The sequence below is a fragment of the Gluconobacter sp. Dm-73 genome, from assembly GCF_018256215.1.
Classification (GTDB): domain Bacteria; phylum Pseudomonadota; class Alphaproteobacteria; order Acetobacterales; family Acetobacteraceae; genus Gluconobacter; species Gluconobacter cadivus.
The window spans coordinates 1-57,671 of record NZ_JAERLW010000002.1; the positions used below are offsets into that span (position 1 = coordinate 1).

The window sequence follows — 57,671 nt, forward strand, 5'->3', positions numbered from 1 at the left end:
CGCGGGGTGGAGCAGCCCGGTAGCTCGTCAGGCTCATAACCTGAAGGCCGTAGGTTCAAATCCTACCCCCGCAACCATGTGCTAAGTCCTTGATAGGACACGATAAACCCGCCCTTATCAGGCGGGTTTTTTGTTACCCAATTCCCCGCGCAGGAAACACATAGGAAACAAACGAAAAAGTAATAGGGCTTGTTTTGTCGGGATTCACGTTCGCGTGATGGTCGGGACGCTAGTCCTCACAGTCGCGGAGACAGGACTTTGGTTCTGCAACATGCAAGGCAAAACGAACGGCGCCTGGTGTCTCCCGGCCGGGTTTCAGTTGCATCGTCGGGATCTGGTAGTCGCCGCCGTTTTGATTCCGGTATGGGATCGGCGTTGTCGTTGCGAGCGTGCGCATACGCTCGCGAAGTTGTTCGGACACAATTTCGAAACGTGCGTCATCCAGTCGGTCTGTCCTGTAAGCCACGAAAGGCGGTAGCACTGTGAAGCCGGGATAGAACAGAATGCCATGGTTGATCGGAAACAGCAGATCATCGATCTGACCATTGATCCCGCGTTCGGAATAATGCTCCGGCCAACCTCCGGTCGTGACGATTAGCATGGCGCGCTTGCCTGCCATCATGCCTTCGCCATAGCGATCCCCCCAGCGGCGATCGCTGTGTTCACCAACGCCATACGCAAAGCCACAGGCATAAACGCGGTCAACCCAGCCTTTGAGGATCGCCGGCATGGCGAACCACCAGAGCGGGAACTGGAAAATCACGGTATCGGCCCAGCGAAGTTTCTCCTGTTCTGCTTTCACGTCATCCGTTAGGCCTTCCGCTGCGAATGCACGGGAAGATGCAGATGCCACTTTCAGGCGCTCGTCGGCAGGCAGATCCGGGAAATCGCTGCGGTCGACATTCGCTTTCCAGTGCATGGTATAAAGATCAGAGACTTTGACCTCGTGCCCCTGCGATTGCAGTTCGGCGACTGCGATATCGAGAAGAGCGCCATTGAGGGAGTGTCGTTCGGGATGGGCGAACACGATCAGGACATTCATGCGTGGGGCCTCGTCTTTGCAAAAAAGGTTCGTTTCCCGGCAAGATTAGGCGATAGGCTATTCTTCTCCCATATGAAGATAGCGGAAGGCACCGTGCCGAAAAATGGAACAATCCCTGATCTCGCTGGAACGGATGCGAACCTTTGTACGCATCGCTGAACGCGGCAATCTGGCCGCCGTTGCACGGGAAACCGGTGCCGGACAATCGACAGTGACGCGGCATCTGCGTGAACTTGAAGAGGCTCTGGGTGTCTCGTTACTGACGCGCACCACGCGCCGGACCGCGTTAACAGACGAAGGGACGCGATATTATGCACAGTGCGTGCAGATTCTTTCCCTCGTCGAACAGGCAAGTCAGGAAATGCGCGACACACGGCAGGCAACTGCCGGAACGGTGCGTATTTCCTGTACGGGTGCGTTGGGTGTTCTGCATGTCAGTCGTCTCGTCTATGCTTTTCAGGACGAGAACCCAGGGATCAGGGTGGAATTCGGTCTGACGGACGAGCGTATTGATTTGGTGCGTGACGGTGTTGATATTGCCATCCGTCTTGGCCCCCTGAGCGATTGCGCGATGAAACTGCGCTCCCTTGGCGAGAGTCAGCGTATGCTGGTCGCATCTCCCGAATGGCTGCGTCGCAACGGTCCTGTGCGGAGCCCCGAGGACCTGCGTCAGCTTGAGGGCGTGCGGATGTCTCGTGTGCATGGATCGGACCGGCTAGTTTTGCGGAGTGCGAGGGGCAGAAATCACGTTGTGCCGTTCCACGGTCGTTTAATCGTCGATCATGGTTTGGCAGCGCGGGATGCGTTTCTTGCAGGTCGAGGCTACGGGCCGGCCCATCGGTGGCTGATAGAGGACTGCCTGCGGGATGGTCGTCTTGAGCATATACTGCCAGATTATACGCTGTCGCCCGTGCCGCTGAGTATGCTGATCGCGCCGGAACGGACGAACCTGACCCGGGTCCGTCTCTGCGTTGATTTTCTTGCGAAGGGACTTAGGCGGGTTCCCGGCATCAGCCGGTGAGTGTTCTAACTTTGCTGCGGCGTTCAGCATGCGCGCGCACATAAGCTAACATGCGTCTGCGGATCAGTCCGCTCACGGGGCGGATAAGATACCAGTAAGGCGCGAAACGTCGTCGGGTCGCGGGCGTAGGACAGTAGATACATGTCTCGGTCGTGAGGCGCGCTCTTCCGTGTGTCAGAGGCAGAAGCGTGAAGGAAAGCACAAGTCTGCAAACGTTCTGCTTTGCGCAACTCCGGAAATCTTCCACTGAACGGCATGGGAGTAACCCGTAATCGGCTTCCCAGAATGCACCAACCAGCCCGAAAGCAAGGGTGCTGTCTCCATCACGTCCTAAAAAGGTAAAATCGTCCTGATCAAAGGGTGGTCGACTGGTACGTCCCAACATATGCATGGGCAGTTCGCGTAGCTTTACGGCAGCACGAACCAGCGGATCATGTTTCAAGCGGTAGTCCATCGCGCAGTCAAGAATGCGTCCCGGAGGAGCCGCAATATCGATACTATGTCTTTCCCGAAAATCAACACGAGGCAGAATCGTCTCGATCCAGTTCGGGGAAAGCGTTGCGGGGCCGTTAAGTGTCATCTGTTAATGCCGGGCATCGGCACGAATTCCGGTAGCGCCCGAACACGATCGATCCAGCGTGTCAGCGCGCTGAAAGGGGTGATGTCGATCCCGCCTTCATGGGCGAGCGCAAGATAGGGAAATAATGCACAGTCCGCGATGGTCGGTCGGTTAAGAGCGAACCAGTCATGGACGCTTAGATGCTGGTCCAACAGAGGCAAAAGTCGCTGCGTGACAAGACGTGCGCCCTCCATCGAACGGTCATAGCCAAATTTGCGGATCAGGCGGGCCGTGTTTGGGCCGTCGCGTACCTCGTTTGCGGCGATGGAAAGCCATTGCACGATTTCAGCCTGGGCTGCTGGTTCTTGTGGCCACCATGTTCTGTCCGCAAGTTGGCCGGCCAGATAGACGAGGATCGCCTGGGAATCACGCAGAACGATCTCCCCGTCGATCAGAACTGGCACTTCCTGAAACGGATTCAGGGCCGTGAATTCTGGAGTGCGCTGCTCGCCTGCCGCGAGGTCCACGGGTACATGTTCCAGATGAATTCGGGCCAAGGCTGCCAAGAGGCGCACCTTATAACAATTGCCGGAGAGTTCGAGATTGTAGAGTTTCATGAACGCTTCTCCGTCATGCGTGATGACTACGTCTGATTTGTATAAAGCTTTCCCCCAGCAAGCGCACGCTTCGGTGCCGTGCTGGAAATGGGCGGAGGGAAGGGGACAGGGTTTTTGAATTCCCTGCCTCTGTTTCGGGGCCATTACGATTTTCTGTGTTCATACGTTTGCGCTTGGCTTTATTTTGTACCAGATCGCATAAAGAGCGGGCAGAAAGAGCAGAATCAGCACTGTTCCTGCAACGGTTCCTCCAATGAGGGTAAAGGCCATCGAACCCCAGAACACTGATTCTGTCAGAGGAATAAAGGCCAGTACAGCCGCGAGCGCAGTCAGAATGACTGGGCGTGCACGCTGCACGGTGGCTTCAACGACGGCATGAAAAGGATCAAGTCCCGCAGCCTGATTGACCTTGATCTGCCCTATCAAGATCAGTGTGTTGCGCATCAATATGCCCGATAGTCCGATCAGTCCCAGAATTGCATTGAAGCCAAAAGGCTGATGAAAGAGCAGCAGGACGGGAACAGTACCAACCAGCCCCAATGGTGCTGTTAAAAAGACCATTATCATGGCGGACATGGTGCGTGTCTCAATGACCAGAACGAGAAGGGTCAGGAGGACCATCACCGGAAAGATCGGAAGCAGAGCGCGATTAGCCTTTCCAGCTTCCTCTGTATTTCCACCCGTTTCGATACGATAGCCGGGCGGCAGGGTTGCCTTCAGATGAGCCAAAGCAGCTTCAATCTCTGCCGAGACTTGTGGGGGCTGAAGGTTTTCGTCGATATCGCTTTGTACCGTAATGGTCGGCACACGGTCCCGCCTGCGCAGGATGGGGTCTTCTGCGCGGTAGTCGAGATGACCGATCTGGCTCAGGGAAATCGCTTTACCTGTGTTATTGCTGATGGTCATGTCCTTGAGACGATCAGGATTGAGGCGGTCATGACCCGCGCTTCGGGCGATCAGATCGACGGTCCGGATATCCTCGCGTACTTGAGTGACTGGAATACCCAGAAGGAGAAATTGAATCTGGGAAGCGGTCTCTTCGGGTGTTAAGCCAACGAGCCGCAAACGGGCCTGATCCAGCACGAAATGAGCTGTAGGAGCGCGTTCGCCCCAGTCGGTATTCACCTGGCGGGTATTCGGGTTTTGCCTCATGATGTCCTGCACTTGCCGCGCAATCACTCGCAATTCGTCCGCATCAGGACCCATGACACGAAATGCGACGGGAAAGTGAGAATAGGGGCCGAAGACGAGTTGCGTTGCACGGATGCGGGCTTCCGGCGCCAATCCCTGCGCGACCTGCGCTCTGAGCTTGAATTTAAGACGGTCACGCGCTTTTTCGTTCGGGGGCAGAACGATAATTTTCGCAAAGGACGGATCGGGAAGTTCAGGGTTATAGGCAAAGAAGAAACGGGGCGCGCCGGCACCTACATAACTCGTGACGATGGTGACTTCCGGCTGGGTGCGTAGCCAGTTTTCCACGCGTGCGGTGATTTTGCTGGTTGCTTCAATGCTCGTACCTTCGGGCATCTGGACTTCAACGAGTACTTCGGGACGATCGGATGTCGGAAAGAACTGTTGTTTGACGGCTCCCATTCCCATGACCGCCAGAAGGAAAGCTGCTGCGACACTGCCCGCAACCATGAACTTGCGACGCACTGCCCAGATAACAAGGCGACGAAACCTCTGATAGCGCGGCGTCATGTAAGGCGAGCCGTGCTCGTTACCGACCTTATGGATTTTGGGGAGAAGCTTTACCCCCATATAAGGCGTGAAAACGACCGCAACGACCCACGAAGTGATCAGTGCAAATCCGACCACCCAAAAGATGTTGCCCGCATATTCGCCAGCCGTGGATTGGGCGAAACCCACCGGTGTAAAGCCAATAACCGTGACGAGTGTGCCAGCGAGCATTGGGGTAGCGGTATGGCTCCAGGCATAGGCCGCAGCGCTGGTGCGTTCATATCCTTCCTCAAGTTTCACCACCATCATCTCGATTGCGATGATGGCATCGTCCACCAGAAGGCCAAGGGAAATAATCAGGGCGCCAAGAGTAATACGATCAAGTGCCCGGCCAGTCAGATGCATGATGATCATGACGGTCGCAAGCGTAAGGGGAACAGCAGCGGCAACCACAATGCCCACACGCCAGCCAAGACTAATGAGGCTGACAATCATCACCACGATCAGCGCCACAAAAAACTTGAGCATGAACTCGCCGACCGCCGCGTGAATATTCACCGCCTGATCGACGACTTTTGTTAGCGTGACGCCTTGGGGAAGGCCTGCCGAGAGGGTCTTGCCTGCGTCATCGAGCGCAAGCCCCAGTGTCTGACCGTTCCAGTGCTCCTGCATTACGACATTGAGGACCAGCGCCTGCTCGCCATTGTGCCGGATCAGGTAGGTCGGAGGATCTTCATAACCACGATCGACTGTAGCGATGTCGCCTATTCGGAAGGTTCGGCCATTGGCTGCGACGGGTGTGTTGCGGATCGCTTCGAGATCGTTGAAACGGCCATCCAGACGGATGAAAACCTGTGGACCGCTGGTATCGATCGAACCCGCTGCCGTGACGCTGTTCTGGTGGGAAAGAGTATTGAAAATATCCTGCGGCCGGATGCCAAGTGTGGCGAGGCGCGCGTTGGAAAGATTGACGAAAATCTGCTCGGGACGTTCTCCGACGATGTCGACTTTTCGCACGCCCGGCACATGCAGCAGGCGCTGGCGGATGGTCTCGGCATGGCGAACCAGCAGCCGTTCGGGCAGACCATGGCCTTCGATCGCATAAACGGCGAAATCGACGTCGCTGTATTCGTCGTTGACAAAAGGCCCCATGACGCCGCGCGGTAGTTTGGGGGTCGTATCAAAAAGCTTTTTGCGCGCCTGATAGAACTGTTCTGGCACCGCAGATGGCGGCGTGTTGTCCTTTAGTGTGACCAGAAGAACGGTCATTCCGGGCCTGGAGAGGGTTTCGACCCGGTCATACCACTGAAGTTCCTGAAGTCTTTTTTCGAGAGGATCTGCGACGAGATCCTGCATCTCCTGTGCCGTGGCACCTGGCCAGACAGCAGAGATGGTAAAGCTTTTGACCGTAAAAGTCGGGTCTTCAGCACGCCCGAGTTGTTTGAAGGAAAAAGCCCCGGCGAGACTGAGGGCGATAATCAGAAAGAGGGTGATCCCGCGCTCGCGAACCGCCAGAGCCGAAAGGTTGAAGCGGCTCATTGCATCGCCACCTTTTCGTGAGCGAGTGACACATGCTCGTCGGGATGCAAGTAATGGCCTCCTGTTGCGACAATCGTCGCTCCAGAGTGCAATGTGGGGTCGCTGGCAGGAGTGAGGACGGCGTTTTCTTCTGTCAGATGTGTGACGGCGACCTTATGGAAACTGACGCGGGACGTTTTGTTGTCTACGATCCATATGCCCTGACCCTGTCCTTCGTCATCCAGTGCTCCCAGAGGAACCTGAAGACTCTGTGCGTCCTGATCGAACGGGAGTTCGACCCTGACCGTCGTTCCCAGAGGAGCCGATGCGCCTTCGCCTTCCAAGACATAGCGTGCCGCATAGGTGCGCGTTGAGGCATCCGAGGCATCGGAAAGCTCTCGCAAATGGGCAGAGATCTTCTGAGCGCCGCCATAGAGAAAAGCGCTTGCTTCTGAATGCAACGCTGGACGAAGGCCTTCCGGAAGATCGACGCGCGCTTCGCGGGGACCGGCATGAGCCAGGACGATGACGGCTTGGCCGCTTGATACAACCTGGCCCGGTTCTGCCAGTGTCTGGACGATAACCCCGTCGGCATCGGCGCGGAGCAGTGAATAATCGTCCTGATTGCGGGCAACTTTTTCCTGAGCGATGGCGGCATCGAGCTGGGCTTTTGCGCTGTCAGCTTCTGCTTTCACTTCGTCGTAGGTTAAGGCAGACGCTGCTCCCGTACCAACAAGGCCGCGATAGCGCTTTTCATCGGCGGCAGCCTTTACCCAACGGGCACGCGCGGAAGCCATGCTCCCTGTCTGTGCCGTCAGGGCGTGAACGTAATCAGTCGGGTCAAGCCGCATCAGCACCTGACCAGCCTTTACCTGCTGGCAGACGTCAACCAGACGCTCAATAATTTTGCCTTGAATACGAAAGCTCAGATCGCTTTGCACCCGCGCGAAGACAGTCCCGGTGAATTGGTACGTGTCGGCGCGCGCATTTTCGATCTGGGCGGTCTGAACGATACGATCGGCAACGCGAGGGTCGGAGTGAGCCGCTCGTTTGCAGCCGACGAGTCCTAGAGTGGCGAACAAAGTTGCCGCCGTAAGGCGGGGCAGGCGCAAGACGGCCATTGAGGGCTCCAGGACAAGATTGGTGACTTATCCTGTTTATTGGTGAACGAAATGTCAAATCGTCACTTAAAATTTACGGTGCGAGGCTGCGCAGAACCAGATTGGCAATCATCGTGGCATCGGTATCGAGGGTCTCCAGATTGTATTCGAGAAGAACGGGATGCCGAATGGGCTGAAGGCTGAGTGTGATGGCGCGGCAGGCTTCATCAATCGGCGTCTTGCGTTCGAACTCTCCCTGTTCACGCCCTTCCAGAATAATGTGGCGGATAATGCTGCTCAATTCCTGATCGAAGGCGATGGCGGCGTGCCATTTCTCCTCAATTGCGGACGCGACAATATCGTGCATTTTACGATCATGAATGAAGAGATCCGCTCCATTATGAGCAAGAGACTGAAAGGTTTTTCGCAGTTTTTCAGGGGGTGTGATGTCTTCTCTCACGACGGTCTGGATGTCGGTCAGGAGCTTGTCGTGGCAGAGGGTGCAGATCGCTTCGCCAATAGCTTTTTTTGAGTCGAAGAATTTATAGAGATAGGCGGTGGACAGACCGATCGCTTTTGCCAGATCCGCGACTGTGGTTTTTTTATAGCCGTACCGCCGGAAGTGCTCGTGTGCCGCCGTGATGATCTGGTCCCGACGGTCATGATCGACGGGGCCTCGCTGCCCGGAAGGTTTTCTGGTCATCGTTTTGCCCCTTGTTTGACCCGTCCTTCATAGCTCTGTTACCCAATATTGACAACGAGTGACGAATGTGAAAACCATTCACTCGCATTGTAGAGCCAGATATGATTGCTGGATCACATTTGGGGCATGAGCGTATGGCCGTCGATCACACCGCACGAGCGATGTTTATGAAGCCCTCAAGGGGCGTGCACTTCGCGAGAACGCGTTTGTCACTTGCGGCTATGTTAAGTCTCGGGGCATGTGCGGTGGGGCCAAATTACAAGGCACCTCACTCGGATCTTGCCGCGTTTCATAATGTCGACTTGCGAGGGTGTGACGGCGGCCAGACTTCTCTGGATCGCTGGTGGGAGTCATTTCACGACGCTGAACTGGTCCGTATAGAACAGCGTGTTCTGACGCAGAATCTTGATCTGGAAGCGGCAATCGGGCGCATAAGACAGGCTCATGGTGCGGCTGAGGCTGCTGCTGCACAAATGCTGCCGACACTGGATTTTGCTCCGCAGGTTTCGGCTTATCGACTGTCCAACGAAGGACTGATTGGCCGCATGGCGCGGAATTTTCCGGGCTATAACCGCGATCAGCGAGCTTATGATATGCATGGCGTAGCCAGTTGGGAACTGGATCTGTTTGGCGGTCTGAGACGTGGGCATGAGGCGGCCCGGGATGAAGCCGAAGCTGCTGTTGCGCAGAGCGCGGGCGTACGGATCAGTGTCGCAGGTGATGCCGCGGACGCTTATTTCCAGATACGGGGATATCAGGCCCGGCTACGCGTCGCGCAGGATCAGATCTCAACGGATCGGCACTTGTTTGATCTTGTGCAGCAAAAGCGGGACCGCGGCGTTGCATCGCAGCGTGAGCTTGATCAGGCGCAGGCCCTTCTTCAGTCCGCACGCGAGACAGTGCCGGTACTACGGGTCGCGTTAGAGGTTCAGCTTAACCGGCTGGATGTCCTGATGGGCGCCCAGCCGGAGACTTATGCACAGGAATTGGCTTTTGCCTCGCCTTCGCCAGCAATTCTGCCCATTGGTAATGTCACGCCCGCAGGTTTCGGGCCGTCGGCGTCCGGCGCTCTTCGGTGGAGGATTTTCGATTTCGGCAAGATCGATGCGGAAGTCCAGCAGGCAAAAAGCGCACATGCCGAACAACTGGCACAGTATCGGTCAACGGTTCTTCACGCGGCCGAAGACGTGGAAAACGCTTTTATGGCGTTGGCTCAGTCTGAAAAACGTGGAGACGATCTCAGAACCGAAGTGGCTTCTTTGACCCAGGCTCGTGATCTTTCCAGCCAGTCCTACAAGGCGGGGGTTATTCCTCTCACGGATGTCCTTGATGCCAACCGGCAGTTGCTCGAGGCCGAAGACCGCCAGGCCGATAACCAGAGCGAAACCGCCCGGGCCGCTGTCCGATCCTTCAGAGCGATCGGCGGCGGCTGGGAAGGAGCGGCGGACGGTCTCCAAATAGCCTCACGTTAGGCCATCAACAGACTTGTCGTGGTCGTTGTTTCAGTAAGCATCAAAGTTGAAAGAGTAGAATATGGCACAGAATATTTCTGGAACACATGAAACGATTACCCGCGGTAAAAGAGCCTTGGTCACTGGGGCTTCAAGTGGTCTGGGTGTCGATTTTGCCGATTTACTGGCAGCGCAGGGAGTGGATCTTGTTCTTGTCGCCAGACGACAGGAGTCGATGGAGACGCTGGCGGAAAGACTTCGGCTTCAACATGGTGTGGATGTCATTGTTGAACCGTTTGATCTGGCCAGCCCCGGAGCGGCCGGTCGTCTCAGAGAGAGGCTGGATGCCCGATCGCTCCAGATCGATATTCTGGTGAATAATGCTGGCTATGGCCTGCATGGAGATTTTCTGGATATTCCGATTGAGCGAACCGCCGACATGATCCAGCTTAATATCACGGCGCTTACTGAGTTAAGCTATATGTTTGGCGCGGCCATGGCGGAGCGCGGCAATGGTCATATTCTGCTTGTGTCCAGCATTCTGGCATTTCAGCCCGTGCCGACCTACGCGGCCTATGCTGCGACGAAAGCCTATGTGCTTTCTTTCGGAGAGGCGCTGCACGATGAACTCCGCCCTCGCGGTGTAAAGGTGACTGTCCTTTGCCCGGGCCATACGGAAACGGGCTTTGACGCGGTGGCTGGTGCGAGCGTTTCAACTGTATTGCGGATGTTGACCATGCAGCCCCGCCCAGTCGTGCAAAGTGGTCTTTCGGCACTTTGGAAAGGAAAGGCGAGTGTCACAGCCGGGATCATGAACAAGATCGTCGTGTTTTCCAACCGCCTAATGCCAAGATCAATGCAAAGAGCCGCGATGAAGAAAGTTCTGGGGCCATAATCTTTACCGGTATTGGTGATAGGCGATGCAGGGCCTGTTGGTCACGAGCTCTCCATCGTAACCTTTGTCGGCTAGGAATGCCTTGATCCTGTCAGGGATCATACGGAACAGCGAGCCGAAACCATGGACATCGTGTGTCTATGTCGGCGTCAGGACAAAACCGATAGGACACCCCTGACGTCGTATCGGGCCTGCAGTTTGGCGGTGAAACTGTCACGCGATCGGCCAAACAGCTCGGTTGCCTGAGATCCTTTTTATAACGACGATATAATGATGCGCCCGGGTCGCCGTGCTGTCGATCATGTCTGATGTGGTATCTCGTTCGACCGCTTCAGCCAGGATTTCCTGCACCGCATCGCACACGCCCGTCGTCACCCAGCGTCGGTAGCGTCGGAACACGCTATTCCACTTGCCAGAGTCATGAGGCAGACAGACGATTGTTTTGCGCAGGACGACAGCCATGACCCTTTTTCGAACGAAAGCAGCGTCCCGATAAGGGTTCATCCTTCATCAGAAAGCTCAATACGATCACCCAACAATGACTCTAAAAAGCGGCCCTGAATCAATCAGTGACGTTACTGCCAAATCTCGTCCACGAAACCCAAAAAAATTTTCCATAATAATTATAAAGACACGATAAATTCCCACTGATAATTAATTAAAAATATATTATATTACTCGATTTTCTTCATTGAATTTATTATTGAAGAAATACAATATTTTTCCCTAATAAAAGAAACGCCAATTCTTGATATACTGTCAATATCTCTGTCATCATGCATGGAAATAATCATATTCGCAATACTATCAGCGCCCTTCTCCACAACAACCTCCTTCAACTCTACCGGAAGAGGGATCCCTTCAGCAGCGACAGGTGTCATGACAACAGGAAGACCCCACCCCAACATTTCAAGAACCTTGCCTTTAATACCCGCTCCAAAGCGAAGAGGCGCAACGCCAATCCTTACCCTGCTAAAAACTTCATTCAGATCCTGAACATGACCAAGAATTTCTATGCCCGGACTTGTGGTATTCCGAAGACGCTCTGGCATATGAGAGCCAACAAGATAACAAATGATATCTGGACGCTGCTTGTGAACAAGGGGCATAATTTCTTCTATTAACCAGAAGGCTGCATCAAGATTAGGTTGATGAGCGTAATGCCCGACAAAAAGACAACCGCTACGATTTTGAAGTCGTTGAATAACGGGAGGCGTTTCAATCGCCCATGGCACAACAAAAACAGGAGTTCGCGGCGCTAGTTCTTTCAGAATACGCATTTCTTCTGTTGAATGCGTAATTAACGCGTCAGCCTGAATGGCACAAATTCGCTCCAGAACCCGTACACGCTGCGCCTTACTCTTTAATTCCATATCATCAAGTTCTATGGCTTGGCGTTCCAATCTTAAATAAGACAGATCGGCAACACTAAAAATGATACGAGCGCGCGCCTGAAAGCATCTTGCAAGACCGATATAAGCCTGCGCCACCTCCACTCGATGGAGATAAATCAAGGAAAAACTATCACGTTGATTGCGTAAAACTACTTCCACAGTATCAAAAAGCGGGGCCTCTAAAATTTGGATCCCATCTTTTTCCAAAAAATTCTTTTGTTCTTTGGTCGCCTTTGTTTCATTTAACGCAATAAAAGAAACATCGTATCCCATATCTGAAAGTGCACGAATATGCGATATAATAGCATTTGAGCCAGCATCGCGACTTGGATTTGGAAATCTACTATCTATCACTAGCGCACGTTTATAACGATTTTTAATCTTCCGAGAAGGATCTTCAAAACCCGATGTCAAAGCCTTCTGTCGTTCAATGGAATGCTTGTCATAACCAGATATTTCGTCATTAGCCGTTGTCTTCAAAATATCCAACGTTGACAGAAGTATTTCCGAAATTCGCTCTCTCTCTTCATTATTTCCAACGCGCTTTGCTGCAAGCTGCATGAACCAAAGTATATCTGGATCAAAAATGGAAACTGCTTCGATAATAACTGGGGAACCCTGTAATTCAGCTCCATCATCTCTGATAACACGGACGGTATTGCATATATGTGGTGATAATAATTCTGGTAATATTATAATGAATCCATAATAGCCCGTTCCAATCCCACATTCTTTTAAATCTTCTCGAAACCTATTTGCTATAGAGTTTATTAATACACAATCATTAACAATTACCTGTATGCCAACAGAATTTTCGGGATGGCTTTCGTCCCATGCCCACCCCGCTATACAGCGCCTTTCAACAGTATCCAGAATGCCTGCATGCTTTCCTTCCTGCAAATTTGCTAATGCAGTAACGTGTCGTGGCTCAGCCGGGATTTCGACTTGGCAGGGAGAACCCTCCAACTCGACGCCACTCACGGCTTCTCTTGCTTCAATTTGGATTAACTCTCCTGAAGGTAACCCACCTACGACATTGAAACAAAAACCATGACATCCATCACCTATACCAGACTGCTCGAGGTCCTCTCTATACAAATCGGCTTTGATGATCCCTAGAACGACTCCATTACACAACAGACGGATAACTACAGGCTCATCCGTCCCATTATATGCCCATCCTACGATGGTAGATTTGTCGATTTTATCGACAAATCCACGCACGACAGCGAGAGATTCCTCTCCGTCAAGATTTTTTCCATTCATGATTAATAAGTATCTTCATACTATAATCACGCTGAAAGAAGCGTATTATTCTTGGAAATCTCTTGGAGATTGCGACGAATACGCTCTACGATGGGCCCTTCTTCTAGGCGCGGAGCACAGTAATGCACCGGTTTCACCCTCCGGTTTGGGTAAAGTGCATAATAGTCGTTTACGTTATGGAACATTGATCGGCTTGAATCGTCGATGAACGTCTCGGAAGGCGTCCCTTCTGCATAAACAGCGTCGTGCTCTTCAAGTTCTATATGATAATATTCAATTATTTTTTTACTAAACGATCGAACTATTGTTGTCTCGTTCACAAGGCTTTCAGCTTGGACAAGCACTCCATCTATCAACATTGCATGTTTCGGAGAGACTGTCAGATCGCAAACGGGGAGACCACCTCCCAACGAACCACATTTGAAAGTTACAGGGATAACATTCGGGTTTACGCCTGCGAAACGCGATGAATAACTTCTGTAGCCAATCCAGACTACAGGTTTCAAATCTCCGCTCACAGTCCGAACCAGATCCCCAATCTGCAAATTCTCTACGGAGACTTCTCCGTCTGCAGCCTGAATTGCGGTCCCCTTCGCAAAGCACGCGACGACAAGCTCCGTTCCATTTCCGCCTGAAACGGACTGTGTGGAGAGATATGTCCCCTCTCCATCTTCTTGATCCGTGTATTGCCCATTGAGGATTAATGTATCCCCATTGCCAAAAGATATCGTACTTGTGTCAAGCAGGGAGTTGTATGTAACACCTGTAATCGTTGCCAGAGTGCCGTTAGAGCTCACGATAATCTCGTCGCCTGCCCCGAAACCATTGATAGTTGCTCCACTCAAAAGAGCGATATTCGCGCTTGATGCCGCAAGATTGAGGGTTCCCCCTCCCTCCCCAAAATTGATCTGAAGGCCTGACGCCGCGCTAATAAAACTGGCAGATCCACTAAAAGTGCCGCCGTTTGTAATATTTACTGTTACGTATTTCAATGCATCCAACAAACCGCCGCTAATAGACATTGTCCCGCCGTCCGCATCAAGCGTAACTCCGGTCAAGATGCCAACTGTTCCACTGCTGACTGCGACTGTCGTGTGAGCTTCCGCCGTTATCGTATATGAAGCAGCGGCCGCGAGCGCAGCCAACTGGACAGTGGCGCTGACTGCAGATCCGTCTCCGGATTCCACAGTCAAGTCATTGGGGCCAATAGCCAAAAGAGAACCCAGATTGTAGCTGCCACCATTTGTTGAGGCTGTAAGTGAGAGAGAATTCCCAGATCCGTAATAAGTATTTCCGATATTGGACATGTTACTTCTCCATTTTTCTCGTTGACTCGAACATCAACCCATAAAGACTGAATGAAGCAAAACAAGAAAAATAATTTATTTCTATAAAAAATTACGACACTTTCACATAAAGTATCATCATAAAATAGTTATATTATATAATAAATGGTTACCGAGAATCAGATTCCTCTTTGGTCCACGCATATTGCGTCGAATTATCTAAAATGAAAATTTCTGAAAAATACTCAGTTTTTGAGTTACGCTTCAGTGATTCCATTCCGTCTATGTTGGCCTAAAAATAGATCACGAAGCCCGTACTATTTTTGATAGCAAGAAAGAAGGATAATCCGCCCTATCGACCTCACCACTCTATTTTTTGACTCTAAATCAAAAATGAGACTGGCTGCTGCGCGAATCAGATTGTCTAATATCGTTGACAAGCGGCAGATGCATCTGCACATGGACGCCACAGCCTAGATTTCGTGGACGAGGTTTGACAGTAACATCCCTGATTGATTCAGGGCTGCTTTTTAGAGGCATTGTTGGGGGATCGTATTGAGCATTTCTAACGAAGGATGAACCCTTATCGGGACGATGCTTTCGCACGAGAAGGATCGTGGCTGTCGCCCTGCGCAAAACAATCGTCTGTCTTCCTCTGACTATGGCAAGTGGAACAGCGTGTTCCGACGCAACCGACGCTGGGTGACGACGGACGTGTTCGATGCGGTGCAGGGAATCCTGGCTGAGGCGGTCGAACGGGATACCAAATCAGACATGATCAACAGCACGGTCACCCAGGCGCATCATTGTATAGTCAGTATAAAAAGAATCTCAGGCAAGCGAGGCGTTTGGACGGTGGCGTGACAGCTTCACCAGCAAACTGTAGCACCGATGCGCTGTCAGCGGGTGTCCTATCGGTTTGGTCCTGACGTCAAAAGAGACTCACGATGTCCATGGTTTCGGCCCGCTGTTCCGTGATCCCTGACAGGATCAAGGCGTTCCTCGCCGATAAAGGTTACGATGCAGACCTCGAATCCGTCATTCCACACAAAAACAACCGCCGCGATCCTGTCCCTCATGATAGGATAAGTATCGTTGGCTAAATTTTGTCGAGCGCCTCTTCAATAAACTCTAGGACTGGCAATGTGTTGCTAACCGATATGACGAAACCCAGAAACCATATCTTGGCTTCGTCAATCTCGTCTCACCATTCCAATGAATAACCTTTGTCTGCGAAACTTAGTTAGACTTGAAAAGGCTCGGATCTTGCATGCGTCATTATGGACAGGGGAAAGGATGGCAAGAGATGCTAAAATATATTTAGATTTATTGGAATATTAAATATTTATTGTTCCGTTTACTGTTATGATGCACGATCCACCAAGAATAATTTGACCATCTTCGGTGTAATGAATGACAATTTTTCCATCGCGACCAACTTTTTGACCTTGGTTGGCGATATAAGTCGTTTCCTGTATTTCTAAAAGTTTGTAATGTTGGCGGAAAGCCGCAACGCTACCATTTCCGCTACCGCAGACGGGATCCTCTTCGATGCCACATGCAGGCGCGAATGTCCGGACCTCAATCTCGCCAGACTGTCCCTTATCGCCAAAAACTGTCACGCCAGTGACGTTCAATTTATTAGAAAGAGCTGTCAGGCGTTCCAGATTTGGTTTGATATTGAAAACATCCTTTGCATCCGGAATATAGGCGACAATCCAAACAATCCCTGTATTGACCGTCACGGGGGAAGCGATTCTGGACACAGAGCGCCCAAGGGCGGCTTCTATTTCTGAAATGGCTTCGTTGGTAACAACCTTCAGTTTCGGTTCAGGAAGCGTAAGAGAAAGATGCGTATCTTCCACGTGGAGAGTGACCAGGCCGACACCACATTCCTGAATAATTTTTCCGTTTGTAGGAAAAATACGCTTTGCCTCGAGCGCGGCAAATGCGCTTCCGAGGGTAGGGTGCCCAGCAAAGTCCAGTTCGTTGCGCGGACTGAAGATGCGCAGTTTATAGGTCGCGCCTGGCTGAGTTGGGGGGAGTAGAAATGTCGTTTCCGACAGGTTTGTCCAACCAGCGATCGCTTGCATTTGTTTTGTGTTTAGTCCTTCAGCATCCAGTACAACAGCAACAGGATTTCCCTTAAAGGGAGTAGAGCTGAAAACATCCACAATTTTGAAATCGCGGCTCATGGCATTTCCTTTTGGAATTTTTCTGTATCTTTAATTGATACTCAATCACGCTACAAAAAATTAAAAATATAATATTAATTATGTCGTAAGGATTTATCCGGAAGGAGGCGGCCGCCCATTAATGTGGGTTGAGATTTATATTTTCCTTTAGTGTGTCCGCTGTATTCCGAATTGATTTTCTAATGCGGCAATATACTCTTTTTGACGTTTTGTATGTGCTTCATGAAGGGTTAGGCGATTAATGAGAAGGGTATGCATGTACGCAATTTCTTCGATATGGTTTCGTCGATTGAGAGAGTGTGTTGCTGAAACAGCATGTCTTCGATGAACATTGAGAGATTTTGCTATGTATACAACTTCTGCATCTTCCTGCGTCAAGAGCTCTACATAAATTCTCCAGTCTCCGGCAACGCGAAGTGTTTTTAAGTCTCTTTGACAGGCATTAATGGCAGTGAACAAACGTTTTTTCTGAAAAATAGCGCTGCTGACATTGAGAACGAGATTACGTTCAAACAGGCATTCTCTTACAAATCCTTCACCTGTAAATTGACTGTTATTTTCCAAAAGTGCGCCTACACTTTGTGAGTAGTAGGGACGATAAGATGAAGACATTGGCGTTCCGTCTTCATCTACCGAGCGGCTATCGGTGAATGCCATAACAACAGACGGATTGCTGTTGATGCCGTCCAGAATATTTTCGAGAAAATCAGGTTCACAAAAATCATCTGCTTCGGCAATCCAGATCCAGTCGCCTTGTGCGAGGTTAAGGGCTTTGTGCCATTGCCGGAAGACAGACCCTGAGGGAACAGTATTTTCAATGCAGAGAATGTCTCGGTTCCAGTCTTTTGCAGTCTGACGCGCGATTTCAAGACTGTTATCGTGAGACGCATCATCAAGGACGATGATTTCAAAAACCGGTATTGTCTGTGCAAAAATGGAAGACAGGCGGCTGCTCATGTAACGGGCATAGTTATAGGACGGAATAACAACAGAGATTTTTGGCACCTTTGGCAGAGCCAGGCTGAGAATGTCCTGAGCATAGTGTTTGAAGCTGAATGCGTCCTGTGCGAACCGCCCGGCTTTCTGGCGTTCTTTACCAGTTCTTTTCATGGACCAGATGGCCAGGTCTTCAGTTGCACTGGCCAGAGCTGAGACATCTGCGAACGGAACAGTCCGGTTTTGGAAATCTTTATTGCTGTCGAGTTCTTTCAAAAGATCTGGAATTCCCCCTGCGTCGTCGAATGCAACGCATGGAAGGCCCGCAGCCAGCGCTTCGAGAACAACCGAAGGGTAGGGGTCTTCGCGTGATGGCAGAACAAACACATCGGCCGCGGCAAACCAGGCCGGAACATTGTCTATCCGTCCCGGCATGTGGAATGTGCCGCTGGAGCAGGCGTTTTCCAGTTCAGTGTGAAGGTTGTTTTTCAGGGACGGATCAATACCTCCCAGCCAGACACAGTGTACTGTGCTGCGCAGTTTGCGCCAGAGCTGAAGGAAAAGGTCAAACCCCTTTCGCAAATCCGCGTAGCCTGCGCCGATCACGACCGGATCTGTTGAGCTAAAGCCCATCTGTTTGCGGATCGTCTGCCGTGTCTGCATGGAAAGTGACGCGGCGGCATAGAGGCCCTGTGGCAGGATTTTCAGGGTTTTTGCAGCTTCGAGATCGAGTTTTCTGGCCACACTTCTGGCCGGGACAATAACATTCCGAGCAAGCGCGCAGGCCTGTTTCATAGGCGTATAAAGATTGCGGCTGCGGAGGAGGGTCGGAAGTTCATGGATCAGGAACAGGAAATCGATACTTGCCTGCGCAAGGTGAGGCGCGATGGCTGAAGACGCAGCACTATTGAGGATAGCTGACTGAAATCCCTGCTTTTGAAGTGTGTAGAGACGAGATGCGAGTGTTTCTGCTTCTGCAGAAAGTATTTCAGTCGGTGCTACATTCCGATAGTCATTCAGAAGTGCACCGTCCGCTAGAAGAAGAAACTGAAGCTCCACTCCAAAGCAGTGTTGCAGGGTGCGGCCTGTTTCCAGAAGCAGTCTCTGCGCGCCCGCTGGAAATGCGTCATGACCAATCAGCAGAAGCTTGGATCGAGACCGCTTGCCACCAAAGCCGGTACAGGCGCGGGCCGTCGCGTTGAGATAGGCGCTTCCGAAATGTTGATCCGGTTCCAGATATGCTCCTTCAGCCCATTCGTTCCAGGCATTGATGCATACGACCGGGTCTCCGAAGAAAGGCCGGGTTTGAGCCTGTTCGATCAGACCGCCGAGCCAGTGTTCATAGAGTTCCGGGGTTGATCCGTGCAGGACAAGACCTTTTCCCTGCCGGCGCGCGTCATTATCCCAGGAGGGGGCCGCAGTTCGGATGAGTGGAAACGGCGCTTCGGGTTGAGACAGGGCATGCTCCACTACGTCACTATAATCATAAACCTGAGCACTGAACTCATTATCGAAGAGCTTGAGTTCGTCATTCATCAGGTTGCAGCCTGATACGACCTTGTGAGGCGGAAACTCAATGGCCCCGTCCAGTCCGAAAAGGTCGGGATTTTCGTCTCCAAAGGCCTGTCCCATGACAAGGATCGGGTTTAATCCGTGTCGCTCCCGGAACATCGCGCGCCATCTGGCGATCGTGGCCGGAGCAGCGGGGATTGTGCCGGGACGGTAAATCATGAGGACCGGCCGTCCATCGCAATGAATATAGCGCGGGTCTTTCAGATAGCGGGCAAAGCAGTCCACGAGGGCTTCGTCATCTTCGGGGCGGTAGTCCTGCGCAATCAGCAGGTCGTCATCCGATCCGTCCCAGCGACGGCTCCAGTTCTCATTGGCCCACATCAGGCAGAACGGAAGGTCGATCTGCGGGTTGGCCAGCAGGATGTCCAGTGGTTGTTCCAGCAGGCGCTGGCGGTTGAACCAGTAGAAATAGAAAATGAACCCTTCAATGCCCGCTGCCTGGGCCATGGCAGCTTGCCGTTCGAGGATTTCTGGCGAGTTCAGAGTGTAGTGACCGAGGTCGCGTGGAATGCGTGGCTGATAATGGTCTGCAAAACGTGGAACGCCACGGGGCAGGTTGGCCCACTCCGTGAAACCATCGCCCCACCAGGCGTCGTTCTCTGGGATGGCGTGAAACTGCGGAAGATAATAGGCCAGAACCCGTGCGCGCCGAATGGCGCTTTTGGGAAGGGGGCGGGGCTTTTCAAAAAATGGGCCGGGTTTTGTTCTGCGTTTGATTTCGCCAAAAACCGATATTTCGCTTTCAGGACTGCATGGATGAACATCCGGCCGTTCGCGGTTTTCCAGATAATGAAGAAATGGATTGCTTTCGGGCGCGTTTCGCAGGTGTTTGCGCCTGTAATAAAGAGGGTCGAACCCGTCGAAGGGGCGTCTCGCTTCGCGAAATCCCTGAATCATATAATGTTCAAGCGCATCCAGGCCAGCTTTCGCGACATCCGGATAAGACCGCAGATAGAATTCCGGATCGAAATCCGGAATGGGGCGCAGAGGGGTCGTGTGTCGGTTCAGCAGATAATGGGCGAGGGCCAGCATCCGTTCCGGAACGTGATAGGTTTTTACATACCAGGTCGGGTCGAACCATGCGATCGGGCGACGTCCTTCCCGCTCACCACGCAGGACATAATGCAGTAACGGGTCGCCAATAACGTCGCGGTTCTGACTGAGATACCAGTGGGGATCAAAAAAAGGATTGGGTTTGCGGCCTTCGCGCCATCCATGCTGATGAAAATGGCGAAGAACGTCGGTTCCAAGCGGTTCAAGATCCGGATTGGTTTTCAAATAGTAAAATGCGTCGAAAAGTCCGGAATGCCCGAGAATCTGAAGAGGCGACGCATCGACCGGGAAAGACGGCGCTTGTGAATCGTCAGCAGGGGAATGTGAGAACGCATTCGTCATTGATGACTTTTTTACGGTTTTTTAACTTTATTCAAGCCGTTAATTGATCGTCATTCCAAAAGGAATTTGATCGCATTGCCGTGCGGTGTCATACCGTGGCGCCTTGAAGGCAATGCTGCTTTCAGGTCTGGTATCGGAGGCGGGTTAACGATGGACATCAGCGCGTTACCGATTGTCGCGGATGGTCCGGTTCATGAGCACCGGACTGTGCGTCTTGAGGGCGGCCTCGATCTGGAATGCGGGGTGCATCTGGCACCGCTGGAGATCGCGTATTGTACCTATGGAACGCTCTCGCCAGCGCGCGACAATGCCATTCTGGTCTGTCATGCATTAACGGGCGATCAGTATCTCGCGGAACAGCATCCTCTGACCGGAAAACCCGGCTGGTGGAGCCGCATGGTGGGGCCCGGCCTTCCGATTGATACGGATCGGTATTTCGTTGTGTGCTCCAATGTCCTGGGGGGCTGTATGGGCACGACGGGGCCGCGCTCGGTCTGTGCAGAAACCGGGAAGGCGTGGGATAGCGCGTTTCCGCCGATCACCATGCATGACATCGTGGCTGCTCAGGCCAAGCTGATCGACCATCTGGGCATTGGACGCCTGTTTGCCGTTATTGGCGGCTCAATGGGCGGAATGCAGGCTCTGACCTGGGCTGCGGACTTCCCTGACCGGGTGTTTGCCGCCATGCCGATTGCAACGTCGCCTTTCCACTCCGCCCAGAATATCGCGTTCAATGAAGTCAGCCGACAGGCTATTTTTGCCGATCCGGACTGGCATGACGGCCACTACCGGGACTTCGATGCCATTCCGGCCCGTGGGCTTGGGGTCGCACGAATGATGGCGCATATCACCTATCTGTCGGAGGAGGCTCTCAGCCGGAAATTCGGACGGCGCATCCGGCATGATGCCGCCACGGCTGTGCCGGCGTCCAGCAGTCCGTCCCTATTTGGCGAGATGTTCGAGGTCGAGAGCTATCTGCGTCATCAGGGTTCGTCATTCGTGCGGCGCTTCGATGCCAATTCCTATCTGACCATCACGCGCGCGATGGACTATTTCGATCTGGCTGCGGAACACGATGGGGATCTAGCCAACCCTTTCCGGAAATCGCAGACGCGTTTCTGCGTCGTCTCTTTCAGTTCGGACTGGCTGTTTCCGACATCCCAGTCGCGTCTTCTGGTGCGGGCGTTGAACCGGGCAGGAGCGAACGTGTCTTTCGTCGAAATCGAGAGCGATCGCGGACACGATGCTTTTTTGCTGGAAGAGCCCGATTTTGACCGGACGATCCGGGGCTTTATCAATGGCGCTGCCGAACATGCAGCCCTTCTGGCGGGAGAAGGCTAATGCGTGTTGACCAGCGCCTGATTGCCGAAATGATTGCGCCCCGGGCCCGCGTTCTGGATGTCGGAAGCGGAGACGGTACCCTGATCGACTACCTATACCGGACGCGTTCGTGCGATGCGCGTGGCATAGAGATCGACATGCAGAACGTCACGCAGTCGGTTGCCCACGGTCTGCCTGTCATGCACGGCGATGCGGATCATGATCTGGCGGATTATCCAGATGGTACGTTCGATTACGTCGTGCTGCAAAGAACCCTTCAGGCTGTCGAGCGTCCGCGGGAAGTCCTGCGGCAGATGCTCAGGATCGGGCGCTATGCGATTGTTTCCTTTCCAAATTTCGGACATTGGCGGCTGAGGCTTCAGCTTCTGACGACAGGCCGGATGCCAATGACGTCTGTCTGGAGCACGCCCTGGTATACGACACCAAACATCCATCCCTGCACAATCCGGGATTTCCTCGTTCTGTGTGAAGAAGAGGGATATGTCGTTCAGCAGTGGCTGGCGATTGACGAAGACGGAGCCCGTGCGCCCTGGCGTCGCTCCATCAGGCTCGCCAACCTGTTCGGGGAACAGGCGATGTTCCTGCTGCGGCGAGCAGAACCCTGACCGGGTTCAATTGTTTGCAACCTTTTCTTTGGAGTAAGGTTTGAAGATCTAGACCTGATCTAGGCCTTTCATCATCAAAGCGGAGTGCTGGATTTATGAGCGACATTCTTCAGGCCATCGCATCCCGTCGTGCCACCAAGCATTTTGATGCGGACCATCAGATTGCGGATGCTGATCTGACGGCTATTCTGGAGGCGACCCGCCATGCGCCGACAGCATTTAATATCCAGAACTATCGCTTTCTGGTTGTGCGGGACGCTGATCAGCGTCGCAGAATTCGTGCCGCCGCATGGGATCAGCCGCAGGTCGAGGAATGTTCCGCGCTGATCGTCATGTGTGCCGATATCAAAGCGTGGGAGAAAGATCCCGCACGGTACTGGAAAGACGCGCCGGAATCCGTGCGCGAAGGGTATGTCGGCATGATCCGCTCTTATTATGAAGGGCGCGAACAGGTGCAGCGGGACGAGGGGTTCCGGTCGTGCGGTCTGGCAGCCTATGCACTCATGATGGCGGCATCGGCCCACGGCCTTCAGACATGCCCGATGGACGGATTTGATTTCGATCGGGTCGGGGAGATCATTAATCTTCCGGTGGATCATGAAATTGTGATGTTTGTCGCGCTTGGGCGTGAAGCATCCTCGCCAAAGCCTCGCGGCGGGCTCTTGCCTCTTGATGCACTGGTTCAATACGACAGCTTCGCCTGATGGCAAAACTCAAGAAATAGCAATGGTTTTTCACAGAATGGCATTGCTGTATCCTTGCAATGGGACAAGTGCTGTCCTACATCCCATAAGCACTTCAGGGGCATTTTCTGAAATGTGATGATGACTTCATGATCCTGCTGGCTCTGTGAGCACATCGGGCAAGAAGTGGTCTGCAATATAAAGCCTGCGGCCGATTGGTCGGGCGGGATGTATAGCGGTGCGGTTAACTGAGCATGACCTTGCCGTCTCAAAGGAGAGGTCCATGACCAGTTTTGCCGAACTCAAGCTTGCCGAACCGATTCAGAAGGCTCTCGCAGAAGAGGGTTACACCACGCCTACGCCGATTCAGGCCGGGGCCATTCCCTATCTGCTGGAAGGCCGTGATCTTCTGGGTCTGGCCCAGACCGGCACAGGAAAAACCGCAGCATTTGCTCTGCCGATTCTGAATCATATCTTTTCAAACCGTCGTCCTGCGCCGCCTAAGGGCGTTCGGGCTCTGGTTCTGGCGCCGACACGAGAGCTGGCATCCCAGATCGGCGAAAGCTTTGCTGCTTACGCACGGCACATGAAATTTTCCTACGCCGTCGTGTTCGGCGGCGTAGGGCAGGGGCGGCAGATCGAGGCAACGCGCCGCGGTGTGGACGTTCTTGTGGCTGCGCCGGGCCGTCTGCTTGATCTGATCGGGCAGAAATATATCGACCTCTCAAGCCTTGAAATTCTTGTGCTTGATGAAGCCGACCGCATGCTGGACATGGGCTTCGTGCGCGACATCCAGCGCATCATGGCCCTTCTGCCCAAGCAGCGTCAGACCCTGCTGTTCTCGGCAACCATGCCGCCGTCCATCAGCGATCTGGCGCATTCGCTGCTGAAGGACCCGGCGACCGTTCAGGTCACACCTGAATCCAGCACCGTTGATCGCATCAATCAGGCCGTGATGTTCGTTGATTCGAACAGCAAGAAAGATGCGGCTCTCATGCTGCTGGAAAGCCCGAGCGTTGCCCGGGCCGTGGTCTTTACGCTGATGAAGCACGAAGCCAACAAGGTCGCCGAGTTCCTGAACAAGAACGGGATCCGTGCGGAAGCCATTCACGGCAACAAGTCTCAGGGTGCGCGCGAGCGCGCTATGGCGGGGTTCCGCAGCGGAGCCATCAAGGCACTGGTGGCCACCGATATCGCGGCGCGTGGTATTGATGTGGACGAGGTCAGTCACGTCTTCAATTACGACCTGCCCAATGTTCCGGAATCTTACGTCCATCGTATTGGCCGGACCGCACGTGCCGGACGTGAGGGTTGCGCAGTGTCGCTGTGTGATGCCGAACAGCGTGCATGGCTCAAGGATATCGAAAAGAAAATCGGCAAGCCTATCCCTGTCGTGACCGATCATCCTTTCCATTCCGAAGAGGCACGCCTTTCCACCCAGCGTCCTCCCGTTCTTGGCGGGGGGCGTGGTGGCGGCGGCGGAGGTGGACGCCGCCGTTCGGGACCTCCGTCAGGTGGTCGTCCGGGTGGCGGACGTGGAGGCGCTCCCAGCCGTAGCGGTCATCGTTCCGGCCCACGCTGATCTGTCTTTGAAAATATTTCCTGAAAAGCCCGCTTCTGCACAAATGCAGGAGCGGGCTTTTATATTGCTCGGGTCCGCATCAAAGACCATTATTCTTATAGAGTAGGGAATTTCATTTTAATAAATAACAATGACTTCTGTCGGTTCATGCCAACTCTATCGCCCGGGTTTGACCTGACCAGCATGAGGATCGATAGATACCAGCAGAAATGGCTGGTGACTGCGGGATTGCCCCTGATGGAACATCGGAAGACGGTCCAGTTGCGCGACGGGCAGCCAGAGACGACTGTCCGGGGCAAGACAAGGGGCATCCGCCCAGTGCAGACGTAAATCCGAGAGCAGTCTCGTGATCTTTCCGGAAACGTCCCTTCGATAGACGCCGTCATCCTTCAGGTTGGTAAAGTAGAGATTTCCTGCAGCATCCATGGCGCTGCCCCCGACTGGAGGTAAATCTGCCCAAGGCTTTACAGCCTCAGACAGATCGGTTGATGACACATTGGGATCGTCAAGAAGTGCTGTCGGAACTTGAGACCAAGGCCCTTCAAGCGGTCCGAAATACAGCCACTTCCCGTCCGGACTGACTTCAAGCGGATCGACATTCACCAGAAGCGGCTGATGCGGACCGTTCTCCACGACGTGCCCATCCATGACAATCGGCCGATCTGTCCGTGCGCGTGTGGAAACATCGTTGTCCAGAACGCGGCGTGCCTGGCCTGTCTTGATATCAAGAACGATCAGCGCTGCCTCGCCCGCATCCGTCAGATAAGCATGCATCCCGTTGAAACGGATATCGTCGATATAACTGCCTGCCTGCGCGATTTCTGGGCCCAGAGGATAGATCCGCAGCACATGACCTGTTGCCGGATCAATACGGACCAGTTTCGCTGCCCCGGGTACGGGTGGACCTCCAAAAGACGGAGTTCCCGTATCAACAACCCAGAGCGTGCCGTCAGGAGCAACATGGAGAGCATTGACGCTGACAAACCGATGCGTCGCATCCCGTCCGGATTTCCAGCCATTCCAGTCAGCATCCGGAAAAGGCTCTATCTCTCCATTTTTTGTCAGAAGACCCACGGCCGGTCCGGAAAATCCGCTCCAGCGAGGGCCTGAGACAAACACATGACCGCCAGCAAGCGCTACGGCGTTCCAGTCCATGGCCGTAGTGGTTGCCTCAATCCTGATGGTCTGGGCATGGGAAGGATCAGGATGCCCGCATACCCCAACGAAACCCGTGAAAACGGCAATGGCGATCCTGCGCAGGCCTCTTTTAGAGAAAGCCTGCTGCCGATTCTGTTTCATGACTCCCATGATGTCAAATCCCTGCAATAAAGCCGGACGGCGTACCTTCGGCAGGATCCACGAACACCACGTCGTCTGGAGCCCGTCGCGGCGTATCGATGGCCAGAAAAACGACTGGATGGCTCAGAATGCGGGGTACGGCATGCACGGCCCGACGGGGGAACACCAGAAGATGGCCGGGGGCAAACGGCGCCTCCTCCTTGGGATCATCAATCCAGAATGTGCCTGTCCCGGAGAGGACATGAAGCACTTCATCGCACTGGGTATGATAATGCGGTGGCACATCCCGGTAGATCCGGAAGACCCGGATACTGGCTTCAGGCTTGTCGGTCAGATAGGTGTCCAGCAGCATCGTGTCCGCCGTTTCGGGAAACGCCGCCGCAATTTTATTGAGATCGAAGCGACCTCCCGTCCGGTTCAGGGTCATCAGATGCTCTTCGTCATTCATGAGGTTTGCCCTTCGCAAGCGCTTTGACTGTTTTCGTCATCGTTTTCTCCGTTCAGGCAGGAAAACCTTCGAGCACGATCTTGCCTTTGGCCTGACCACTCTCGATCAGAGCGTGAGCCTCTCGCAGATTGGCGGCGGTGATCGCGCCAAGATTTTTGCCGAGGGTCGTACGGAGACGACTTTCGTCTATAAGGCGCGACACCTCGTTCAGGATTTTCCCCTGAGCGCTGATGTCTGCCGTTCCGAACAGTGAGCGGGTGAACATCAGCTCCCAGTGCAGGGACAGGCTTTTGCGCTTGAGCGGTGCGGCATTGAGTTCAGCCGGATCATCAATCAGGCCGAAATGTCCCTGAGGGGCAAGAAGTTCGACGATCTCTGCCAGGTGTTGATCCGTCTGCGTCGTAGAAAAGACATAGCCGGGAGCGCCCGTAGGAAGGCCAGCAACCTGTTCCGCAAGAGCCTTGCTGTGATCGATTACGTAATCTGCCCCGAGAGATGTGACCCAGTCCTGCGTTTCGGCGCGCGACGCCGTGGCAATGACCGTGATATCGGTCAGAACCTTGGCCAGCTGGATCGCCATAGAACTGACTCCACCTGCACCCCCGATGATCAATATGGATGGGGTCGTTCCCGGGACAGACCGACGAATGTCCAGACGATCGAAAAGCAGCTCCCAGGCGGTGATCGCCGTCAGCGGTAAGGCTGCGGCTTCGGCCCAGTTCAGGGGGCGGGGTTTGCGACCGACAATCCGTTCATCGACCAGATGAAATTCGGCATTGGTCCCCGGACGATTGATCGCACCGGCATAAAAGACCTCATCGCCGACAGAAAAATCCGTGACGTCCGGTCCGGTTCCAACGACAACCCCTGCCGCATCCCAGCCCAGAACACGCCACTCGCCCGCGTCCGGTGTTGCATTGCGGCGGACTTTTGTATCAACCGGATTGACCGACACGGCCCTGATTTCCACCAGAAGATCCCGGCCCGAAGGGACGGGTTTCGGCAGATCGATATCCTGAAGGGACGCCGGATTTTCGATGGGAAGCGGCGTCTGATAACCGATGGCCCGCATGATGTCTGCTCCTCTGTTGAATGAGGAGAAGAGTGAGCATTATGCTGTTTGCAGACAAGAACGCACTTTTAACGCCCATAGTGTCGGAAATGATACCGTTATGACCCGCATCCGCCATCAGTCGCTCGATTGCAGCCCCGGCTGCGCTGTTGAAGCCACGCTTCAGCTCATCGACGGCAAATGGAAAGGCGTGATCCTCTATCACCTGCTTCAGGGGACATTACGCTTCAACGCCATCCGCAAGCGACTGCCCAATATCACGCAGAGAATGCTGACAACCCAGCTTCGCGAGCTGGAGCGTGACGGGTTCGTGTTACGGACGGTCTACCCGGAAGTTCCGCCAAAGGTGGAATATAGCCTCACCCCGCGTGGGCAGACCCTCAAGCCCGTCATCATGGCTCTTAAGGCCTGGGGCGATGAGCACACAGAGTTCAGGTATGGTCCTAAGATATGCGCAGATCAGGACAGCATGCTCTCTCCTGCCGCTAAAGGTACTGAATAATTGCTCAGCAGTCATTCGGCTAATGGCGGAATTGGAGGCGTAAGCAGCAGGTCTGCTTACGCCTTCATTAGAGACATCGAAGTGGCGGTGGTTACCCGAAAGCCGACATTGTTAGGCGGAGCGCGATAGACCGAGTTTGGGACATTCCTGCCGTTCCGGAACGATATTTCGAACAGCAACTGTCGCCAGAAACGGACATTCAGCCCTGCGTACCGGCATCGCAGATCGACAGAAAATGGGCCGGGTGCCGCCGCGTCGTGGGACAAATCCGTCATTACCGCCCGGTTCGCCAAATGTCGGCTTCCAACACGAGCCGACATTCGCGCGTTCGGTCCCCTGGGCTCATTGACCGAGTAAGGCTGGCCGATCGTAGGCGGACAGCTGAAGATGCGATCCTTGTTCGGCGTCAATCAACCTGCCGCAGTTGCGATTACGAAGTTTCGGTCGTTCCGCCCAAGAAAGCGCTCCCGAACTACGGACATTGGTTCATGTGCCCCCGATCAGTCATCCAAAAACTCCAAGTCGTAATAAAACCCAGCCTTATCAGTCTACACCCAAAGCTTTGAACACCGCGTCAACCGGATCGGAATAGAACGAAGTTTGAAATTTGGCGAAGAGCTCACCAGGTATTGATGGAATGTTGGTAACACTCGACATAGGCAGCAACACACGCTTCGCGCCGCTGTCGAAAGCGAGTTGCATACAACCTGCCAGATTCTCCACTGGCTTGATGTTACCTCCAAGACTCATGTCGCCCAGCACGACAAGCTGCCCTTCAAGTGGCTTCTGCAAGATTCCAGAACAGGCAGCAATGAAACCCGCGAGCGTGATCGACGTCGTCGCACCGCTATTTTTTTGCAGTTCAACCAAGTGCACGTGGTAGTCGTGCTCGCTTGCCTTCGCGGCACTGCTGATGCGAGCGATATTGGCTCGGAAGAAATCAAAGCCGACCTTGAGTGCTTCTCGCGCAGAGCTGCTGGAGCCAATCCCGGAAACGGCAAATTTGCCGGCTCCGGCGGTGATCTGGGTTTCGAGCCGATAAAGCCCCAAATGGCCACCGCTCCCTGTCCCGATGGTGTGAAGTACGCCGGGATTCATCGGGCCGCCAGGGATTAGCTTGCCGCCGCCTTGTTCCGGCACCGAGATGAAGCGCTCCTCATGGCTTTCCTGGTCGATATAGGAAAAATGAACGTCGAAGAACTCCATTCCGCCGATCTTCTTCAACTGCTCCTTTACCCGGCGTCGTGTTTCGAGCGCATACTCAAGGCATTGGCGGACGTCTTCCTTGTCATAGGTGGCATCCGGGAAGAGCAGTTTGAGAAGCCCGGAGACCGTTTTGCGAACCGCGATCGTATCGCGCTGGTTGAGATTATTTCCCAGTTTGAAGAAGCGGTCGATGGCATCAGCAAAGCTGCGCTTCCGCATTTCGCGCATGAGTTCGGCGAGATAGTCAGTGATCAAGCCATAACGGTTTGTGAAAAATTCTGGCCGCATCTTTGGGACTTCCCAGCCAGGAATATAGGCGTGAAAGCGGTCAAAGAACGCGCTGTCAATCATGGTTTGTGGGAATGGCGACAGGAGGTGGCTCGTCTTCACCAGGGTGTCGACCGACTGATTGATATTGCCCACGAATACCATGCTGGCCGAGGCAGAAATCGAGTCACGCCCACGCGCGAACGAGCCATTCGCCATGTAGCCCTTCATGATCTGGACACCGTCGGGATCTTTGAAACTGATGCCAGCCACTTCGTCAAAGGCGACGACATCCCACATCCCTACGAGCCCGACCTGGCGACGAGACATATTGTAGAAGAGGTTAGCGACAGTAGTCTGACCGCCCGACACCAGAATGCTGTTTGGACTCACCTCTTCATAGACATAAGACTTGCCGGTGCCGCGCGGGCCAAGCTCGCACATGTTGTAATTATTCTCGACGAACGGAATCAGGCGAACCAACAGATGCCAGAGCGTGCGCTCATCGAGCACGGTTGGTTCCATCCCGGTCGAGCGTGTCAGCGCGTCGATCCATTGCTTCGTGGTGAAGTGCCTCCGGGCCTGGAAAAGCTCTTCCATGTCCATATTGGGCATTTGAATTGGCTTGAGGTCTGCCACCGAGAAGGGGGAGCCCTTCCGGCCCTCCTCAAAAAAATAGTGAACCGTGATGATGCACCAGATCCCGCCGGCGAGCAGCTTCTCGTTCGCCTTGACAAAGCGCGTGTCAATTTCCGCATCTTTGACGCCTAGATTGGCGAGCATGGCCTCGTAGACGTCGCGCTTTTCATTAAGACGGACGCTGACCTTGTCGATGATCTTATAGCTACCGCGTTCGCGGATTTTCGATTTGATTTTTTCTGCCTCATCGGGGCGCACATAGTTTTCTGCCAGGACGCCTTTTACCGTCTCAAGGCCGTCGCGGATCGTTTGCTCGTCGTCGGACGCGCAATAGCTGCCCAGCAGATATTCGAGGACGTACGTCGGGACATTCGCCCCCTCCTTGACGAGTTTGGTCAGGTCCTTTCGAACGACCTTTCCGGCAAATTGCTGGACCAGCAGCGCATCGACATCGTTCTCGGTGTCAGGATCAGAAGTCATTTTCGAAAGCCAGACTGATGGTGACGGAATGGGGAGGGAAGAGATCCAGTTGATCGTCGGTGTCGCGGACGATCAACTGGTATTTCCTATGCGGGTCAAACGACTGGTTGGCCAGCGTGAGCCAGACGTCTTTTTTCCAGAGGTTCATGTCCTTGGCGGTGGAATCGAAGGCAATGACCTCAGCGTTCGAAATCTGTTGATCGCCATCGTAGAGCGCAATCCTTGCCATGACCGGTTGCACGCGGTCGGATGCGGCTTCCGTCTGCGTGATCGTGAAGCGGTGGCGGGATGTGGTGATCCGGGTGCTATGGAACAGCGCGGCCAGACCCACCTTGGTGACACGGGTCTTTTCACGCCCTCTGCCTTCGCCACGCGCGTAATTGACGCGCAGCAGGGGAACGCACACTTCCTGCGGCATCGCACCGCCGTGGACGAAACGGCTCCCTCCCACAAAATGAAAGCGGTTGATCCCTTTGGGAACCCAGAAGCCCATATCCGTGCTGGCCTTGGTCGTGGCGGCGATATCGCCACTGATTGCGCCAGCATTGTCGCCGAGACTGGTGCCGATCAGGTAACGCTTCTTCGCGATCACGGCGCCGTCGGGCCGAGTTTGAATGGCGTTCTTGTGGCTGTCGCCGGGAGGTGCGCTCTGGAACAGAAAGCCGTGATCGGCAGTCACAATAGCGCGATTACAATTGAAGGTGAACGCGCGGCGGACAAGCGCCGAAATCTCATCGATCGTCGTCCGCACGGCGATGAAGGTCTTTTCTTCATTGCCTTTGTCTGCGGTCAGGTCGATCTGGTCGTGATAGACGTAGATCACGCGATAGGGCTTGAAGAAGGCCTTGCCGTCCTCCTTCTTCATTTCCATCAGATCAGATGCCTTGACCGCAATTCCTTCCACCGGTTCGAGAAGCTTCTTGCGCGCCTCCAAGCTGCTGGATGATTTTCCGTCGACCTGCACCGAGCCATCCGGGGAATAGGCCAGTTTCGCGTGCGGCAAGAGGGATGCCATGCCCAGCGCGGTATAAGAGGGCAGGACGCCGAGCATCCCTTCCATCGTCGCTTGATAGCGATCGGTTCCCCGCATCGCAGCGAACAGCTCCTGTGCGGCCTCGTACCGGAATGCGTCCGATATGATCACGACCACCCGTCGCCCGGGGTCGGCATCCAGAACCGGCTGCACCTCACAGGCAAAGAAATCATATTGGTTGGTGACGCCCGGCAGTCGCCAGGCGGGTAGCAATTCCGACTCTACCTGACTCGTCCACAAGTGGCCGAGTTCGGCCAGATACCAGTTTCCGTAGACGTCCTCGATGTGGCCGCGCAGGTCCTTGAGAATGTCCCAGTTTTGACCCTCCGTCACGTCCGCTGCTTCGCCAAACAGGCGATAGAGCTGGTCGAAGCGATAGAGGCGCTCGGTGTACAGCTTCCACGTTTCAGCCGCTGTGTTGCTGCGAAGATGCACCCCGATTTCGCCCTTGAGCGCGAGAAACGCACCCGCGTGGATGATCGCATCGTAGACGCTGTTCAGGGCTGCGCGGGGCGCGTCCTCGGTCGACGGTTTTTCGGCGTTGGCCCAATACGCATTCTGGCGACTGCGTGCGATGTCTGTGATCCGCGCGGCATTGACCGTCTCGGAAGCATCTAGGACCTCGCGCACAAGCAGCGATGCCAATCGCTTCTCGACATCGAGGAAACTATGAACCATCTCCAGATCGGCTAGCGCGAAGCCGCTCAGCTGGCTCTTGATGCGCAGATCGTCGGCAATGACGGCGGACAGAGTATCATAGGAGCGCTGGTAGCTGCTGGAATCGCGCCATGCGTCCATGAACACGACCGCGTTGGAGCCGCCGCCATTGGGCAGCACCAGGTGCATCAGCGACGCCGGAACCCTGCCGGTCGCATGGCGGGCGAAGTCTGTGGCGAAGAGGCGCAGCAGCAGGTTGCGCAGGTTTGGCCCGTCATCGGCATAGCGGAACTCTTGCGCGATAAAGTCCCAGAAGGCCTGCTCAACGCCGTATCGCTGGAACTCGACGAGTGTTTTGCCGTCTGCCGCCAGATTTTGGGGATCAAGCTCGGCCAACAAAATGCGTAGAATCTGTGAGAGCTGCGGCTGCGGGGCGCGGGCCAGCACTGCCATGATCTTGAGGTCGATCTGATACGCGCCATCGCCCGGCGCGATGAATCGGATAAGCTTGTCCATGCGCTCCCGGCTGGCAAAGAAGCGGGCGCGATCGGAGACGTGGGATTTGAGCGACAGCTCATCGACCAGACTCAGCTCGCGCAGGATCAGCGTGGATTTGTCTGCTGCAAAGGGCGCCGCCCATTTGCGGATGTCGAGCAGCATATCGTGCGCCGGATCCGGTGGCGCTCCCCGCTCATAGATCAAGAAGCGCGCCTTGGGCTGTTCCAGCAGCATACGCACTTTCAGGGCAAGTGTGGACTCGTCACCAAGACGGAGCGGCGTCACACCGTCTTCGTGGCAGCTTTCCAGGCTCAGCTTGTCCAATTCCTCAGAGAATTCTCCGTCGCGGTCCTGCCACCAGACGATGCGATTGCCCGCATGGTCATGGCCGCCGCTGTTGAACAAGCGCGTCAGATGGGCATGGATATGGGTCAAATCCACGTTTACTCGTCCTCCCCCTTTTTCTTCGGGCAGACCTTTTCCTTGAAGGCGAGCAGATTACCGAACTTGCCGTAATTGACCTTAACACCCTCGTTCAGATCGAGCGCAATGCGCTGATCGGCCAGATGGTGTAGCTCCTCGTCGAAGGCGCGCAGTTCGATCAGCTGCTTGGCAAGTTTGTCCTTGTCTCGGCCCTTGCGGGTCTTTTCGGCCGAGGATGACGAGGCCGTGATCTCGGCGTCCAGATCGCTAATCCGCTGCTGTAGCTTGCCCATCAGAGGCGTGACATGGTTGGTGCGCATCCTCGCTAGTGTGCCTTCATTATAGCGGTGGAGATAAACCAACGCCTCGAACGCCTTTTGTTTGCCGGAAGAGAAAAGCCAGTAAATCGGTCGGTTCTTATAGGTCTGCAGGTGGTCCTTGTAGAACTGCTTGGACAGGTAGGCGCGCAATGCCGCGCGCGGTTCGCCGACCTTGCCCATATTGAGGCCGTCCATCACAGTGGCGAGCGTTTCCACAAACGGTATGTCGGGCCAGGCTAGGCGAAGGAATTCCTCGATCCGAATGACGGCATCATCGAGGAACCACTGCTCTTCTGTTAGCGGAATAATGCCGTCATCGTCCGCTGCGAATGCACCATAGCGCGTGGGATCGAAGTCCACGCCGCCAGAATGAGCATAGATCAAACCCGGCTCCGCCAGAGAGTAGCGGCCCATCATGCAGCCTACCGCGTAAGATATAAACTCCCGGATCATATCTGAAATTAAACGGGTTTGGTAGCCTTCATGATCTAGATCTTTGTCGTATCGGAAATATGGATTTTTCTTGATTGTTATTTCTCTAAGCGGAACATCAGAAGAAATTTCCGATTCAAGTTTATATTGTTTTATAAAGAAAGCATTATTTGCCTCTTCCAATTCCTTAATCGTGTGAATCCTATCGGACCAAGAAGATAATACTTCGGATATTGAATCGGCAATACACTCAGCGCCCGCGTCTTCTAGGACTGGATGACGGGAGAAATCCCACGATGTTTCAAAGGAGTCCCAATCCATCTTCGACAGATCGATCAAAGATGAGACATTTTCCCTGAGTATTTTTTGATTCCAGATTGGAAGTTTCCGGACGTCACCAGTAGTGAAGTTCGTGGTCGGGCAGAGCATTCGCGAAACGGACTGATTAATTTTATTGTTAAGGCTCCCAATAATATCCAAGATAGAAAAATCGTCTTTCGAATTTTCGAAAATACCCGAACCACCTTGGTCGAATAAAAATCCTTCCGGTAGGTATCTAACGGCAAATCCGTTATTGGAAACAACAGTCCATGTTGCACCTTCTTTAAAATACTTATCTTTGCTTCTTAGATTTGCGGAATTATCTTTTAGATCTGATCCGGAGTTCGCGTAGTTGATCACATGTTCGTTATTGCCGTACCACCGACGAAACTCACCGCCCTTCGCGATCGGATACCAAAAATCGGAGTCCTTGTTTTTTACCTTGAAATCCCTCGTGGACACTTCCCACCAGAAATGGATGTATTTATCAATGTTCCCTCCTGTATCAAGGCCCTTGAATGCACGCTCACCCAGTTGATCTGCATCGCTTAGGACTTTGATAAATCCCGGCGATGCCCAATAGGCAATTGCCTGTCCGGGTATCTTGTTGAAGACTCGCATCGACGCTTCGTAGGCCAGAGCAGGATCGTTCTGTTGTGCATTCTTAAACTGCGTCTGCTTCGCCGTCTCGGATTCGCCAGCCGTTAATCTAAAAAATCTGCTGACATAATCTGGAATATGATTACGGTTTATGGTGCACGCGGTTGTCGATACAATTGCGCCGCCAATGCTATCGAAGGCTCGCGTACCAAGATGCGCCATCGTTCTTACTGTTTGTCGGGTCAAGATCTTCGCGCGGAGTTCCTCATAGGAGCTCAGGAACATCCAGCTTTGCATGGTTATGATTGCCACAAGGCCGCGGTCAGCCGCTAATTCTAAATTTCTTTCGATGAAAGCGGCGAAAAGGTCAGACTTCCCAGAGGGATATCGCTTCCCGACGAACCCTTTCAAATTAGCGTTCATGCCCTTGCTACCCATGTAGGGGGGGTTCGCCACCACGCAATCATAGCGACTACTAAGCAGGCGCGCCTGCGCGACCAAGGGGCGCAAGGTGTCTTGCGCATCCGCCTGCGCTTGCCGTCTCAACAAGTCACCGGTCAGCGGCTCGGCCAGCAGAGTTTCCAGCGCTGATAAACTTTGCGTCACAGCTTCTGGTACGGTGATAAGCGAGCCGAAAGTCTTTGCTCCGCCAAATAGCGCGACTAGTGTCTTGATCGCTTTGGCTTCTGGCGATGTTGTTTGCGGGGCCGCCAATGTCAGCTGGGCTAACGTATCGGGGAGCAAGTCCCCGCTCGGGACCATCTCGAACCGCTCCTGCTGCAGCAGCGCCTTGGCGAGTGCATCGGCATCCAGCCCGGCGCTGTCCTGTAAGGCCAGTACGTTTAGCACAGGCGGATTGTTGAGGATGCTGCGATCATCGGCGCAGGCCTTCATCAACAGCGCGAAGCCTGCCATCTGCGCGGCACGGTCATCGATATCGAGCCCGAACAGGTTCTTTGTCAGGATCGCGCGGGCCGCTTCGCGTTTAGTGTAGCCGCGCTCCCGATAGATGGCACGGAACAGGTCATAAGCCTCAACCAGGATATGGCCCGAGCCAACCGCCGGATCGATCAGCGTGATGGCTTCGGGATCAAGCTGTTTGGGCGTAATTGCATCGAGCTGGGCCTGGACCTCCGTAGGCTGCTCGGCCGGAGCAAGGTAATATTCCATGCCCCCCCGGATTGCACTTTCAGGGTAGGTTGCCAGCCATTGCGCGCCGAGGCTGTTCTGAACCATGTATTTCACAATCCAGTTGGGCGTAAAAAGCTGGGTGGCGGCTGGAATATCTTCCGACTTCACCACCTTGCCGATCACCTGATCCTTCTTTTCGGAGATATAGAACTGGTAGAGCCAGCCTATGATCTCGATCGCCTGCCACTCCGGCTCGGCGATACTGTTGACCAGCTTTCGGATGATGCTGTCAGACTGCAACAGGTTTTCCGGCAGAAGCAGCTCGGTCTCGTCGTTGATTTTCTCGAACAGGAACGGCATGGAGCGGTGCAGATCATTGCATTGGGCGATCAGCAGCTTGCGATAGATCTGCTCGTCCTTAGTGCCGTCCAGTTTGAGCTCGACAATCTCGTTCCGATCGAGACCGGGAAGCGCGATTATTGCAGCCTTCTCCAGCAGTTCCGGCTCATCATGGCCCGCCGGGTGAGACAGGACGCGGCAACCGTGATCGAAATAATGGTGCAGTTCCATGTACCGAATGGCGAGGAACCGGTTGAACCAGGTATAAGCGACGGCCTCCATAACCTGCGCGAAGCCGTCCCGCGCGATGCGTGCGATGAGTTGCCCGCGCTGGGCCGCCACCAATCGGGGATATGCTTTCCCGTTCAGGACAAAAAGCTCGCCCTGAATGTCGCCGGTAGCGCTTCCCGCCTTGGTAATGCCGAACTGGGCAGCGCGGTTCGTCATTGCCTGAATGAAATCAAGCCGAGCCTGCGGGGCATATTTTTTCAAGGCGTTGCAGTTGGAAGCCATGGGAAGCAGAACTTTCAGAGGATTTCGATGCGGACGTTGCTAGCGATGGCCTCTTCGAGCTGCCGCCGCAGCGCTGCGAGATACTCGTCAACGTCCTCACGCGTTTCGAGATAGGGCTTTGAAGCGGGCAGTCTGGTCGAAATCTGCCGGCGCGGTTTGAAGTTTTCCGGCGCACTGACCTTGGGCGCTGGCGCAACCGGCGTCGCGCCGGGCTGCTTGACGATCGAAGGCTCGGTCGGCGGCGGCGTTGCAGAGGCCCGCTTTGCGGCTTCGACCACCTTCTCGATATCGGAATGCGCAAGCTTGGCGGCCTCTGCCGCCTCCTCGATCAGGTTGCTGATCTGCCCGGTGTTGGTTTCAAACTCGATCTGTTTGCGGATGTCCTGAATCGGCTTGAGGCATTTGTTTGAAAAGTCGGCATCGACGCCGATGCCCGTCAGATCCAGCCGCAGGGTCTCGATCTGCGGGTCAACCTTGGCAAGTGCCTCTGCCCGCCGCTCGGCGATGACGGTTTCATTTCGGTCCCGCAGGGTCTGGATAAGCGGAGCACTTTCCCTAATCCGGCCATAGGGGCGCGGATCGTTCAGGATGGAGCGCACGGTGGACAGCGCTGCCGCCGCTTCGGGGTCTCGGTTCAAGAAAAATGCGTTGGGCTCAAATTCGCCGCGGAAGGCCGACCGCAGTGCTTCCCATTGCGGTTTTTGCTGCGTGTAGAATGTTTCCAGGCGCTGGAAGCGCTCCCCATAATCCCCAAGGTCGACCGCATGCGCCTTCGCGTGACCGAGGAAGCCGAAGCTGTCGCGGTTGGCGAGCAGCTTGTTGAGCATGCCCTGCAGATCGGCGATTTCGTCTGAACCGGGATATGCCCCTGTCGCTGCCAAGCCTGACCATTGGGCCAGGAGCTGAGATTGCTTGGCAAAGCGATCGCGCAGCCAATTGTGCAGATCATCTTCGCCCTCGGGAGCCGCGGCCCCAAACAGGTCACGAGCCATAACGCGGACCGACTGGATGTCCGCCTTGTCCACCGTCTTCCGGCGTGACAAGCTGACCCGGTTCCATTTGTTTGATCCGTCGATTTGGGCGTAAACGTCGCTCGCCTGAAGCTTGCCACCGTTGGCGTGCAATTCGATTTGGCCAGCCTTGAACAGTCGGCAGACGAGCAGCAAGGTGTCGAGCTCCTTCCAACCATAAGGGTGCCGCGCGAAACGCTCGGTGATAAGAGACCCGAGATTGACCGACTGACTGCGCCCGCTGAGCAGCTCGACATATTCCAGCACTTCCTTGAGCGCCCTAGCATTCTGGCTGCCGCCAAGGAGATCAAGCTCTTCGCCGCTGGGGTCGGCCAGCACGCGACGCAATTCCGCCAACTGATCCGTCGGAGAATGCTGAATGAAGGACAGCTTATTGTAGCTGTTTTCGACGAGGTATCGCAGCGCGGCATAGACCGCGACCTTCGGCGTGCCAGGAAAGCTCTTCTCGTTGCCCAGCACAAAAAATTTCGCTTCTTCCAGCATTTGCGAGAGCGAGGTGTTGATACGGTTGCGGCGTTGCGAGTTTTCCAAGCGCTTGTCGTCATGGATGCGCTTGGTTGTCTGTGGCAAGGAGCCATCAGATTTGAGGCGCAGATACGCCTCTGTTTTGATGTAGGCGATGATTTCGTCCGATAATTTCTTATCGTCGCGCAATTTGACCACCACCTGCCCGATGGAGCCACCCATGCTCAACTCGATGCAGCGTGCGTCGTTAAAGGTGCTGAAGTCGGGCGCGAGAGGGGTCAGAAACGAGAGGATCAAGCTCCCCTCCACCCGATTTCCAAAGGGTGTCAGATCGATCAAGCGAGTGAGATCGAAGTCCTTTCCGTTGGTGGCGTGGCGATAGCGGCGATCCCGCAATACGTCTTCGAAGATGACATCGCCAAGCAGGCGGTTGAGGTCCGCATGACTGAAGTCCTGATCCTTGATCTCCTTGTTGATATCCCGCTCTTCGTTCGTGAGGAAGAAATAGAGATCGCCATTCCGACTAATCAACGTTTCACGCTCGAGCCGCAGCAGGCTCTGCTCGATCTCGGACCTCAATGCTCGCTTGTCAGCGTCCACTTCGTCAACGAAAAACGTGACGAGATTGTCGATGTTGGCTGGAACCTCCTCGACATAGCGAATGAGAAACAGGGTCTTGAGAAGACGTGCATCGAAGTCGCTGCGATCTGCAATGTTCTCCACCCGGCCGATCGCTGTGCGAACGACACCTTCTAGAAAACTCTCGATTGCGGGGTAAAACGCGTCCAGCGGTACGAGCGCGCCGAGAGGCCTGTCTTTGATGGCCTTCGCGGCAGTCTGGAACGCATCCAGCATCGAGCGCTCACCTTTCGAGAGGTGACCCCCTGTCGCGCCAAACTGGCGGCTGGCTTCGAATATCTTCTGGACCAGCAGGAATTGGTATGGAGCGAAGGGGTAGCATTCGGCGAAGCCGTCCGCATCCGAGAAGGAACGAAGCGTGATGCCGGAATCTCGGAATGTGATCTGATTGCGCAAAATGTCTCCCTTTTCGCCGAAGAGCGCTTTCAGGGCTTCTTGGGCGGCAGGGGTTTTCTCTAGCAGACGTCGCTGGATCACCTCATCTGCGTTGGCTCCGGACAGTGAAAGGCGTGTGGCGAAGCGGCCCTGAATCTTCGAGAAATCCTTGCTGCGATCCTTCTCGAATGCTCCGCCTACAACCGCTTCAATGTCCTCCTGCGAGGTGACCACCACCCACGCGTGCCCGTCGCAAATAGTGCCAAGATTTTCGGTGATCGTCTGCAGATTCAGCATTAGCTGCGACTGGCCGCCAATGAACTGGCCCACCTCGTCGGCGAGGAAGACCAAGCGTTTTGCCCCGCCTGAACGATCGAGATACTGTCTGACCCACTTGGCAAAATTCTCGATGGTAAGGGACAGCCCCTTATCCAGATTATCAATCCAAGCTTGTGGATTGTCGATCCGTTGGCTGAGTACCTTGCTTAGCGCTGCAGCCACCTCCGAACCATAGAACTGGTACGAATCGCGCTCGGCTCGCCAGTCAAGATTATGATCTGCCGCCAGTACGTCGATAAACTCTTGAAACTTCCCTCTGCCGTCCAGGAAGCGTTCCATGTGGGCGACTTCCGGGTGATCCCCGCAGTATCCGAGGTGCTCGTTAAAAACCTTCAGAAAAACCTGGAGAATGGCATCGCGGCTGTGATTTTGTTCCGCCTTACTGTCGATGTTGAAAAGTATGACCTCGGATTGGGCGTTTGCCATTCGGCTCAGGTCGCCCTGAAAGGCGCTGTCGCCGGAAACCTTCTCAATAAAGAAGTCGAGGGGCAGGCGCTCGGGCTTGCCGTCTTCAACCACCGCATCATTGGCCAGCAGGTACGACAAGATCTTGATGAAATGAGATTTGCCCGATCCGAAGAATCCTGAGACCCAAACACCCATTCTGGTGGAAATCTCAGCATCGTTTTTGTTCTCAAGCCCCTGAAGGAAGGCGTCTACGAACCGGCGCAAATGCCGATCAACCTCTTTGGTGATCACATACTCTTCAAGCTCGTTGTAGGCCTTGTCGCGCTGATCGGCCTTGATCACGCCGTTAATAGACCGAGTGACGTCTTTGGCGAAAATGCTTTCAATATGCATGACTGTCAGTCCACCAATCTAAAGGCGCGATAGTACGGCGTTTCTTGCATGTCGCCGAAAAGCTGAAGGCTTTGTCCACTAAATCGACCAGGAAAAAACAGGACTAATGGTATATTTCCCAACAGAGGTTGGAGGTTGTTGAGCAGACTATGCGTCCTGATCAGGGGGTAGGCTGGACCGACGCCCGTCAAGAACAGCATGTCGAGCGGTTGCTCGGTAAATCTTTTCAGCAACGCAGCCGCCATTTTACCAGGCTCGAGCGGACCTTTGAGAGCACCGAGTAGCGCCGCGGCACCCTTGTTTTTCTCCATCGCCAATGACTTTGTGTAAAGGTCCCGCTTTCGGAGCTGAGCTATGGCGAGCTCAAACATGTTGACGACTCCAACATGCAGGTCGGTTTTCCGGGCAAGGTCATCAAGGAGCCATTCGATGTGACTGTTGACCAGTTCCTCCGACGCGCTCGGGTAGTCGAACGCGTAAAACGGCACGTCATTGCCGAGGCCGCGTCCGTGAAGAAACTCGTCCGATGTGATCCGGCCGCGGATCCGATCCAAACGCTGTTGCAGATCGCTCATATGAACGCCTGCATCGCATGCACGATTTCATCGCGTTCCCTCGCTCTGAGGTAATCCATGATCTCAGTTTGATAATGAACGACTTGCAGAGATGGTTTGCTACTCTCGGAAAGCATTCCTACTTCAGCTAGAATCTGGAATACGCTGTCACCTAATTTGTCGCTGGTCGACTGAGTCCACGCAGTCATGTCGGGGTCTCGCTCTCGGCAGGTTTCCACATAGTTTCGCCAGTGACGGCGGGTGAGCACGAGATCGCCGGTGCGAAAGCAATCGCGCACGGTGTGAACGAGAAAATCTCGCAGGAGGCAGCTATGTGCGATCGCAGCCGCGAAATTGGCTTGGATAGCCAGTGGCTTTGACCCGTCACGAACAAGCAACCAATGGTCGGACGTCATCGTGACGAGCCGCGCACGAATGAGGCTGGCTTGACGCTTGGCAGTACCTTGGGATGTTTTTTGAAGGACGTTCTCGACCTCAATTGCGGTCTTCCACGCCTTCGGGCTCACGTCGCTCAGCAGCAAGCCTGCGATAATGCGTGATTCGTAGAGCTTTAACGATCCTCCCGCGATGTCTGCCTTATAACTCAATCTGACGCCTCGTCGAATTCCCAGAGGCTGTTTATCAGATTCGCGGCGAATCTGAACCGAAAAAAGCGTGTTCTCGGCGTCTGAACGGCGGAACGGGCGCGCCTCGCCCGGAGCTGGGCACGCTGCTGCCGGATCGCTCGAGGGGACAGGTATGGCAAGTCTCGGCAGGAGCAGTCATTCATGCGCACGTTGAGGAACGGTCGCGTGCTCTCCAAACCGGCCATTCCGCTTTCCACCCATCGTGTCGATCGGCATCACCTGAACGTGGGGCGACTTTCGGTCATCCCTTTCCGATAACCGACATTCCGCTTTCCCTCGATAGTGTTGAAAAACTCATGGTGAAGAGTGAAAGTGTTGCCAAACCACTTCGGCATAAGTGCAGCTTTCTTGCCTCAGGTGGACAAGGCAGGCGCTCCGGGAGGTATCAGTTTCGCCATTTTGCGGAGATTTTGGGCAGCTGCGGCGAGATGGAACTCATCACGGGCGCCGTTTAGTCCTCTGAGCCTCAACCGATCGATCTTCAAAATGCGCTTGAGGTGAGCAAACAGCATCTCGACCTTCTTTCTTTCTCGTCTGGAGACGATATAGGCGTCAGTTAAGGCAATGTCGCGGGCCAGATCACGAGCGCCTTCATGGACGGAGCGCAGGACCTTACGACTGGGCTGATCGGGACAGCATTTCGGTTTGAGAGTGCATACGTCGCACGCGAGTTTCGACGAACGGTATCGAAGTAGGTTGTCGGGAGGGGCGTTTGGTCGATCCGAGTTGATCTTGCGCCACTGCTGCTTCAGTTCCTGTCCGCCAGGACAGACGTAAAGATCGTGCACGTGGTCATATGTGAAATCTCGGCGTTCGAAAGTCCCGTCCTGTCGAGCAGATTTGTCGAAGACCGGAATGTGAGGTTCTATGCCACGCTCATGAACCAGCCACGCAAGATTTTCAGCGGATCCATAAGCTGTATTCCGCAGCAAGCCTTTCGGGCCATATTCCAAATGTTTCCTGCGTACGCTCTATCATTCTGCGTTGCGCCGTAACCTCGGCCTGCCGGATGGCTGTCGTGGTTTCTACATCCATGATGACAGCCGATTTAAGGTCGATGAGGTAATTTGTGCAGTAGGCATAATAAGCAAGGCCACCGCTTGCAGCGTTCCAACGTGCCGCAGGATCGACCGGAGAGATATATTTTGGTTGCACGGGCGTAGCAGACCCAAATGCAGCATCGTCCAGCACCGAGAAATACTCCCGCACAGTACGATGGGCGGTCTCGATTGGCAGTTTATCTGGGCTCGGAACACTGCGCTGCCGATTAGCGTCGGCCTTGATCGTGCTGGCATCGACCGCAAAGCCTTCACCGCCCACCAGTCCCTTGGCGATGCACTGTCGGACGGTCATTTCAAACATTTGGCGAAGCAGATCACTCTCCCGGAAGCGTCCGTGCCGGTTTTTCGAGAATGTCGAATGATCAGGCACAGGGCCGTTGAGACCAAGGCCGCAGAACCACCGGTAGGCCAGGTTAAGATGGACTTCTTCACATAACCGTCGCTCGGACCGAATACCCATCACGTAGCCAACGATTAACATCCTGATGATCAGCTCGGGATCGATCGAAGGCCGCCCCGTGCCGCTGTAAAATGGGCGAAGATGCTCACGCAGGCCGTCCAGATCAACAAAGCGATCAATTGAACGCAAAAGGTGGCCAGCTGGCACACGATCTTCAAGACGGAACTCGTAGAACAGTTCCTCCTGTATTTTCGTTCGATCACCCATCATTTGCAGGGTCCTCCTGCGAAGAATGAATCAGTGCTTCACTCTCAAAGCAAGCGCGACTTTTTCAACACTATCCCCCCAAAGCTGACAAGCTTCTCCTCTCCAGCGTCCCTCAGAACCTGGAGAGCAGGATATTCCCCCGGCTGCGGGAGCGGCGCTCATACCCACAGCGGCGCAATACCGGAAAGACGTCCTGGGCCCACCGGCCATGCTCGGTGTCTTCCATAATGATATAATCGGGCCACAACTCTGGGGGCGCCTCGCGGAAAAACGGCAACAGCGCCCGGTCTTCGTAGCCCTCGATGTCAATTTTCAGAACATGCACGGCGGTCACATCGCAGGCCTGCAGAATGTCCAGAAGCGGACGGATCCGCACTGCAGCACCGTGCCCCGCGCCAATCCGACCGCCGCCAAAATCCCTGTTCACCTGCACGAGCTGCCCAGAGCCCTCCTGATCGCCCACGGCCACACGCAAGAGATCGGCCCGCATCCCGTTCAGCCTCATATTGGTCGTCAGACGCTCGAACAGGACTGGGTTCGGCTCAACGGCGATGACACGGGCTTCTCTCTGCGCGGCATAGAGGGAAAAGAACCCCATATTCGCACCGACATCCACAAACGTGCCGCCTTTGGGCAGATGACGCCGCAGCCATTTCAGCTCACGATGATTGTAGCACGCGCCACATACCGCCGATTTTGCATCCGTCTGGTTGTCCTGCGGGTAAAACCGTACTTTCAGCCCGAACAGGGTCGCATCGACAGGACCTGAGGCGCAGTCTCGTTTGAACCGTTCCATGAATGGCCGACGCAGACGGCTGTATCCCAAGGGCGTGTTGAAGAAGACTTTCCGGATCTTCTTCTGCACGTCCGTCAGCGGATAGGACCCAAAAGGCAGGGCACGCGCAGGGCCGTGTCCGTCCAGCACAACGTGCTCAGAAGACGGGTCTGGGTGTTCTGACATAAGAGATGATGACCGTATGGAAGGAACGACGCGGCTTCGACGAAGCCAGACGGCAGGGTCAGGACGTGCTGTGTCCGACGGACCGATCCGTCACAGTTTCCCGACCTCGCGGCAGAGCTGGAGCAGACCGCCCATCCGCTGCTGCAGCACGGCGCCCAGCACCATCACGCCCTCCAGCAGGCGTGCGCCTTCCGTATCGGCACGCAGACTCTCGAGGCGTCCTTTGAGCAGCGCATGCTCGATCTCGATCAGACGCAGCACGTCGTGCAGACCGGCATGCAGGTCCTCGAGGCCGGCTGGACGGGGTGGTGGCAACAGTGGATCTTCAGGCATGACAATCCCTTGGACAAAAATGTCGGTTTCATGCGAGGATCTGACGATGACGAGTCACGGGCCACGCAACATTTCGATGCCAAGAGATACGGTTTTCCGACTTCCATATCAAGCGGAATATCGTATTCATACCTCATTTCCGAATGAGGATCCTCTGCGTGCCCCGACATTCCAGGCGAAAGCGTAAACTCATGGACGACCAGATCCGCCTGATGCGCGAGCGCGGCGAGCGCCTCCGCGAAGCGGCCCAGAGTATTGGCATTACCCATGCCGCCAAGGCGGCGGGTGTGCCGTATACGACCCTGAGAGACTATATGAATGGCGGGGAGATGAAGTTCTCCGCCCTTGCGTCACTGGCCCGGATCTGCGGCGTATCCCTGGACTGGATCGCTTTTGGCACGGCTGGCGGCTCACCCTCCGGGGCGACAGCGGTCCAGACCACCTCGACCCGTCAGATCGTTGTGCCTTGGTATGATCATCATGAAGACGGTCTGCGCATTGGCCGCGACTGGTTGCAGAGCGTCATTCCCCGGGACCTCGCAGCCCTCTGCCTCATCAGCAATGCAGGCGATGCGATGGAGCCGACTTTGTCCTCAGGGGATCTGGTCATCGTGGACCGGAGCATCACGACTGTGACGGGTAGCGCGCTCTATGCCCTGGAGAGCGCTGGCGCCGTGCTGATCCGTCGCCTTGACCCCAAACTTGGTGGCGGGGTCCGGGTGATTGCTGACAATCATCGCTACCCGCCCCAGGATGTCGAGGCTGATCGCCTGGACTGCTTTAAACTGCTCGGCGAAGTGGTCTGGATCGGCGGCGTGCCTCATCCCTGAGGCGCTCACGATATACGGGAACCTGTTTGAATAAATAGGCGTATATCCGTATTGACGGCGCACGGGAAATCGTAGATCATCTGACTTGTTGAGTTCACTTTGTGTGCAGGGTCGTCCTGCCACACGGGAACTGCAAGGAGCTGGCGATGATGTCTCTGTCCCGTTGTGTCTTCCGGTCTGTACCCTGTTCTTGCCTGTCAGGGGGCGTCTGACATGGTCGTTTCTCTCCTTCTTGTCCTGATCGTTCTTCTCCTGCTGGTTCTGGCCCTAGGATCGTCGGTCAGGCTGTTCGCGTGGCTGAAAGCCCGCGACATTCTGCCGCCTGCGGCGCTGATGCTGGGCACGGCGTTGGTGATCCGGGTCGTCTTCCACGCCCACTGGGGGAGATAAGCGCGCATGACGTCTTCAACAGACGGTCTGTACAGCGAGGCGACCGAAGCAAAACGCGCGGCCCGTCTGGCTGCTTATCTGGAAGAGTATGGTGCCGAGGAAGACGAGACACGACTTCTGCTGCGATACGTCTCGTGGTTCGGAGTGGGTGCTTGTCTTTTGTGCGGCATCGCGCTGGCTCTGCCCTGGCATCCGCTCTTTGCGTTCGTTCTAGGCATGAGCTGTTGGACGGCTCCGCGAGAACCGCTTCTTCGTAAACTGAAAGCCGCTGAAGACCGCCGCAGGCTTCGCGGGCTGGACTGAGACGGTCCGTTCGTTTTTCGGCAGGTCGACCGCTTTTTTCCAATTGTCCCGTCATCGACTGTTTTGCAAAAAGAGCAAAGGATCCCGCATGTCTGTACGTCTTCTCAGAACCCTTGCCGTCACCCTGTCTCTCAGCGGGCTGGTCGCCCTGACAGGCTGCATCTCGGAAGGGAACGAAGCTCTTAAAAACGAAACCGGTGCCTCCATTGATCAGAAGATCCATGATGGCGTGACGACGAAGGACCAGATCCGGGCGCTGTTCGGAGACCCGCGCGAAAGCACGTTCACCGACAGCGGCCATGAGCAGTGGCGCTATGCGTTCACCAACGCTTCGTCTGACGCCGCCAATTTTATTCCGCTCTATGGCGACCTGCATCAGGGCACTCATGGCACGGAAAAGACCCTGACGGTGATCTTCAACGGCAATGTCGTCTGGCACCACACCATGAATGCCTCCGCCGTCAAAACCGGCAGTGGGTTGTTCTGAGGTTACATAAGAGAGAGCCCCCTCTGCTGTTACAAGCAGAGGGAAGCATTCAAGGAAAAGGCTGTCAGGTCTCCTTTTCCTCGTCCGCTGTGAAAACGCGGTCAGCCGTCATGTTGCACCAGCCGGACATTCCGCTCAGCGGTTCGTCCTCTGGTGGCGGAGGAACAGCCAGGCTGGACATCGCAACCAGTCGGTTCACTGGAAGTCTGGCCAGCAGGACATCCAGCAGGGTTTCGGCAGAGGCGAACCGGGCTTGAGGCCCGGACCTAGTCATCAACGGAATGTTTTCCGGCACCAGCTCGATGGCGGATAGCTGCAGCCCGAAGTCAGCCACCCACGGGCAGAGTTGCCGAAGGCCTCTGTAGAGACACAGATTGAACGGGGGCCGGTCATGAGGCCCGCCCATGAGACGCCTCAGAAAGTTCATGTGATAGCCCGCCAGAACCAGAGGCACCGGGCGTCCGACAGGCATCAGACTACGAAAGAGCCTGTCACTGATTGTCAGATGAGGACGGCCGTTCTCATCGAGACTTTCTTCGAGATGTCCCTGTCGGCAGGTGACCTCCGTGAGCCACGTCATCCCTGCGTCGTCCTCGAAGAAGCCTTCGCGAAAACACAGGGTGATGGAGGCGCCGTGAAACGGCACCTCCCACGCGGCTGGTGTGACGTCCATGAGACAGATCCGGCCAGCAGGCCAGCGCGGCAGATGGATCGGACCCTGGGTCATGACCTGCCTCCCGCGCGAAGCTGCGCTACCAGGGCGAGGAAACGCTTCTGTAACTGCGCTGGCTCAAGGAGGTCGTTGAGATACCAGATCTCGGGCGTAAGGCGCTGCTGCCGGTACACCTCCAGCCGTCGGTCAAACTGGGCCAGCAGATGCGCTTCCCAGTCATTGCGTGTCACGCGGTCCGCACCGCAGGCGCCCACGATCTCGATATGCATGACACGTGACCCGAAACGGATGGCGAAATCGGAATAGAACCGCGGCTGCTGCAACGGGTCGAGGGCGATTTCCAGATCCAGCGCAACATCCCGCGGAACAATGGGTTTGACGGCCTCATAGGCAATCCGTTCGAGTGCTGAATTCAGCAGGGTTCCGTCAGAAGCAACGCGGCCGCGGCTGGGCAGACACGGCCAGCGCTGCTCGACCCTGCGCAGGAGACCGGCCCAGACGCCGGGTTCTTCATCGCCGAGTTGCATCAGATGTCGTCCTTCTGGCTGGAGGTAGCGGAACAGACTTGAGGGCGGTTGCGCCTTCAGTCTGAAACTGATGTCGCTATACAGATCGAGATCGTCGTCCGTTGGCTCGAAGAAAGAGCGCACGTGACGAGACACGGTCGCCGCAGCGACCGGGGTTTTTGTGAGAAGCATGAAGCCTCCATATTTTCGGGGGATGAAATAAGAAGACAGGCCGACACTGTTCGGCTTGGCGGTGTCAGGCGTTACAGGCGATACGGGAGGCCGACCTCAGGACCCCGGGCAGTCCAGAGGCATTCGATCAGTCTTGCTGCTGCATGAATGCGGACGAGGTCTGAAGCCGGATGAACGCCCGAACAGTCTTCCGCTGCAAACCGGGCCAGAAGTTCTTCCGGATCATCTCCAATCCCTGCCAACTCTGGCGCAAGCCGGTGCATCAGATCGGCAAGGATCATGACCCGGGGTGTTTTCGTTAAGCAGGGCCCGAGCCAGGCCGTCTCCTGCGCCCCCATGAGCAGGACGAGATCCGGAAGAAGGTCAGCAGAAGAGAGGATACTGTCTGTGCCGTCCTCTCCCGCACTCGTTAAACCCGGCATGGGCTGCTGCAGGATCTGGTCCCGCAGAGCCTGTCTGTGTGCCGGGTCCTGATCGGCGGACAGAAAGGGAAACCACAGGCCCAACCGTTCAGCCACGGGCACGGGTTCGGACCGGGACAGGACAAGATCGTACAGACACACCGCACTCCCGCTTGGCCGGACCAGAGCGTCCGGGTGATCACGGGAGGAGACAAGACCCATCAGGCGGACAGCCAGGTCCGTGCGCCGGAAGGGCGTCATGTCCAGTCTCCTGCATTCTCGGTCAGTGCCCGGTTCAAACAACGGACTGTCTGCGCCAGAACGATCAGCGTGCCCTCAAGCCGCGTATCGCTGGTGAAGGCTCCTCGCTGTGCGATCACATCGCGCAGTGTGGGAAGAACAACGCCTGCCAGGACGGCATGGGCATCAAAAAGCGTGTCGAGTTCGGTGAATGACCTCGTCATTGCGAAAGGCTCCAAAGAGAAGAGAGCCCCAAAGAAAACACGAGAGAAAACCCTCGCTCTGGTCGCACAGCGACCATTCCAGCTCACGCCCCGCGTGAGCCCTCTGGGGGGAGGACCAGCCCGGTCCTCCCTTGCGAAGCCAAAAAAAACAACAGAAACCCTCTGATCATTTTCAGTCCTGAGACAGGGAGAGAAGCCGAGTTCTGCACCGCCGCCCGCAGGGCGGCGCGACCGCGGAACGGGGGCGCGTGCAGGTCCGGATGACGCGTCACAGCGTGATGCGGACGCCCTCAGCAGGGCACGAAAATGAAACGGTTTTAAGGGACTGTTTTGAAAGGGTTTTTGGAGCCTTGCTCCAAAAACCCGGTATCGTGCCATCTTAAGCGATCTGGCAGCACGATTTTATGGCGCAGTGCCATGCTTTTGAGCTGCTCATGGAATGGCGACATAGCGCATTGATGACGCGTCACTGAGATTGTGCGGACCGGTACGACGCAATCCGTGACGCGTCATTGGGCTTTTGACGGGCCTTCAGGCATCTGGATCTCCGATGTCAGAGTCTTTCCAGGTGAAGAGCGGCGCGCTGTCAGGATTAGGACGCTGAGGCTTTGCAACCGCCTCACTGGATTGCCCGGCACAGAAGCGTTCCCAGGCAAACATCATCTCGGCACGCCTGTTGAAGAGATCCCCGCGGCGATAGGCGGCCTCAACCTTGTCACCGATGGCATGGGCCAAAGCCATTTCGGCGACCTCGCGTGGAAAGTCGGTTTCTTCGGCCGCCCAGTCCCTGAAGCTGGAGCGCAAACCGTGGATCGTCACATCCTTCGTGCCTGCGGCCTGATGGAGGGCTTTGGAGACCGCGACATCGCTCAACGGCGAACCGACCCGGCCACCAGGAAAGACGAAACTGTCCTCACCGGAACGGGATCTCAGGGTCTGGACTTTATACAGCAGCGCCATCGCTCCGCTCGTCAGGGGCACACGATGCTCCCGCCCGGCCTTCATCCGCTCGGCCGGGATGGTCCAGATCTGTTTCTTCAGATCGATCTCCGACCACAGGGCCTTGCGGACCTCGCCAGAGCGGGTTGCGGTCAGGCAGACGAACCGTGCGGCCAGAGCTCCTACACCATGCTCGGCGCCGAGCCGTCTGTAGACTGGCGGGAGGTCGCGATAGGGCAAGGCGGCATGGTGCACCACCTTTGTGACTGCCGTGGGTTTGGGGAAAATGTTGGCCAGGTGCCCCCTCCAGCGGGCCGGGTTCTCTCCCTCGCGCCAGTGATGGCTCTGCGCGTAGTCCAGAATACGCTCTATCCGTCCACGCAGCCGTGTTGCGGTTTCGGTCGTGCTCTCCCAGATCGGTCGCAGGACCGCGAGCACGTCTTCTGTCTGGACGCTGCCAATCGGCCTCGAGCCGAGGACGGGATAGACATGACGCTCGAGAGAGCTGCGCCACATAGGGGCCGAGCGCGGATCTTTCCAGCCCGGCGCCTGTTCGGTGATGTACTGCTCGGCAACCTGCGCGAAGGTGCGCTCCTGAACGGTTTCTCCCTTCTGCCGGGCTTTCTCTTCCAGCGGGTCGATCCCCTCCAGAAGCAGGCGCCGGTTCTCGGCCGCCTTGAGCCGGACATCGGCCAGAGAAATATCCCGGGCGGGACCGAGTCCCATTTCCCGTCTTTTGCCGGTCTCAGGGCTTTTGTAGCGGAAGGTCCAAGCCCGGGTGTCGCCCCGGACGGTAATCCACAAATTTCCGCCATCGCCATAGACCCCGTCTTTGAGGGAGGCGACCTTGCGGACAGTCAGCTGGTTCGGCGGAAGCTTGCTCATGGCTTTTCAGTCCCATCTTCCGTCCCACCTTACGGGATAGGTTTCAATGCGTCTATCTGCTTCCTCAGGATGGCATGAATTTCTGTAAATCCATGAAAAACAAGGGTTATTACGCTGATCTGCTTTTCCGTGACGCCCTACATCGGCGGACACCCTCTCCGCCACCAAGATAAGTTTCATGATATCCCGTCACATTCGGTCCTGAATCTCGCAAGAGTGCGCGATATTCAAGGACCTAAAGCGGGCTGAGAGCCTGTTTGGAAAATCACGGGTGAGCATTTCTGCGCATGAGATTGGCGCCCATGGCAACGAAGATCATGGTCTGTGACACGTCGACGCGGCGTTCGTAGTCACGCACGAGCCGCCGCCAGCGGGTCATCCAGCTGAAAGTCCTCTCGACCACCCAACGTCGCGGCAGCACCTCGAAGCCCTTTGCTCCGTCGCGGCGGCGGATGATCTCGACGATGAAATCCAGATAAGTCGCCTTGTCCATCAACTGCAGGCGGTCATAGGCGCCATCGGCGAACAGATGCTTCACCCATGGCCAACGCTTGCGGATCGCATCCAGGATCATCTGGGCGCCGGCACTGTCGGAGATGTCGGCCGGGGTCAGGTTGACCATCAGGAGGCGCCCGTCCGTATCGACGGCAATATGGCGCTTGCGTCCGACGACCTTCTTGCCGGCATCGTAACCCCTTGTCTTTGCATGAGGCGCCTTGATGCTCTGGCTGTCGATCACCGCCGCTGTCGGACTGGCCTCGCGGCCTGACTGCTCCCGGTCGAGCATCAGTTCAACGTCATGAATGGTCTGGAACAGGAACCGTCGCGCCAGTTCCCGAAACCAGCCATAGACCGTGCGCCAGTGTCCGAAATGGATCGGCAGCATGCGCCAACCGCAGCCTGAACGAACAAGATAACGCACCGCGTTGATCACCTCACGGAATTCGACTTCCCGTGGACGGCCACGACGCCCAGGGCCTGGCATCAATGGCGCAATCCGCTCCCATTCCTCGTCCGTCATGTCAGACGGGTAGCGTTTCGTCTTGCGGCTGATCCTGGCCATCCGGCCCCTCTGCTCTGGCGTCCACATCCAGAGCTTGAATCACATCAAACCGATTTTCCAAACAGGCTCTTAGGTTTTCCGGGAACTCCCTATCAACGCGATCCTCTATAGAGACTGAGCGCGATTTTCCCTCGGCACCCCCCGCTGCTCTTGGCACATTATATCCCGCAACAATCATCAAAAGGCAGTCGTCTTAATAAGAAGAGGTATCAGTCTGCCATCACAAATCTGGGTAAACTGCACGACCAGTTCTGCGAGGTTGATGCCATTTCAGTTCATTTTGTAACGCTACTGGCGCTCAGCTTTCTGGCCCTGTCATCTATACCGCCCAGCATTACCTGATATCGTCGGTATATATGCGCCAACACGCCTCAGCAGAGTCCTGAACATGAATTCACGCATCCAGAAGCAAACTTTTCAGATCCGTGACGCACGTCTGACGGACATAGAGCAACTGCCTGCCATTGAACTTTCTGCAGCACAATCTTTCAGGTCTGTGCCGGGACTGGCCTGGATTGCGACCTCAGAGACGATGCCAGAGGAGGCGCACCGAAGCTCTATACAGACAAAGACATGCTGGGTAGCTGTGGATACAGCAGATATGCCTGTCGGTTTTCTGACAGCTTCTGTGAACCATAAGGACGTCCATATTCTTGAAATGTCAGTCGCGTCGTCCTGGCAGAGATGCGGGATCGGGAAAGCATTACTACAACATCTTAAACACTGGGCTCTACGCAAAGAGCTGGCAGATATAACTTTGACTACTTTTCAGGAAATTCCATGGAATGCACCATTTTACTCCAAAATGGGTTTCGTGATCCTTACGCATGACGAGTTGAATCAGCGCCTGATATCCATCCTCGACAGGGAGCAGGCATATGGATTTCCAGAGGGTTCCCGGTGTGCAATGCGGTTCGCTCTGAAGCACATCACAGACTAAAAGGGCATTTATTTTGTATCTATAAATCAATAATATCCTTAACGCACAAACATACAATTACTTTAAAAATTAGTATTTGATTTTAATTGTTATAATTTTACGATCAATTCTCTTTTTGCAATTTCTCTCTGTCCAGTATGATCTCTTTACGGTCCACGCCCCATGCATAACCAGACAGAGAGCCGTCACGGCGAATCACACGGTGACATGGAATTGCGACAGCCAACTTGTTAGCCGCACAGGCCTTTGCCACTGCCCGTGTGGCGCGTGGCAGACCAATATATTCCGCAACAGCAGTGTAAGACCGCGTCTCCCCAAAAGGAATATCGCGAAGGGCCTGCCATACTCTGCGCTGAAATGCTGTGCCTCTGATATCCAGCGGCAAGTGAAGTCCAATTTTAGGTGCTTCAATAAATCCTACAACTTCAGCCACAACCGCTTCATAATCCGCTTCGGCACCGAGCAGGTGCGCTTTGGGGAACATATCCTGAAGTTGGCGAAGGAGCACTTCAGGATCATCACCAAGCAAAATAGCGGCCACCCCCGCAGCACTTGAAGCCACGAGAAGATCACCAAGCGTTGTCTTTGCAATCGCGAATTTAATATCTTCGTCGGCTCCTCCTTTGCGGTAACGTGACGGTGTCATACCAAGCATGGCGCGAGACGTTTCGTAGAACCGACCACTGGAACTGAAGCCGGAATCGTAGATCGCATTGGTGATGGTTGCCTCGCGCGCCAATGCCGCGCGAACGCGCTTTGCACGATGTGCGGCAGCATAGTCCTTGGGTGTAAGCCCGGTATGGGCCTTAAAAGTACGATGAAAATAGCTGCTGCTCAGGCCAACCGCCTGCGCAAGATCTGTCAGCGAAAGGCTTTCTTCGCTTTCCTCGATAAGACGACAGGCCATTGTCACGGCTGCGGCGCTCTTCATCAGAGCCAGTTCTTTTCTGTACGCGCCCGATCCACATCAGGCATCCGATAAATTGTTTCATCAATTTCGGCGAGACGGGATGGCACGATCTGAGCATCAGAAACTCCGTACAGTTTTTGGAAGTTCATGATGAGAGGATGCCATTTATCCGGGTCAATTCTATTCTCGTATCCTTTCATAAGGATATCCGGATGCGCATGGACACGCGTGATACGCACTTCGAAAGCCGAGATGAGGCCTGCAACCTGAGGGTCATCGTCCATGATACCGTGCTGCGCGACCAGAACGGCTTCCAGTTGAATTGGACATTCCAGAACACGAGGCGCGTTGAGCGTTTGAGACGCAAGGGGTGTAAGACCCGCAACTTCAAATTTGGACGGCTCGTAAGTATAGCCCAGTTTTTGTTTGAATTCAGGAATGCTTTTGCTTCCAGTAAGGCGAGCAAGCCTGTTCACTGCTTCAGCCTGTGCCGGAGATGGCAGGTTGAGGACGCATTGTCCTGTGCGCAACATATTCTGTGGGGTTTTTGACGCCGTCTGAAGTCCTAGCATAGCTCTCCAGCCTAGCCACCACGCGGCTGACATCGGCGCAAGATTAGAGCTTCCGTCTTCATTAACCGTGCTGATCAGGACAACTGGAGTCCCTAGATAAAGAATGGACGGCTCAATCGTGAGATGCGGATCGTTCATCGAAAAATTCCTGGCGATAAAGACGGATTCTTATGTCGCCTTCGGTGCCCTCACGAACTCCGTTTCTTGCCCTTAATGCCTTTTTTATTCGCCATGAAAATCGATAAAACTGCGATGCTGCGCCTCACGGGCGGCCACCCAATCTCTCGGCAAACGTCCGCTTTCAGAGACAAACGAAAGGTCTGGTCTAGAGATAGACTATATCAGCCTTGCCTTCCCCTTCCTCATGCATTCTTGCGGAAGAGGTATTTCCTGGAGCGCAGCAGGATCTGCCACAGAACACGGCGCCCCCAGAGCGAAAAGCGGTTTGACGGGACGAACAACTGGGAACGCAGAGCGATGAATCTCTGATGCTTGCGGACAAATGGACGCATCCGGGCCTCGAACATTTTCAGCGCACCATCAATGTCCTGCGAACAAGCCGCGAAAGCTTCGCCGAGAACCTGTCCACCAAGCATCCCGGCTGAAGCCCCCATGCCTGAATACAGTGTCAGGCACCAGGCTGAATCCCCAAGCAGCAGAACACGACCTTTCGACCATCGGGGCATTTTGACCATCTGAACGGAATCAAAAAGGAAGTCGTCTGTTGTTGCCAGATCCTCAAGAGCTTTGGAAATAATACCGCCCACATCCAGATCGGCAAATATCTGGCGCAGCGTGGAAAGCGGATTTGTTCTGGAAGCTTTTTCCGGATTTCTGGTTCGGTACGAGAAAAGTGCGGTTGAAGGGCGTCCTTCCAGAGGAAAGACGGTCAAAGTGCGCTTTACATCCGCGACCATAAGGCCATCGCCAGTTCTGAAGCCCTCGACGGGCCGCGCCAAAGGAAAAGCACACAGCATCGTGCCAATTGAATGGAAGAACGCTTTATCCGGACCAAAGACCAGTCTGCGCACCGTTGAACGGACGCCATCAGCCCCTATCACAAGATTATAGGTTTCCGTCGTTTCACCACCGCCTTCTGTTCGGAGTATGACCTGAGCCTGCATGGCGCCATTCGCGATCGCCACGGGGACAGTGCCGAACCGGACGTCCACCTTTCCTTCAATTCCGGACCAGAGAGCTTCTTCGATATCCCCTCGCAGCACAGCAATCGGCGCATTTGTCTCTTGCGTCAGATCGGCAATGCGTCTGCGGGTGCCATCCTTGCGCACATCCCAGAAACGAATGTTTTCCGGGGTTCTTTTTTCCATGACATCCAGAACACCCAAAGCCGAGGCGGCATTTTTTCCTTCATCGCGCAAACCGATGAAATAACCGCCTTTCCGCCGCTCGGGAGCACGTTCGACAATCACAGGCGTCCAGCCCTGACGCTTTAAAGCAATGGCAGCAGACATGCCGCCAATGCCGAGGCCTACGATCAGTGCGCGCTGTGTCATATAACGTCTCCCAGTGGAGTGATTTCTCCATCTGAACATTGCATATATTGAAGCGACCATCAATTTGAACGATGTTCACATTAACACACAGGAGGTGATATGAGCGTGACAGCACGGGAAAGCTATCACCACGGTGATCTGAAGACGGCGCTTATTGTGGCATCAGAAGCCATCATCCGGGCCGAAGGCGTTGAAGGGTTTACCCTGAGAAAAGCTGCGAAGTCCGCTGGCGTCTCTCCCGGAGCCCCCTCACATCATTTCAATGGCACAAAGGGGCTTCTGACAGCTGTTGCCATCCGGATTTTCAAGCAGCTCGGAGCGGAACTGAATGTTCTCCCGTCATCCGGAATGCCGGCTCAGGATCTTCGGACGCAGGCTCTGGGCTACGTGACATTCGCCGCACGTAATCCCGGATTATTCCGGCTTATTTGCCGCGTGGATCTGATTGATTTCAAAGACGCTGATTTGATGAAGGCTTCTTTTGAAGCGCTGACACACTATGCCCATGCCGCAGCAGCCTATTTCGGGCACGAACCAACCAATCTGCATCACCGTGTCTTTCGCCCCCATATGGCCAGTGCAATGGCAACGGCTCATGGACTGGCGCATATGGTGATAGAAGGCCGCCCTGCACTCTTGTTCGATACGCCAGATCCGATCGGCACTTTTATCGAGACGGCGCTTCCCTCCATTCTGCTGGCGACGTGGCCAGACCCAAGCAGCATTGATCCGTAAAGATCATTCGAACGCGCAAAAACAGACTGTCATCATTCAGGCGAAGCGGGGATCTGATGTCAAAACTCAATTGGGGCGGGTTTTCAGAAGAAGAGCTGCGAACCCAACGAAAATCACTCCTGTGACACGATTGAAGATGCGTTTGATGGAGGGACGGGTCAGATAATGGGATAACGAACGCCCCCCTGCGGCATAAATGACGTACCAAAAACATTCGACAGCCGAGAAGCTCGCAACAAGGATTGCAAACTGAGGGGCCTGTGCGGCAGCGGGATTAACAAATTGCGGGAGAAAAGCTGCTGCGAACAGAAGAAGCTTGGGATTACTGATACCGATGATAAAGCCGCCCCGAAACAGAATGGCCGGGGAGAGAGACACAGGGAGCTTGTCCTCACCGACATCGAGAGGTGCAACATCGCTGCGCCACGCTTTGATGCCGAGATAAAGCAGATAGGCGACACCGACATATCTCAGAATTTCGAATGCGCCCGGAAGCGCCATAAGCAGCGTGGTTAATCCTACAGATGACGCTGTCAAAACAGTCACGAGTGCTGTGAGGCACCCAGCCATGGCAGCAGTGCTTCGCTTCATACCAAGATCAACACTGCGCGACAGAATGTGCAGCATATTGGGGCCCGGCGTGCCCGAGAGTAGAAAAACAGCTGCCAGAAAGAGCCACCAAGTGTGTAGTGTCATAATGCCGTTTCTCCTTAACCCAAGCGTGCCATCCGGGAATGATATGTCTTACACATCCTTCCCATCCTGATGGGTTATAAAAAAATCATTGAGTGCAGGCATCACGCGAATCAATTCCGCATGCTGTCTGCACCAGACATTTTGGCCGGGTCAGGCATGATCTGTCTGTCATAGGTTTTTCTGCGCTTCCATCGCTCTCAGGCGGCTGAAACCCTCTTCAAGGTCAGCCATCAGGTCATCGACGTCTTCCAAACCGATATGCAACCGTATGAGATGC

47 protein-coding genes, 1 tRNA gene and 1 pseudogene (1 of these 49 running past the window's edge) are annotated in these 57,671 nt (G+C 54.8%); 15 read left to right on the top strand and 34 right to left on the bottom strand.

The window, feature by feature from the left end; translation table 11 throughout:
• A tRNA-Met gene (locus JK176_RS01935) sits at window positions 1-77 on the top strand.
• A 152-nt stretch (window positions 78-229) separates the two neighbouring features.
• On the opposite strand, the gene JK176_RS01940 is transcribed toward JK176_RS01935, so the two are convergent.
• Window positions 230-1,042: an NAD(P)H-dependent oxidoreductase gene (locus tag JK176_RS01940; RefSeq protein ID WP_211586163.1), complete on the bottom strand. Its 813-nt coding sequence runs from the start codon at window positions 1,040-1,042 to the stop codon at window positions 230-232.
• Between the two features lie 103 nt (window positions 1,043-1,145).
• Between JK176_RS01940 and JK176_RS01945 the strand changes: the two genes are divergently transcribed.
• On the top strand, window positions 1,146-2,063 hold the full coding sequence (locus JK176_RS01945) for a LysR family transcriptional regulator (protein WP_211586164.1): 918 nt from the start codon (window positions 1,146-1,148) through the stop codon (window positions 2,061-2,063).
• On the opposite strand, the gene JK176_RS01950 is transcribed toward JK176_RS01945, so the two are convergent.
• From JK176_RS01950 to JK176_RS01970, 5 genes are all read right to left on the bottom strand, one after another.
• Complete coding sequence (locus JK176_RS01950) at window positions 2,053-2,643, bottom strand: hypothetical protein (RefSeq protein WP_211586165.1); 591 nt, start codon at window positions 2,641-2,643, stop codon at window positions 2,053-2,055. The two genes, JK176_RS01945 and JK176_RS01950, sit on opposite strands and share 11 nt — an antisense overlap.
• Window positions 2,640-3,239 carry a glutathione S-transferase family protein gene (locus tag JK176_RS01955; RefSeq protein ID WP_211586166.1) on the bottom strand — a complete coding sequence of 200 codons (600 nt, stop codon included), beginning with the start codon at window positions 3,237-3,239 and terminating at the stop codon, window positions 2,640-2,642. The genes JK176_RS01950 and JK176_RS01955 overlap by 4 nt, the downstream gene beginning before the upstream one ends.
• A 159-nt stretch (window positions 3,240-3,398) precedes the next feature.
• Window positions 3,399-6,458 carry an efflux RND transporter permease subunit gene (locus tag JK176_RS01960; RefSeq protein ID WP_211586167.1) on the bottom strand — a complete coding sequence of 1,020 codons (3,060 nt, stop codon included), beginning with the start codon at window positions 6,456-6,458 and terminating at the stop codon, window positions 3,399-3,401.
• Window positions 6,455-7,558: an efflux RND transporter periplasmic adaptor subunit gene (locus JK176_RS01965; RefSeq protein WP_211586168.1), complete on the bottom strand. Its 1,104-nt coding sequence runs from the start codon at window positions 7,556-7,558 to the stop codon at window positions 6,455-6,457. Before JK176_RS01965 ends, JK176_RS01960 begins: the two co-directional genes overlap by 4 nt.
• A 73-nt stretch (window positions 7,559-7,631) precedes the next feature.
• Window positions 7,632-8,240, bottom strand: a complete 609-nt coding sequence (locus JK176_RS01970) for a TetR/AcrR family transcriptional regulator (protein ID WP_194267856.1) — start codon at window positions 8,238-8,240, stop codon at window positions 7,632-7,634.
• 245 nt (window positions 8,241-8,485) lie between these two features.
• Here JK176_RS01970 and JK176_RS01975 point away from each other — a divergent pair, with 245 nt between their 5' ends.
• Together JK176_RS01975 and JK176_RS01980 are read left to right on the top strand one after the other, a co-directional pair.
• Complete coding sequence (locus tag JK176_RS01975) at window positions 8,486-9,712, top strand: TolC family protein (protein ID WP_349291891.1); 1,227 nt, start codon at window positions 8,486-8,488, stop codon at window positions 9,710-9,712.
• A 61-nt stretch (window positions 9,713-9,773) separates the two neighbouring features.
• On the top strand, window positions 9,774-10,586 hold the full coding sequence (locus JK176_RS01980) for an SDR family oxidoreductase (RefSeq protein ID WP_211586169.1): 813 nt from the start codon (window positions 9,774-9,776) through the stop codon (window positions 10,584-10,586).
• A gap of 213 nt (window positions 10,587-10,799) precedes the next feature.
• Here the strand turns inward: JK176_RS01980 and JK176_RS01985 are convergent, their stop codons facing one another.
• The 5 genes from JK176_RS01985 to JK176_RS02005 all read right to left on the bottom strand — a co-directional run bounded on the left by JK176_RS01985 (window position 10,800) and on the right by JK176_RS02005 (window position 20,630).
• The gene (locus JK176_RS01985) at window positions 10,800-11,048 is read right to left on the bottom strand and encodes a hypothetical protein (protein WP_194262195.1); all 249 of its coding nucleotides are present in this window, start codon (window positions 11,046-11,048) and stop codon (window positions 10,800-10,802) included.
• A gap of 212 nt (window positions 11,049-11,260) precedes the next feature.
• Window positions 11,261-13,246, bottom strand: a complete 1,986-nt coding sequence (locus JK176_RS01990; RefSeq protein WP_211586171.1) for a glycosyltransferase family 4 protein — start codon at window positions 13,244-13,246, stop codon at window positions 11,261-11,263.
• Between the two features lie 26 nt (window positions 13,247-13,272).
• Window positions 13,273-14,553, bottom strand: a complete 1,281-nt coding sequence (locus tag JK176_RS01995) for a Hint domain-containing protein (RefSeq protein ID WP_211586172.1) — start codon at window positions 14,551-14,553, stop codon at window positions 13,273-13,275.
• Between the two features lie 1,316 nt (window positions 14,554-15,869).
• The gene (locus JK176_RS02000; protein ID WP_211586173.1) at window positions 15,870-16,727 is read right to left on the bottom strand and encodes a PhzF family phenazine biosynthesis protein; all 858 of its coding nucleotides are present in this window, start codon (window positions 16,725-16,727) and stop codon (window positions 15,870-15,872) included.
• Between the two features lie 147 nt (window positions 16,728-16,874).
• On the bottom strand, window positions 16,875-20,630 hold the full coding sequence (locus JK176_RS02005) for a glycoside hydrolase family 99-like domain-containing protein (RefSeq protein ID WP_211586174.1): 3,756 nt from the start codon (window positions 20,628-20,630) through the stop codon (window positions 16,875-16,877).
• A gap of 150 nt (window positions 20,631-20,780) precedes the next feature.
• Between JK176_RS02005 and JK176_RS02010 the strand changes: the two genes are divergently transcribed.
• The 4 genes from JK176_RS02010 to JK176_RS02025 all read left to right on the top strand — a co-directional run bounded on the left by JK176_RS02010 (window position 20,781) and on the right by JK176_RS02025 (window position 24,841).
• On the top strand, window positions 20,781-21,971 hold the full coding sequence (locus JK176_RS02010; protein WP_194262189.1) for a homoserine O-acetyltransferase: 1,191 nt from the start codon (window positions 20,781-20,783) through the stop codon (window positions 21,969-21,971).
• A complete protein-coding gene (gene metW, locus JK176_RS02015; RefSeq protein ID WP_194262188.1) occupies window positions 21,971-22,576 on the top strand; it encodes a methionine biosynthesis protein MetW in 606 nt (201 codons plus the stop codon). The genes JK176_RS02010 and metW overlap by 1 nt, the downstream gene beginning before the upstream one ends.
• A 95-nt stretch (window positions 22,577-22,671) precedes the next feature.
• Window positions 22,672-23,280, top strand: a complete 609-nt coding sequence (locus JK176_RS02020; protein WP_211586175.1) for a nitroreductase family protein — start codon at window positions 22,672-22,674, stop codon at window positions 23,278-23,280.
• Window positions 23,281-23,542: 262 nt separating this feature from the next.
• The gene (locus tag JK176_RS02025; protein ID WP_194262186.1) at window positions 23,543-24,841 is read left to right on the top strand and encodes a DEAD/DEAH box helicase; all 1,299 of its coding nucleotides are present in this window, start codon (window positions 23,543-23,545) and stop codon (window positions 24,839-24,841) included.
• 156 nt (window positions 24,842-24,997) lie between these two features.
• Here JK176_RS02025 and JK176_RS02030 read toward each other — a convergent pair whose 3' ends face one another.
• Genes JK176_RS02030 through JK176_RS02040 form a run of 3 tightly spaced genes read right to left on the bottom strand, consistent with a single transcriptional unit; the run spans window position 24,998 to window position 27,660 of the window.
• A complete protein-coding gene (locus JK176_RS02030; RefSeq protein ID WP_249194129.1) occupies window positions 24,998-26,140 on the bottom strand; it encodes a major royal jelly family protein in 1,143 nt (380 codons plus the stop codon).
• Window positions 26,141-26,153: 13 nt separating this feature from the next.
• Window positions 26,154-26,588 (bottom strand): cupin domain-containing protein, encoded by a 435-nt coding sequence (locus JK176_RS02035; protein WP_211586177.1) that lies wholly within the window; start codon window positions 26,586-26,588, stop codon window positions 26,154-26,156.
• A gap of 52 nt (window positions 26,589-26,640) precedes the next feature.
• The gene (locus JK176_RS02040; RefSeq protein ID WP_211586178.1) at window positions 26,641-27,660 is read right to left on the bottom strand and encodes a zinc-binding alcohol dehydrogenase family protein; all 1,020 of its coding nucleotides are present in this window, start codon (window positions 27,658-27,660) and stop codon (window positions 26,641-26,643) included.
• Between the two features lie 100 nt (window positions 27,661-27,760).
• Here JK176_RS02040 and JK176_RS02045 point away from each other — a divergent pair, with 100 nt between their 5' ends.
• Window positions 27,761-28,162, top strand: coding sequence for a helix-turn-helix domain-containing protein (locus JK176_RS02045; protein WP_211586180.1), 402 nt, complete (start codon window positions 27,761-27,763; stop codon window positions 28,160-28,162).
• Window positions 28,163-28,705: 543 nt separating this feature from the next.
• Here the strand turns inward: JK176_RS02045 and brxL are convergent.
• From brxL to JK176_RS02090, 9 genes and pseudogenes are all read right to left on the bottom strand, one after another.
• Complete coding sequence (gene brxL, locus JK176_RS02050; protein WP_211586181.1) at window positions 28,706-30,754, bottom strand: protease Lon-related BREX system protein BrxL; 2,049 nt, start codon at window positions 30,752-30,754, stop codon at window positions 28,706-28,708.
• Window positions 30,744-33,383: a BREX-1 system phosphatase PglZ type A gene (gene pglZ / locus JK176_RS02055; RefSeq protein ID WP_211586182.1), complete on the bottom strand. Its 2,640-nt coding sequence runs from the start codon at window positions 33,381-33,383 to the stop codon at window positions 30,744-30,746. Before pglZ ends, brxL begins: the two co-directional genes overlap by 11 nt.
• A gap of 2 nt (window positions 33,384-33,385) precedes the next feature.
• Window positions 33,386-37,021: a BREX-1 system adenine-specific DNA-methyltransferase PglX gene (pglX, locus tag JK176_RS02060; RefSeq protein ID WP_211586183.1), complete on the bottom strand. Its 3,636-nt coding sequence runs from the start codon at window positions 37,019-37,021 to the stop codon at window positions 33,386-33,388.
• A 14-nt stretch (window positions 37,022-37,035) separates the two neighbouring features.
• The gene (gene brxC / locus JK176_RS02065) at window positions 37,036-40,671 is read right to left on the bottom strand and encodes a BREX system P-loop protein BrxC (RefSeq protein WP_211586184.1); all 3,636 of its coding nucleotides are present in this window, start codon (window positions 40,669-40,671) and stop codon (window positions 37,036-37,038) included.
• A 5-nt stretch (window positions 40,672-40,676) separates the two neighbouring features.
• Window positions 40,677-41,246 carry a DUF1788 domain-containing protein gene (locus JK176_RS02070; RefSeq protein WP_211586185.1) on the bottom strand — a complete coding sequence of 190 codons (570 nt, stop codon included), beginning with the start codon at window positions 41,244-41,246 and terminating at the stop codon, window positions 40,677-40,679.
• A complete protein-coding gene (locus JK176_RS02075) occupies window positions 41,243-41,833 on the bottom strand; it encodes a DUF1819 family protein (RefSeq protein ID WP_211586187.1) in 591 nt (196 codons plus the stop codon). The genes JK176_RS02070 and JK176_RS02075 overlap by 4 nt, the downstream gene beginning before the upstream one ends.
• 392 nt (window positions 41,834-42,225) lie before the next feature.
• A pseudogene (locus JK176_RS02080) lies at window positions 42,226-43,603 on the bottom strand (IS1182 family transposase).
• A gap of 109 nt (window positions 43,604-43,712) precedes the next feature.
• Window positions 43,713-44,561, bottom strand: coding sequence for an FkbM family methyltransferase (locus JK176_RS02085; RefSeq protein ID WP_211586189.1), 849 nt, complete (start codon window positions 44,559-44,561; stop codon window positions 43,713-43,715).
• 90 nt (window positions 44,562-44,651) lie between these two features.
• Entirely contained in the window at window positions 44,652-44,894 is a 243-nt protein-coding gene (locus tag JK176_RS02090) for a hypothetical protein (protein WP_007284186.1), read from the bottom strand.
• Between the two features lie 191 nt (window positions 44,895-45,085).
• Here JK176_RS02090 and JK176_RS02095 point away from each other — a divergent pair, with 191 nt between their 5' ends.
• The 4 genes from JK176_RS02095 to JK176_RS02110 all read left to right on the top strand — a co-directional run bounded on the left by JK176_RS02095 (window position 45,086) and on the right by JK176_RS02110 (window position 46,904).
• Window positions 45,086-45,724, top strand: a complete 639-nt coding sequence (locus JK176_RS02095; protein ID WP_211586191.1) for a LexA family transcriptional regulator — start codon at window positions 45,086-45,088, stop codon at window positions 45,722-45,724.
• A gap of 213 nt (window positions 45,725-45,937) precedes the next feature.
• Window positions 45,938-46,114: a hypothetical protein gene (locus JK176_RS02100; protein WP_224777768.1), complete on the top strand. Its 177-nt coding sequence runs from the start codon at window positions 45,938-45,940 to the stop codon at window positions 46,112-46,114.
• 6 nt (window positions 46,115-46,120) lie between these two features.
• Window positions 46,121-46,417 (top strand): hypothetical protein, encoded by a 297-nt coding sequence (locus JK176_RS02105; protein ID WP_211586194.1) that lies wholly within the window; start codon window positions 46,121-46,123, stop codon window positions 46,415-46,417.
• An 88-nt stretch (window positions 46,418-46,505) separates the two neighbouring features.
• Entirely contained in the window at window positions 46,506-46,904 is a 399-nt protein-coding gene (locus JK176_RS02110) for an outer membrane protein assembly factor BamE (protein ID WP_211586195.1), read from the top strand.
• A 64-nt stretch (window positions 46,905-46,968) separates the two neighbouring features.
• Here the strand turns inward: JK176_RS02110 and JK176_RS02115 are convergent, their stop codons facing one another.
• From JK176_RS02115 to JK176_RS02140, 6 genes are all read right to left on the bottom strand, one after another.
• Window positions 46,969-47,631, bottom strand: a complete 663-nt coding sequence (locus JK176_RS02115; protein WP_211586196.1) for a hypothetical protein — start codon at window positions 47,629-47,631, stop codon at window positions 46,969-46,971.
• Entirely contained in the window at window positions 47,628-48,275 is a 648-nt protein-coding gene (locus JK176_RS02120) for a hypothetical protein (RefSeq protein ID WP_211586197.1), read from the bottom strand. The genes JK176_RS02115 and JK176_RS02120 overlap by 4 nt, the downstream gene beginning before the upstream one ends.
• Window positions 48,276-48,346: 71 nt before the next feature.
• Window positions 48,347-48,937, bottom strand: coding sequence for a hypothetical protein (locus JK176_RS02125; protein ID WP_211586198.1), 591 nt, complete (start codon window positions 48,935-48,937; stop codon window positions 48,347-48,349).
• Window positions 48,934-49,140, bottom strand: coding sequence for a hypothetical protein (locus JK176_RS02130; RefSeq protein WP_211586199.1), 207 nt, complete (start codon window positions 49,138-49,140; stop codon window positions 48,934-48,936). The genes JK176_RS02125 and JK176_RS02130 overlap by 4 nt, the downstream gene beginning before the upstream one ends.
• A gap of 531 nt (window positions 49,141-49,671) precedes the next feature.
• Window positions 49,672-50,964, bottom strand: coding sequence for a phage integrase central domain-containing protein (locus JK176_RS02135; RefSeq protein WP_211586200.1), 1,293 nt, complete (start codon window positions 50,962-50,964; stop codon window positions 49,672-49,674).
• 265 nt (window positions 50,965-51,229) lie between these two features.
• The gene (locus tag JK176_RS02140; protein ID WP_211586201.1) at window positions 51,230-52,054 is read right to left on the bottom strand and encodes an IS5 family transposase; all 825 of its coding nucleotides are present in this window, start codon (window positions 52,052-52,054) and stop codon (window positions 51,230-51,232) included.
• Window positions 52,055-52,415: 361 nt separating this feature from the next.
• On the opposite strand from JK176_RS02140, the gene JK176_RS02145 reads away from it, so the two are divergent.
• Window positions 52,416-52,967, top strand: coding sequence for a GNAT family N-acetyltransferase (locus JK176_RS02145; RefSeq protein ID WP_211586202.1), 552 nt, complete (start codon window positions 52,416-52,418; stop codon window positions 52,965-52,967).
• A gap of 103 nt (window positions 52,968-53,070) precedes the next feature.
• Here JK176_RS02145 and JK176_RS02150 read toward each other — a convergent pair whose 3' ends face one another.
• The 3 genes from JK176_RS02150 to JK176_RS02160 all read right to left on the bottom strand — a co-directional run bounded on the left by JK176_RS02150 (window position 53,071) and on the right by JK176_RS02160 (window position 55,963).
• Window positions 53,071-53,898 carry a bifunctional transcriptional activator/DNA repair enzyme AdaA gene (locus JK176_RS02150; protein ID WP_211586203.1) on the bottom strand — a complete coding sequence of 276 codons (828 nt, stop codon included), beginning with the start codon at window positions 53,896-53,898 and terminating at the stop codon, window positions 53,071-53,073.
• Window positions 53,898-54,587, bottom strand: coding sequence for a flavin reductase family protein (locus JK176_RS02155; protein ID WP_211586205.1), 690 nt, complete (start codon window positions 54,585-54,587; stop codon window positions 53,898-53,900). The genes JK176_RS02150 and JK176_RS02155 overlap by 1 nt, the downstream gene beginning before the upstream one ends.
• Before the next feature lie 224 nt (window positions 54,588-54,811).
• Window positions 54,812-55,963 (bottom strand): FAD-dependent monooxygenase, encoded by a 1,152-nt coding sequence (locus tag JK176_RS02160; protein ID WP_211586207.1) that lies wholly within the window; start codon window positions 55,961-55,963, stop codon window positions 54,812-54,814.
• A gap of 99 nt (window positions 55,964-56,062) precedes the next feature.
• Here JK176_RS02160 and JK176_RS02165 point away from each other — a divergent pair, with 99 nt between their 5' ends.
• Window positions 56,063-56,698, top strand: coding sequence for a TetR/AcrR family transcriptional regulator (locus JK176_RS02165; protein WP_211586209.1), 636 nt, complete (start codon window positions 56,063-56,065; stop codon window positions 56,696-56,698).
• 66 nt (window positions 56,699-56,764) lie between these two features.
• Here the strand turns inward: JK176_RS02165 and JK176_RS02170 are convergent, their stop codons facing one another.
• The gene (locus tag JK176_RS02170) at window positions 56,765-57,394 is read right to left on the bottom strand and encodes a LysE family translocator (protein ID WP_211586210.1); all 630 of its coding nucleotides are present in this window, start codon (window positions 57,392-57,394) and stop codon (window positions 56,765-56,767) included.
• Window positions 57,395-57,562: 168 nt separating this feature from the next.
• Window positions 57,563-57,671, bottom strand: the 3' end of a protein-coding gene (gene metC / locus JK176_RS02175) for a cystathionine beta-lyase (protein WP_249194130.1). The gene runs 1,073 nt beyond the window's last position; 109 of the gene's 1,182 nt are visible here — the last part of the coding sequence; the start codon falls outside the window, past its right edge — the gene reads right to left on this strand; its stop codon occupies window positions 57,563-57,565.

Bases quoted from the DNA above. Each gene is read 5' to 3' on its own strand.
- JK176_RS02025 (WP_194262186.1), top strand. From the start codon at position 23,543: ATGACCAGTTTTGCCGAACTCAAGCTTGCCGAACCGATTCAGAAGGCT.
- JK176_RS02135 (WP_211586200.1), bottom strand. From the start codon at position 50,964: ATGAGCAAGCTTCCGCCGAACCAGCTGACTGTCCGCAAGGTCGCCTCC.
- JK176_RS01970 (WP_194267856.1), bottom strand. From the start codon at position 8,240: ATGACCAGAAAACCTTCCGGGCAGCGAGGCCCCGTCGATCATGACCGT.
- JK176_RS02160 (WP_211586207.1), bottom strand. From the start codon at position 55,963: ATGACACAGCGCGCACTGATCGTAGGCCTCGGCATTGGCGGCATGTCT.
- JK176_RS02150 (WP_211586203.1), bottom strand. From the start codon at position 53,898: ATGAAGAGCGCCGCAGCCGTGACAATGGCCTGTCGTCTTATCGAGGAA.
- JK176_RS02155 (WP_211586205.1), bottom strand. From the start codon at position 54,587: ATGAACGATCCGCATCTCACGATTGAGCCGTCCATTCTTTATCTAGGG.
- JK176_RS02125 (WP_211586198.1), bottom strand. From the start codon at position 48,937: ATGACGCCCTTCCGGCGCACGGACCTGGCTGTCCGCCTGATGGGTCTT.
- JK176_RS01955 (WP_211586166.1), bottom strand. From the start codon at position 3,239: ATGAAACTCTACAATCTCGAACTCTCCGGCAATTGTTATAAGGTGCGC.
- JK176_RS02170 (WP_211586210.1), bottom strand. From the start codon at position 57,394: ATGACACTACACACTTGGTGGCTCTTTCTGGCAGCTGTTTTTCTACTC.
- pglX (WP_211586183.1), bottom strand. From the start codon at position 37,021: ATGGCTTCCAACTGCAACGCCTTGAAAAAATATGCCCCGCAGGCTCGG.
- brxC (WP_211586184.1), bottom strand. From the start codon at position 40,671: ATGCATATTGAAAGCATTTTCGCCAAAGACGTCACTCGGTCTATTAAC.
- JK176_RS01985 (WP_194262195.1), bottom strand. From the start codon at position 11,048: ATGGCTGTCGTCCTGCGCAAAACAATCGTCTGTCTGCCTCATGACTCT.
- JK176_RS01960 (WP_211586167.1), bottom strand. From the start codon at position 6,458: ATGAGCCGCTTCAACCTTTCGGCTCTGGCGGTTCGCGAGCGCGGGATC.
- JK176_RS01990 (WP_211586171.1), bottom strand. From the start codon at position 13,246: ATGAATGGAAAAAATCTTGACGGAGAGGAATCTCTCGCTGTCGTGCGT.
- JK176_RS02085 (WP_211586189.1), bottom strand. From the start codon at position 44,561: ATGTCAGAACACCCAGACCCGTCTTCTGAGCACGTTGTGCTGGACGGA.
- JK176_RS02010 (WP_194262189.1), top strand. From the start codon at position 20,781: ATGGACATCAGCGCGTTACCGATTGTCGCGGATGGTCCGGTTCATGAG.
- JK176_RS01965 (WP_211586168.1), bottom strand. From the start codon at position 7,558: ATGGCCGTCTTGCGCCTGCCCCGCCTTACGGCGGCAACTTTGTTCGCC.
- JK176_RS02145 (WP_211586202.1), top strand. From the start codon at position 52,416: ATGAATTCACGCATCCAGAAGCAAACTTTTCAGATCCGTGACGCACGT.
- JK176_RS02070 (WP_211586185.1), bottom strand. From the start codon at position 41,246: ATGAGCGATCTGCAACAGCGTTTGGATCGGATCCGCGGCCGGATCACA.
- JK176_RS01945 (WP_211586164.1), top strand. From the start codon at position 1,146: ATGGAACAATCCCTGATCTCGCTGGAACGGATGCGAACCTTTGTACGC.
- JK176_RS02045 (WP_211586180.1), top strand. From the start codon at position 27,761: ATGACCCGCATCCGCCATCAGTCGCTCGATTGCAGCCCCGGCTGCGCT.
- JK176_RS02030 (WP_249194129.1), bottom strand. From the start codon at position 26,140: ATGAAACAGAATCGGCAGCAGGCTTTCTCTAAAAGAGGCCTGCGCAGG.
- brxL (WP_211586181.1), bottom strand. From the start codon at position 30,754: ATGACTTCTGATCCTGACACCGAGAACGATGTCGATGCGCTGCTGGTC.
- JK176_RS02020 (WP_211586175.1), top strand. From the start codon at position 22,672: ATGAGCGACATTCTTCAGGCCATCGCATCCCGTCGTGCCACCAAGCAT.
- JK176_RS02105 (WP_211586194.1), top strand. From the start codon at position 46,121: ATGACGTCTTCAACAGACGGTCTGTACAGCGAGGCGACCGAAGCAAAA.
- JK176_RS01940 (WP_211586163.1), bottom strand. From the start codon at position 1,042: ATGAATGTCCTGATCGTGTTCGCCCATCCCGAACGACACTCCCTCAAT.
- JK176_RS02115 (WP_211586196.1), bottom strand. From the start codon at position 47,631: ATGACCCAGGGTCCGATCCATCTGCCGCGCTGGCCTGCTGGCCGGATC.
- JK176_RS02040 (WP_211586178.1), bottom strand. From the start codon at position 27,660: ATGCGGGCCATCGGTTATCAGACGCCGCTTCCCATCGAAAATCCGGCG.
- JK176_RS02005 (WP_211586174.1), bottom strand. From the start codon at position 20,630: ATGACGAATGCGTTCTCACATTCCCCTGCTGACGATTCACAAGCGCCG.
- JK176_RS01995 (WP_211586172.1), bottom strand. From the start codon at position 14,553: ATGTCCAATATCGGAAATACTTATTACGGATCTGGGAATTCTCTCTCA.
- metW (WP_194262188.1), top strand. From the start codon at position 21,971: ATGCGTGTTGACCAGCGCCTGATTGCCGAAATGATTGCGCCCCGGGCC.
- JK176_RS02120 (WP_211586197.1), bottom strand. From the start codon at position 48,275: ATGCTTCTCACAAAAACCCCGGTCGCTGCGGCGACCGTGTCTCGTCAC.
- JK176_RS01980 (WP_211586169.1), top strand. From the start codon at position 9,774: ATGGCACAGAATATTTCTGGAACACATGAAACGATTACCCGCGGTAAA.
- JK176_RS01950 (WP_211586165.1), bottom strand. From the start codon at position 2,643: ATGACACTTAACGGCCCCGCAACGCTTTCCCCGAACTGGATCGAGACG.
- JK176_RS02035 (WP_211586177.1), bottom strand. From the start codon at position 26,588: ATGAATGACGAAGAGCATCTGATGACCCTGAACCGGACGGGAGGTCGC.
- JK176_RS02110 (WP_211586195.1), top strand. From the start codon at position 46,506: ATGTCTGTACGTCTTCTCAGAACCCTTGCCGTCACCCTGTCTCTCAGC.
- JK176_RS02095 (WP_211586191.1), top strand. From the start codon at position 45,086: ATGGACGACCAGATCCGCCTGATGCGCGAGCGCGGCGAGCGCCTCCGC.
- JK176_RS02000 (WP_211586173.1), bottom strand. From the start codon at position 16,727: ATGAGCCGCGATTTCAAAATTGTGGATGTTTTCAGCTCTACTCCCTTT.
- JK176_RS02165 (WP_211586209.1), top strand. From the start codon at position 56,063: ATGAGCGTGACAGCACGGGAAAGCTATCACCACGGTGATCTGAAGACG.
- JK176_RS02090 (WP_007284186.1), bottom strand. From the start codon at position 44,894: ATGCCTGAAGATCCACTGTTGCCACCACCCCGTCCAGCCGGCCTCGAG.
- JK176_RS02130 (WP_211586199.1), bottom strand. From the start codon at position 49,140: ATGACGAGGTCATTCACCGAACTCGACACGCTTTTTGATGCCCATGCC.
- JK176_RS02100 (WP_224777768.1), top strand. From the start codon at position 45,938: ATGGTCGTTTCTCTCCTTCTTGTCCTGATCGTTCTTCTCCTGCTGGTT.
- JK176_RS02140 (WP_211586201.1), bottom strand. From the start codon at position 52,054: ATGTGGACGCCAGAGCAGAGGGGCCGGATGGCCAGGATCAGCCGCAAG.